54 protein-coding genes (1 of these 54 only partly in view) are annotated in these 56,394 nt (G+C 73.3%); 30 read left to right on the forward strand and 24 right to left on the reverse strand.

The annotated features are described in order from the left end of the window. The first annotated feature begins 130 nt into the window (after window positions 1-130). Complete coding sequence (locus ACWEFJ_RS27370; protein WP_449715455.1) at window positions 131-1,438, forward strand: GAF domain-containing protein; 1,308 nt, start codon at window positions 131-133, stop codon at window positions 1,436-1,438. Between the two features lie 86 nt (window positions 1,439-1,524). Here the strand turns inward: ACWEFJ_RS27370 and ACWEFJ_RS27375 are convergent, their stop codons facing one another. The 4 genes from ACWEFJ_RS27375 to ACWEFJ_RS27390 form a co-directional block, all read right to left on the reverse strand. After that, window positions 1,525-1,824, reverse strand: a complete 300-nt coding sequence (locus ACWEFJ_RS27375) for a DUF202 domain-containing protein (RefSeq protein ID WP_449715456.1) — start codon at window positions 1,822-1,824, stop codon at window positions 1,525-1,527. Next, on the reverse strand, window positions 1,821-2,192 hold the full coding sequence (locus ACWEFJ_RS27380) for a YidH family protein (RefSeq protein ID WP_378090015.1): 372 nt from the start codon (window positions 2,190-2,192) through the stop codon (window positions 1,821-1,823). Before ACWEFJ_RS27380 ends, ACWEFJ_RS27375 begins: the two co-directional genes overlap by 4 nt. Window positions 2,193-2,324: 132 nt before the next feature. Further along, entirely contained in the window at window positions 2,325-2,660 is a 336-nt protein-coding gene (locus tag ACWEFJ_RS27385; protein WP_449715457.1) for a hypothetical protein, read from the reverse strand. A 181-nt stretch (window positions 2,661-2,841) separates the two neighbouring features. Further along, window positions 2,842-3,702, reverse strand: a complete 861-nt coding sequence (locus ACWEFJ_RS27390) for a LysR family transcriptional regulator (RefSeq protein WP_378090011.1) — start codon at window positions 3,700-3,702, stop codon at window positions 2,842-2,844. A gap of 90 nt (window positions 3,703-3,792) precedes the next feature. On the opposite strand from ACWEFJ_RS27390, the gene ACWEFJ_RS27395 reads away from it, so the two are divergent. Beyond that, the gene (locus tag ACWEFJ_RS27395; protein ID WP_449715458.1) at window positions 3,793-4,659 is read left to right on the forward strand and encodes a TIGR03564 family F420-dependent LLM class oxidoreductase; all 867 of its coding nucleotides are present in this window, start codon (window positions 3,793-3,795) and stop codon (window positions 4,657-4,659) included. Between the two features lie 155 nt (window positions 4,660-4,814). Here ACWEFJ_RS27395 and ACWEFJ_RS27400 read toward each other — a convergent pair whose 3' ends face one another. The 5 genes from ACWEFJ_RS27400 to ACWEFJ_RS27420 form a co-directional block, all read right to left on the reverse strand. Further along, window positions 4,815-5,132, reverse strand: coding sequence for a hypothetical protein (locus ACWEFJ_RS27400; RefSeq protein WP_449715459.1), 318 nt, complete (start codon window positions 5,130-5,132; stop codon window positions 4,815-4,817). Between the two features lie 106 nt (window positions 5,133-5,238). After that, window positions 5,239-5,493, reverse strand: coding sequence for a hypothetical protein (locus ACWEFJ_RS27405; RefSeq protein ID WP_378090002.1), 255 nt, complete (start codon window positions 5,491-5,493; stop codon window positions 5,239-5,241). A 112-nt stretch (window positions 5,494-5,605) separates the two neighbouring features. Beyond that, a complete protein-coding gene (locus ACWEFJ_RS27410; RefSeq protein WP_449715460.1) occupies window positions 5,606-7,519 on the reverse strand; it encodes a Calx-beta domain-containing protein in 1,914 nt (637 codons plus the stop codon). Window positions 7,520-7,837: 318 nt separating this feature from the next. Further along, window positions 7,838-8,059, reverse strand: a complete 222-nt coding sequence (locus ACWEFJ_RS27415; protein ID WP_378091741.1) for a helix-turn-helix transcriptional regulator — start codon at window positions 8,057-8,059, stop codon at window positions 7,838-7,840. Continuing rightward, entirely contained in the window at window positions 8,060-8,479 is a 420-nt protein-coding gene (locus ACWEFJ_RS27420) for a hypothetical protein (RefSeq protein WP_378091743.1), read from the reverse strand. Between the two features lie 249 nt (window positions 8,480-8,728). Between ACWEFJ_RS27420 and ACWEFJ_RS27425 the strand changes: the two genes are divergently transcribed. Then, entirely contained in the window at window positions 8,729-8,995 is a 267-nt protein-coding gene (locus tag ACWEFJ_RS27425; RefSeq protein WP_378091745.1) for a GlsB/YeaQ/YmgE family stress response membrane protein, read from the forward strand. A 128-nt stretch (window positions 8,996-9,123) separates the two neighbouring features. Beyond that, window positions 9,124-10,350, forward strand: coding sequence for a glycosyltransferase (locus ACWEFJ_RS27430; protein ID WP_449715461.1), 1,227 nt, complete (start codon window positions 9,124-9,126; stop codon window positions 10,348-10,350). 96 nt (window positions 10,351-10,446) lie between these two features. On the opposite strand, the gene rpmF is transcribed toward ACWEFJ_RS27430, so the two are convergent. Together rpmF and ACWEFJ_RS27440 are read right to left on the reverse strand one after the other, a co-directional pair. After that, the gene (gene rpmF, locus ACWEFJ_RS27435; protein ID WP_378091749.1) at window positions 10,447-10,608 is read right to left on the reverse strand and encodes a 50S ribosomal protein L32; all 162 of its coding nucleotides are present in this window, start codon (window positions 10,606-10,608) and stop codon (window positions 10,447-10,449) included. 1 nt (window position 10,609) lies between these two features. Next, window positions 10,610-10,861 carry a type B 50S ribosomal protein L31 gene (locus tag ACWEFJ_RS27440; RefSeq protein WP_378091751.1) on the reverse strand — a complete coding sequence of 84 codons (252 nt, stop codon included), beginning with the start codon at window positions 10,859-10,861 and terminating at the stop codon, window positions 10,610-10,612. A gap of 175 nt (window positions 10,862-11,036) precedes the next feature. Here ACWEFJ_RS27440 and rpmB point away from each other — a divergent pair, with 175 nt between their 5' ends. From rpmB to rpsR, 3 genes are all read left to right on the forward strand, one after another. Then, window positions 11,037-11,276: a 50S ribosomal protein L28 gene (gene rpmB, locus ACWEFJ_RS27445; protein ID WP_449715462.1), complete on the forward strand. Its 240-nt coding sequence runs from the start codon at window positions 11,037-11,039 to the stop codon at window positions 11,274-11,276. Next, entirely contained in the window at window positions 11,276-11,443 is a 168-nt protein-coding gene (rpmG, locus tag ACWEFJ_RS27450) for a 50S ribosomal protein L33 (RefSeq protein WP_378091755.1), read from the forward strand. The genes rpmB and rpmG overlap by 1 nt, the downstream gene beginning before the upstream one ends. Window positions 11,444-11,528: 85 nt before the next feature. Continuing rightward, window positions 11,529-11,762 (forward strand): 30S ribosomal protein S18, encoded by a 234-nt coding sequence (rpsR, locus tag ACWEFJ_RS27455; protein WP_378091757.1) that lies wholly within the window; start codon window positions 11,529-11,531, stop codon window positions 11,760-11,762. 99 nt (window positions 11,763-11,861) lie between these two features. Here the strand turns inward: rpsR and ACWEFJ_RS27460 are convergent, their stop codons facing one another. Both ACWEFJ_RS27460 and ACWEFJ_RS27465 read right to left on the reverse strand, forming a co-directional pair. Next, window positions 11,862-12,659, reverse strand: a complete 798-nt coding sequence (locus tag ACWEFJ_RS27460; RefSeq protein ID WP_449715463.1) for an endonuclease/exonuclease/phosphatase family protein — start codon at window positions 12,657-12,659, stop codon at window positions 11,862-11,864. Window positions 12,660-12,794: 135 nt separating this feature from the next. After that, window positions 12,795-13,712: a hypothetical protein gene (locus ACWEFJ_RS27465; RefSeq protein ID WP_449715464.1), complete on the reverse strand. Its 918-nt coding sequence runs from the start codon at window positions 13,710-13,712 to the stop codon at window positions 12,795-12,797. Window positions 13,713-14,102: 390 nt separating this feature from the next. Between ACWEFJ_RS27465 and ACWEFJ_RS27470 the strand changes: the two genes are divergently transcribed. From ACWEFJ_RS27470 to ACWEFJ_RS27480, 3 genes are read left to right on the forward strand one after another with little or no spacing between them, the layout of a single operon-like run. After that, window positions 14,103-14,534 (forward strand): STAS domain-containing protein, encoded by a 432-nt coding sequence (locus ACWEFJ_RS27470; protein WP_378091763.1) that lies wholly within the window; start codon window positions 14,103-14,105, stop codon window positions 14,532-14,534. Further along, on the forward strand, window positions 14,531-15,748 hold the full coding sequence (locus ACWEFJ_RS27475) for a hypothetical protein (protein WP_449715465.1): 1,218 nt from the start codon (window positions 14,531-14,533) through the stop codon (window positions 15,746-15,748). Before ACWEFJ_RS27470 ends, ACWEFJ_RS27475 begins: the two co-directional genes overlap by 4 nt. Window positions 15,749-15,758: 10 nt before the next feature. Further along, a complete protein-coding gene (locus tag ACWEFJ_RS27480) occupies window positions 15,759-16,343 on the forward strand; it encodes a hemerythrin domain-containing protein (RefSeq protein WP_378091767.1) in 585 nt (194 codons plus the stop codon). A 16-nt stretch (window positions 16,344-16,359) separates the two neighbouring features. On the opposite strand, the gene ACWEFJ_RS27485 is transcribed toward ACWEFJ_RS27480, so the two are convergent. Both ACWEFJ_RS27485 and ACWEFJ_RS27490 read right to left on the reverse strand, forming a co-directional pair. Further along, complete coding sequence (locus ACWEFJ_RS27485) at window positions 16,360-16,878, reverse strand: DUF2231 domain-containing protein (protein WP_449715466.1); 519 nt, start codon at window positions 16,876-16,878, stop codon at window positions 16,360-16,362. A gap of 234 nt (window positions 16,879-17,112) precedes the next feature. Continuing rightward, complete coding sequence (locus ACWEFJ_RS27490; RefSeq protein WP_449715467.1) at window positions 17,113-17,652, reverse strand: hypothetical protein; 540 nt, start codon at window positions 17,650-17,652, stop codon at window positions 17,113-17,115. A gap of 993 nt (window positions 17,653-18,645) precedes the next feature. Here ACWEFJ_RS27490 and ACWEFJ_RS27495 point away from each other — a divergent pair. The 3 genes from ACWEFJ_RS27495 (at window position 18,646) to ACWEFJ_RS27505 (ending at window position 23,626) form a co-directional block, all read left to right on the forward strand. Continuing rightward, on the forward strand, window positions 18,646-18,789 hold the full coding sequence (locus ACWEFJ_RS27495; RefSeq protein ID WP_449715468.1) for a hypothetical protein: 144 nt from the start codon (window positions 18,646-18,648) through the stop codon (window positions 18,787-18,789). 362 nt (window positions 18,790-19,151) lie between these two features. Continuing rightward, window positions 19,152-23,306, forward strand: coding sequence for a SpoIIE family protein phosphatase (locus tag ACWEFJ_RS27500; protein ID WP_449715469.1), 4,155 nt, complete (start codon window positions 19,152-19,154; stop codon window positions 23,304-23,306). Beyond that, a complete protein-coding gene (locus ACWEFJ_RS27505) occupies window positions 23,303-23,626 on the forward strand; it encodes an STAS domain-containing protein (RefSeq protein ID WP_378091779.1) in 324 nt (107 codons plus the stop codon). The genes ACWEFJ_RS27500 and ACWEFJ_RS27505 overlap by 4 nt, the downstream gene beginning before the upstream one ends. Window positions 23,627-23,648: 22 nt before the next feature. Here ACWEFJ_RS27505 and ACWEFJ_RS27510 read toward each other — a convergent pair whose 3' ends face one another. Further along, complete coding sequence (locus ACWEFJ_RS27510) at window positions 23,649-25,637, reverse strand: acyltransferase family protein (protein ID WP_449715470.1); 1,989 nt, start codon at window positions 25,635-25,637, stop codon at window positions 23,649-23,651. Window positions 25,638-26,035: 398 nt separating this feature from the next. Continuing rightward, window positions 26,036-26,854 carry an SAM-dependent methyltransferase gene (locus ACWEFJ_RS27515; RefSeq protein WP_378091783.1) on the reverse strand — a complete coding sequence of 273 codons (819 nt, stop codon included), beginning with the start codon at window positions 26,852-26,854 and terminating at the stop codon, window positions 26,036-26,038. Between the two features lie 469 nt (window positions 26,855-27,323). Between ACWEFJ_RS27515 and ACWEFJ_RS27520 the strand changes: the two genes are divergently transcribed. Further along, entirely contained in the window at window positions 27,324-27,770 is a 447-nt protein-coding gene (locus ACWEFJ_RS27520) for an ATP-binding protein (RefSeq protein WP_378091785.1), read from the forward strand. Between the two features lie 828 nt (window positions 27,771-28,598). Then, complete coding sequence (locus ACWEFJ_RS27525; protein WP_449715471.1) at window positions 28,599-29,621, forward strand: ABC transporter substrate-binding protein; 1,023 nt, start codon at window positions 28,599-28,601, stop codon at window positions 29,619-29,621. Between the two features lie 54 nt (window positions 29,622-29,675). Here ACWEFJ_RS27525 and ACWEFJ_RS27530 read toward each other — a convergent pair whose 3' ends face one another. Next, window positions 29,676-30,341 carry a GNAT family N-acetyltransferase gene (locus tag ACWEFJ_RS27530; protein ID WP_378091789.1) on the reverse strand — a complete coding sequence of 222 codons (666 nt, stop codon included), beginning with the start codon at window positions 30,339-30,341 and terminating at the stop codon, window positions 29,676-29,678. Between the two features lie 396 nt (window positions 30,342-30,737). Here ACWEFJ_RS27530 and ACWEFJ_RS27535 point away from each other — a divergent pair, with 396 nt between their 5' ends. Beyond that, a complete protein-coding gene (locus ACWEFJ_RS27535; protein WP_449715472.1) occupies window positions 30,738-32,864 on the forward strand; it encodes a tetratricopeptide repeat protein in 2,127 nt (708 codons plus the stop codon). A 109-nt stretch (window positions 32,865-32,973) separates the two neighbouring features. On the opposite strand, the gene ACWEFJ_RS27540 is transcribed toward ACWEFJ_RS27535, so the two are convergent. Beyond that, a complete protein-coding gene (locus ACWEFJ_RS27540; RefSeq protein WP_449715473.1) occupies window positions 32,974-33,894 on the reverse strand; it encodes a serine/threonine-protein kinase in 921 nt (306 codons plus the stop codon). Window positions 33,895-34,306: 412 nt separating this feature from the next. Here ACWEFJ_RS27540 and ACWEFJ_RS27545 point away from each other — a divergent pair, with 412 nt between their 5' ends. The 6 genes from ACWEFJ_RS27545 to ACWEFJ_RS27570 all read left to right on the forward strand — a co-directional run bounded on the left by ACWEFJ_RS27545 (window position 34,307) and on the right by ACWEFJ_RS27570 (window position 42,461). Continuing rightward, on the forward strand, window positions 34,307-34,849 hold the full coding sequence (locus tag ACWEFJ_RS27545; protein ID WP_449715474.1) for a mycothiol transferase: 543 nt from the start codon (window positions 34,307-34,309) through the stop codon (window positions 34,847-34,849). A 35-nt stretch (window positions 34,850-34,884) separates the two neighbouring features. Continuing rightward, the gene (locus ACWEFJ_RS27550) at window positions 34,885-35,907 is read left to right on the forward strand and encodes an LLM class flavin-dependent oxidoreductase (RefSeq protein WP_449715475.1); all 1,023 of its coding nucleotides are present in this window, start codon (window positions 34,885-34,887) and stop codon (window positions 35,905-35,907) included. A 131-nt stretch (window positions 35,908-36,038) separates the two neighbouring features. Beyond that, window positions 36,039-39,971 (forward strand): hypothetical protein, encoded by a 3,933-nt coding sequence (locus ACWEFJ_RS27555; protein WP_449715476.1) that lies wholly within the window; start codon window positions 36,039-36,041, stop codon window positions 39,969-39,971. Window positions 39,972-40,034: 63 nt separating this feature from the next. Then, a complete protein-coding gene (locus tag ACWEFJ_RS27560; protein WP_449715477.1) occupies window positions 40,035-40,781 on the forward strand; it encodes a phosphotransferase enzyme family protein in 747 nt (248 codons plus the stop codon). 132 nt (window positions 40,782-40,913) lie between these two features. Next, window positions 40,914-41,858, forward strand: coding sequence for an acyltransferase domain-containing protein (locus ACWEFJ_RS27565; RefSeq protein ID WP_378091487.1), 945 nt, complete (start codon window positions 40,914-40,916; stop codon window positions 41,856-41,858). 288 nt (window positions 41,859-42,146) lie between these two features. Further along, window positions 42,147-42,461: a hypothetical protein gene (locus ACWEFJ_RS27570; RefSeq protein WP_449715478.1), complete on the forward strand. Its 315-nt coding sequence runs from the start codon at window positions 42,147-42,149 to the stop codon at window positions 42,459-42,461. Window positions 42,462-42,653: 192 nt separating this feature from the next. On the opposite strand, the gene ACWEFJ_RS27575 is transcribed toward ACWEFJ_RS27570, so the two are convergent. After that, on the reverse strand, window positions 42,654-43,835 hold the full coding sequence (locus ACWEFJ_RS27575; RefSeq protein ID WP_449715479.1) for a S8 family peptidase: 1,182 nt from the start codon (window positions 43,833-43,835) through the stop codon (window positions 42,654-42,656). Window positions 43,836-44,313: 478 nt separating this feature from the next. On the opposite strand from ACWEFJ_RS27575, the gene ACWEFJ_RS27580 reads away from it, so the two are divergent. The 4 genes from ACWEFJ_RS27580 (at window position 44,314) to vanX (ending at window position 48,345) form a co-directional block, all read left to right on the forward strand. Next, window positions 44,314-45,504: a serine hydrolase domain-containing protein gene (locus tag ACWEFJ_RS27580; RefSeq protein ID WP_449715480.1), complete on the forward strand. Its 1,191-nt coding sequence runs from the start codon at window positions 44,314-44,316 to the stop codon at window positions 45,502-45,504. Between the two features lie 299 nt (window positions 45,505-45,803). Beyond that, window positions 45,804-46,712: a D-isomer specific 2-hydroxyacid dehydrogenase family protein gene (locus tag ACWEFJ_RS27585; RefSeq protein ID WP_449715520.1), complete on the forward strand. Its 909-nt coding sequence runs from the start codon at window positions 45,804-45,806 to the stop codon at window positions 46,710-46,712. Continuing rightward, window positions 46,709-47,737: a D-alanine--(R)-lactate ligase gene (gene vanA / locus ACWEFJ_RS27590; protein ID WP_449715481.1), complete on the forward strand. Its 1,029-nt coding sequence runs from the start codon at window positions 46,709-46,711 to the stop codon at window positions 47,735-47,737. The genes ACWEFJ_RS27585 and vanA overlap by 4 nt, the downstream gene beginning before the upstream one ends. Further along, window positions 47,734-48,345: a D-Ala-D-Ala dipeptidase VanX gene (gene vanX / locus ACWEFJ_RS27595; RefSeq protein ID WP_449715482.1), complete on the forward strand. Its 612-nt coding sequence runs from the start codon at window positions 47,734-47,736 to the stop codon at window positions 48,343-48,345. Before vanA ends, vanX begins: the two co-directional genes overlap by 4 nt. Window positions 48,346-48,408: 63 nt before the next feature. Here the strand turns inward: vanX and ACWEFJ_RS27600 are convergent, their stop codons facing one another. Beyond that, entirely contained in the window at window positions 48,409-49,527 is a 1,119-nt protein-coding gene (locus ACWEFJ_RS27600) for a sensor histidine kinase (RefSeq protein ID WP_378091499.1), read from the reverse strand. Then, window positions 49,520-50,299, reverse strand: coding sequence for a response regulator transcription factor (locus ACWEFJ_RS27605; protein WP_449715483.1), 780 nt, complete (start codon window positions 50,297-50,299; stop codon window positions 49,520-49,522). The genes ACWEFJ_RS27600 and ACWEFJ_RS27605 overlap by 8 nt, the downstream gene beginning before the upstream one ends. A gap of 182 nt (window positions 50,300-50,481) precedes the next feature. Between ACWEFJ_RS27605 and ACWEFJ_RS27610 the strand changes: the two genes are divergently transcribed. The 3 genes from ACWEFJ_RS27610 (at window position 50,482) to ACWEFJ_RS27620 (ending at window position 53,487) form a co-directional block, all read left to right on the forward strand. Then, window positions 50,482-50,913: a M15 family metallopeptidase gene (locus ACWEFJ_RS27610; RefSeq protein WP_449715484.1), complete on the forward strand. Its 432-nt coding sequence runs from the start codon at window positions 50,482-50,484 to the stop codon at window positions 50,911-50,913. A 102-nt stretch (window positions 50,914-51,015) separates the two neighbouring features. Further along, window positions 51,016-52,251, forward strand: coding sequence for a PQQ-dependent sugar dehydrogenase (locus ACWEFJ_RS27615; protein ID WP_378091505.1), 1,236 nt, complete (start codon window positions 51,016-51,018; stop codon window positions 52,249-52,251). Between the two features lie 300 nt (window positions 52,252-52,551). Continuing rightward, complete coding sequence (locus ACWEFJ_RS27620; RefSeq protein WP_449715485.1) at window positions 52,552-53,487, forward strand: endo-beta-N-acetylglucosaminidase H; 936 nt, start codon at window positions 52,552-52,554, stop codon at window positions 53,485-53,487. Window positions 53,488-53,562: 75 nt separating this feature from the next. On the opposite strand, the gene ACWEFJ_RS27625 is transcribed toward ACWEFJ_RS27620, so the two are convergent. Then, window positions 53,563-54,594: an SAM-dependent methyltransferase gene (locus tag ACWEFJ_RS27625; RefSeq protein ID WP_449715486.1), complete on the reverse strand. Its 1,032-nt coding sequence runs from the start codon at window positions 54,592-54,594 to the stop codon at window positions 53,563-53,565. A 453-nt stretch (window positions 54,595-55,047) separates the two neighbouring features. On the opposite strand from ACWEFJ_RS27625, the gene ACWEFJ_RS27630 reads away from it, so the two are divergent. Further along, window positions 55,048-56,007 carry an asparaginase gene (locus ACWEFJ_RS27630; RefSeq protein ID WP_449715487.1) on the forward strand — a complete coding sequence of 320 codons (960 nt, stop codon included), beginning with the start codon at window positions 55,048-55,050 and terminating at the stop codon, window positions 56,005-56,007. A gap of 13 nt (window positions 56,008-56,020) precedes the next feature. Here ACWEFJ_RS27630 and ACWEFJ_RS27635 read toward each other — a convergent pair whose 3' ends face one another. Beyond that, window positions 56,021-56,394 carry the final stretch of an AMP-binding protein gene (locus tag ACWEFJ_RS27635; RefSeq protein ID WP_449715488.1) on the reverse strand. Its footprint extends 1,318 nt past the window's final position, so 374 of the gene's 1,692 nt are visible here — the last part of the coding sequence; the start codon falls outside the window, past its right edge; the stop codon is at window positions 56,021-56,023.

Raw genomic sequence — 56,394 nt, forward strand, 5'->3', positions numbered from 1 at the left:
TCGTCCCCCGGCGCGGCGGCCTGGGGCTCGGCGGGGCGGGGCGCCCCGGGGGGGCTCCGGGCCGCCCGTCACGCGGTGGCGCGTCCCGGACATTAGGATTGGCGCCACAGGACGAGGAGTGGACCACACGATGACAACGGCATCAGACCGGCAGCCCTTCGACGCGGTCGCCCGACCGGCGGCCGAGGAGGATTTGCGGGTCTTGTTCGGGCAGTCCATCGCCGTGTTCGCTTCCCTGGTGGGGCCGGCGCACGTGGTGGAGACGGCGAACCACGCGTTCTTCGCCACCATCGGCGAGCACCGGGCGCGGACCGGCGTGCCGCTGGTGGAACTGATGCCCGAACTGGCCGATCAGGGTTTCATCGCCCTGCTCGACCAGGTCTACCGCACCGGCGAGTCCTACACCGGCCACGACGTCCGGGTCGTGCTCGACACCGGCCCGCGGGCGCGGGAGGTGTTCTTCGACTTCACCTACGAGCCGCGCCGCGACGGAGAGGGCAACGTCGTCGGCATCTGGGTGATCGGGGTGGAGACCACCCAGGTCAAGCATGCCCAGCACCTGATGGCCGAGCACCGCGCGCTGCTCGAGCAGATCGCCCGCCAGGCGCCGTTGACCGACGTCCTCGACGGGATGGCGCGGTGCATCGAGAACCTCGCCCCGCAGGAGGTGCTCGTCTCCGTCCTGCTCGCCGACCCCGACGGCCGGCACCTGCGCCACGGGGCCGCGCCCAGCCTGCCCGACTTCTACAACGAGGCCATCGACGGGATCGCCACCGGCGAGGGCGTCGGCTCCTGCGGCACGGCCGCCCACCGCCGGGAACCGGTCGTCGTGACCGACATCGCGACCGACCCGTTCTGGGACGACTTCCGAGACCTGGCGGACCGGGCCGGGCTCGCCGCCTGCTGGTCCACGCCGATCCTGGCCCGCGACGGGAGCCTGCTGGGCACCTTCGCGATGTACCACCGGACCCCGCGCGCCCCGCAGGAGTCCGACCTCGCCCTGGCCCGCGTCTTCGCCGGCACCGCGGCCCTGGCCATCGAGCGCCACCACAGCGAGCAGGCGCGCCGTGACGCCGAAGCCCGCGCCGAAGCGGCCCACGCCGAGCTGACCAAGGCGATGCTCGCGGAGCAGGAGCTGCGCGCCGAAGCCGAGGAACGCGCCGCCGCCGCGGCCGACCTGGCCGACCGGATGCGTGCCGCCGCGGCCACGCAGGCCACCGTGCCCCATCCCCGGCAGTGCCAGCTGGGCGGCGCCGACGGGTGCGGCGAACCGGCCGAGCTGAAGGTCGCCGACGCCTGGGGTGACGCGGCCTGGGGTTGCCACGTCCACGCCGAGGAAGCCCTCCTCACCGTGCGGTCGGCGTTCATCGCCAGCGAGGAACTCGGCGGCCTGGCCGCCTACCTCAACCGCCGCCCGTCCCGAGCCCGCCGGACGTGACGTACCGCACCTGACGGGACCCGCGTCGTGCGGACGTCATCCCAGGAGTCCCCGTCCCGGCCCGGGATCCCGGAACGGGACGAGCCTCAGGCGCGAACGCAGAGCCACACCAGGGCCAGCACGACCACCGCGACCACGACCCCGGCCAGGGTGGCGAGCAGGCCGGCGCCGGCCGAGGCGCGGTGACGGGCGCGGCGTTCGGCGGCGACCCACAGGGCCGCCGCCACGACCAGACCTCCCGCGCCCGCCCACGGGCCCCACGGCGCGGCCACCAGTCGCAGCGACAGCAGCGAGCCGACGGCCAGCGCCAGCACCGTGCGGCGCCACGCCAGGACGGTCCGCTCGGGTTGGAGGCCGCGATCCCCCGTCGGCGTCACGGCGGTCACCGGGTCAGGACGGCGACGAGCACCAGCACGATCACCACCGCCACGCCGACCGCGAGCACGACCGCCGGGCCCAATGACGGCAACGGGTCGCCCCGGCGGATGGCGCGTTCGGTCCGGGCCCAGCCCCACCACCCCTGCAGGACGGCGACCAGGCCCAGCACCAGCAACAGGATGGACGCGACCAGCCGCAGCGTCGGCTGGAGCGGCAGGTGGAGGGCTTCCAGCGCCACCCCGCCCGCGACCAGCGCGAGCGACGTGCGCATCCAGGCCAGGAACGTCCGCTCGTTGGCCATGGTGAACCGCGGGTCGGGCTCCTCGCCGACGCCGTAGACCCACCGGGGAAACCGTTCCTTCGTCCCACCTGGCACCTGGGCAGTATGCGCGGACCCCCGCCGGCACGCGCACGGGGGACGACCGGTCGGGGACGCCCGCGCGGAGTTCGCGGCCTCGGAAACGGTTCGCGGCGTGGACGGCTATTGCCTCACCGTGGACGCCGACGCCTACGGCCAGAGCGGTTCGATCCAATAGCTGTCCGCCCAGGTGGGCGTGTCCCTCTTGGTGAAGGGTTCGACCACGAACGCGGCCGGGGCCTTGCACCGGTCGTTCTGGTAGAAGTACAGCCGGACGTTGTTCTGGTTGTCGACTTCGGTGCCCTCGGGGACGTGCATCGGGATGCACACGCCCAGGCGCACCGGGGCGCGGGGCGGTGCTTCGGCGGCGGACCGGGTCCCGTCCACCTGGAGGGGTGACGCGCCGGAAATGCCCGGCGCCGCGCCCAGGAGGGCCACGGCGGCGAGTGCCACCGCCGACATCTTCGCCCGGTAGCGGTTGCTCATGACATCCTTCTTCCCGGTGGCCGACGGCCTGTTCCCGAAATCCGCCGGAACGTCGCGGATTTCGGGAGCGACGGTATCGCCGCCGACGGCGGGGCACCATCCCACGATGGGCGCGCCGTGTGTGCGATGGGGTGGTGTGGACTTCGCCCTTCGTAATCGACCCGGGGCGGCCCGGCGCCGCTCACCGGAACGCGGCGACCGTGGTGTGCGTGCAGTGCTCGGGCGTGTCGTCGTCGGGGGTGATCACGTTGCCCGCCACCAGGAGCGGCGGGTCGAGGGGGATCGCGCGCACCCGCGTGGAGGCCGCGTCCGCGAGCTGGTCCGCGGGCAGCAGCGCCCAACTGGTCGGGTCGGCCCCGACCTCGACCACCGTGTCCTGCACCGTGCCGGTCGGCCGGCCCAACGGCGGGTGCACGCCCAGCTCCCGCAGCGCGGACGTGATCGCGTCGTGCAGCGGCGGGTCGGCGCGGCGGGACGGCGCCCGCAGCGCGAAGCCTGCCAGGTCGCGCGGGGACACCGCGGCGCGGTCGGCGAGCCGGTGCCGCACCGAGACCACCGCGTGCAGCGGCTCGGACCACGCGGGCAGCACCCGCACGCCCGGCGCCGCCACCGGCCCGCGGGCCAGGGCCAGGTCCAGCTCGCCCTGCCGCACGGCGGTCAGCCGCGCGGGCAGGGGCAGGTCGACCAGCACCACGTCGAGCCGCGGGTTGGCGGCGCGCAACGCGTCGATGCCGCGTTCCAGCCTGCCGGTCAGGCCGGGTGCGGTGCCGATCCGCACGGTGCCCGGCAGCCGGTGCGCGACCGCGCGGACCCTCTCCGCCGCGGCCAGCGCGTCCCGGGCGGCGGCGAGCACCCGCAGGCCCGCGTCGGTGAGCCGGACCCGGCGCGGCGTCCGGTCCAGCAGCCGCACACCCAGCTCCCGCTCCAGCCGCGCCACCTGCTGGCTCACCGCCGGCTGCACGATGCCCAGCCGCTCCGCCGCGCGCCCGAAGTGCAGCTCCTCGGCGACCGTGACGAAGTACCGCAACGCGCGCAGCTCCACCCCGCCGATGCTACGGCGATCACGTTCGCTGATCGCTGCGCGGACGGGTTGGCGCTGGTTCGCCGGGGCTCCGCCCGCTGGACTGGCGGCATGCGGATCGGAACCCACATCACCGCCTACGGCCCGGTCGACGACGTGCTGGCCGACGCCGCCGACGCGGCCGCGCGCGGGCTCGACAGCGCCTGGACCAACCAGCTGCCCGGCGGGTGGGACCCGCTGACCGTGCTGGCCGGCATGACCGGCGGACCCGCCGAGCTGGGCACCGCGGTCGTGCCCACCTACCCGCGTCACCCGGTCGCGCTCGCCACCGAGGCGGTCACCGTGCAGGCGCTCACCGGCGGACGCCTCACGCTCGGCATCGGCCCCAGCCACGCGGCCGCGATCACCGGCTGGTTCGGCATCCCCCACACCGCGCCGCTGCGGCACACCCGCGAGTACCTGGACGTGCTGCGCCCCCTCATGGCCGGGGAGCACGTCACCCACCGCGGCGAGTTCTTCACCGTCGACACGAAGCTCGAAGTGAGCGTGACGCCGCCGAAGGTGCTCGTCGGCGCGCTGGGACCGAAGATGCTGGGGGTGGCGCGCGACCACGCCGACGGCACGATCGCCATCTGGGTGCGCCCCGGCACCGTCGCCGACTACCTGGTCCCGCGCCTGGACGGCGCGCGGATCGCGGTGATGCCGATGGTGACGGTGACCGACGACCCCGACGGCGCGCGAGACCGGGTCGCCGCCCGGTACGGCGGGTCCGGCGAGCTGCCGGCGTACCGGGCGATGCTCGACCGCGGCGGCCTGGCCGGGCCCGCCGAGGCGCTCGTGACCGGCGACGAGGAGACCGTGCTGCGCGAACTGCGCCGCTACCGCGACGCCGGCGCGACCGACCTGATCGTCATGCCGGTCGGCACCGCCGAGGAACGCGCCCGGACGCTCGACGTCGCCGCGCAGGTCCGGGACTGACGCCCCGCTCGTCACCCGCGCAGGCGCAGCACTTCGCTCGGGGCCGCACGACGCCGGGCGCTCAGGTGCTGCCGCCGCGTTGGTCACCCGCGCAGGCGCAACAGCCTCGGACACCCGACGTGGCCGAGCGAGTCCGGGACTGACGCCCGCTCGCGTCACCCGCGCAAGCGCAGCAGTTCGCTCCGGGCGCGCACGACGCCGGCACGACGTCCAGGTTCGTCGGCGACGCGCCCGCGCCGCCGACCAGCGTGCCGTCCTCCAACTGCCACCCCACCGGTGGCACCGCCGTCGCCGAGGTCCAGCACGTCACCGGCGCGGATCTCGTGGTGCCACGGGATCGCCGCGTTCAGGCCCGGCACCCCGTAGATCAGCACCAGCGCGATCGCCAGGACGACCAGCGCGGGCGTGAACGTCCGCCGGTCCAGGCCCAGGAACCGCCGGTCCACCGGCACCCATCCCGGTTGCCCCACCACGACGCCCTCCTCGCCCCGGTCCACCGGCCCGGCGCTCGGCCACGAAGTGCGGCGAACCGCTACGCCGTCCGGCGACGGGGCGCTCGGCGAAACCGGTCCCGGAGCGTCAGACCACGTCGGTGACGACGATGGCGGCCGGCCCTTCGGTGTGCGTGACGCCCGCGGCGGTGAAGCACTGCGCCGGCGTGGTGTTGACCAGGGCCGCCGACATCACCACCGACGCGCCGCTGAACCGGCCCGCGGTCACCGTGCCCTGGTAGACCACGACGACCTCGTTGGCGGGCCGCAGCACGACGACCCCGACCGCGGACACGGTCGTGGTCTCGCCGGTGTTCCAGGTGATCGTCACGGTGATGGACACGCCGCGGATGCCACTTCCCGTGGGGCCTCCACAGAAAACGGACCCGCATTTTTCATATTGTCGGGGAGCACGGGCCGCCGCACCCCGTACCGGATGCGGCGGCCCGTGCGGGTCAGGTGGTGCAGGGGTTGCCGCCGGGGTGGGCGGCGGTGCCGTGGAAGTCGGCGCGCGCCTCACCGATCACCACGTCGGCGAGCAGGGTGTCCAGCACCACGGCCCGCTGGGTCACCGCGGTCGACGTGACCTCGGTGCTGTTGAGCCGGAGGGAGCCGATCACCAGCGGGATGGTCAGGGGCGCGGAGCCCACGGTGGTCGGCACGCCGTTGATCTTCAGCGAGGCGATCGAGGAGCTGCCGGTGAACCGCGGCGCCAGGCCCGTGCCGGTCGGCACGCACGTGACCGCCGCGTCGGACCTGATCACGCCCAGCTCGATGACCACGCCGAGCGTGCTGATGGTGGTGGTGTCCACCTTGGCGTTCGCGGTGGCGTTGTCGCCCGCGGCGGGCGGGGTCGTGGTCGGGTCGTCCGGCGTCCGGTCGGTGGTGGCGGTCAGCGCCTTGGCCTTGACGGTCAGCGCCGCCGCGTTCAGGTCCACCTGCGCGAGCGTCTTGGCGTCGTCCACGCACGGCACGTCCGCCGGGTTGGCGACGACCGGCTCGATGCCGACCAGGTTCAGCGCGCTCGCCCGGCAGGAGAAGACGCCGTCGCGGTCGTCGTCGATGATCGTGCCGACCCCGACCGCGTCGGTGATGGCCGCGCCGCCCGCCGCGGACAGCGCCACCGTGAACGTCTCGTCCGGCTCGTCCACCGTGTCACCGTTGACCGGCACGATCACCGGCTTGGACGTCTCGCCCGGCGCGAAGGTCACCGTGCCGGTGGTGGCCGCGTAGTCCGCCGGGGCGACCGCGGTGCCGTCGGCGGTGGCGAAGGCGACCGTCACCGGGCTCGGGCTCGGCCGGTCCAGGCCGACCGTGAAGGCGGCGGGCGTGGTGCCGGCGTTGCCCTCGGCGACCACCACGTCGTCGATGGACAGGCCGGGCACGTGCACGGTGTTCCGCTCGATGAAACCGCGGGAGGCGCCGTCGACCAGGAAGTCCACGGTGCAGCGGTAGGTGCCGGCGGGCGCGCCCGGGTCGACGGAGATGCTCTCGGTGAAGCCGGCGACCTCACCGCTGTTCACGGTGCGGCTCGCGGGCGTGAACCCCAAGGTCAGCTGCGGGTCGCAGGACGTGACGGTGGGCGTGACGGTGACCTGCACGGCCCGGATGCCGTCGAGGATGGCCTGCGCCACCTGGTTGGCCGGGACGTTGTTCAGCAGCACGCCGCCGGTCGCGTTCACGATGGCCGTCGCCTGGCCGCCGGTGTCGAGCCCGCCGCCCGCCGGGCCGACGTTGACCGCGATGACGCGGACGTCGGCGGCCCGGAGCGCGGCGATCGCGTCGGCGAGGGTGTGGCCGAGGCTGGGGTCGTGGGAGGGCGCGTCGCCGAACCAGGCCACGATGCGGGTGCCGTCGGGGCGGAACGCGATCGCGCCGCTGCCGATCTCGAACAGGGCGTTGACGGCGGCCTCGGGGTAGTCGCCGCCGCCACCGGCCACCCAGGCGTTGATCCCGTCCTGCACGGCCGCGGTGTCGCCGGTGAGGTTCTGGTTGACCCGGAACGCGAACGCGTCGCCCTGGTCACGGTACTCCGCGACCGCGAACCGCGCCGTGGGCTGGGCGTCGAGCACCGCGTCGGTGACCGCGCCCGCGTTCGTGCGGACGTCGGTGATGGCGCTGCCCATGCTGCCGGTGGTGTCGGCCAGGAACACCAGGTCGGGGTTGGGCGGGACCGCCGGGGTGGTGACCGACTTGGCCACCGTCGTGCCCGCGCCGGGGCCGAGGGTGACCTCGACGTCGACGGGGTCCACCTGGGCCGCCGCCTGGGGCGCGGCGACGATCGCGACCGTCGTGGCCCACACCACCAGCGCGGAGGTGAGCGCGGCGACGGATCTGCGCGAGGAACGCCGCGCGCTGGAATAGGACATGAATTCTCCGATCGGGATCGTTCGCGTCCACGCCCGCGAACACGGCCCGGTTTTCGGGCCGACCGCCGACCGGCGCGACGCGGAGGACAACCGGATATCCGCGAGCCGCGGCCGATCAACCGGAATGAATTGCCCCCGTCATGGAAACGTAACCCGATCATCGACGCCGCGGCGTTTCCCGCCAAGCCTCCAGCGGTGTGACACGGGAAATCGTGTCACGACACGGCCGGTGTGACCGGTGGTCCCCCCAGGTGACGACGACCGCTCGATTACGGCCACGTCCGGCCCACTCCCGCGCCCGCCGCACCGCGCGGACCCTCAGTCCTCCTCCGGGTACTGGAACACGTCGCCGAGCGGGACGCCGAACACGCGGGCGATGCGGAACGCCATCTCCAGCGAGGGCGAGTAGCGGCCCTGCTCGATGGCGATGACGGTCTGGCGCGTGACGTCGAGGCGCTTGGCCAGTTCGGCCTGCGTCATCTCGTCGTGCGCGAAGCGGAGTGCGCGGATCGAGTTGGTGATCCTGGTCGGCTTGCCCAACTAGAACCCCCGCCGGTAGGCGACCAGCTTGACGGCCGCGCCGAACACCGCCCACGCGGTGAACACGGCGTAGATCGCGTTGGCGATCCAGAAGTGCGGCGCGCCCCACAGCGTCAAGGCGAACGGCAGCACCATGCCCGCGCCCAGCGCGATCCCGGCCACGTGCTCACCGAACCGGTTGATGTCGCGGTCGCGCGCGTCGGGCCGGTGGCGGTCGCCGGGTCGGACCACCGCGAGCACGATCCGCCCGACGACGGACAGCGCGATGGAGACGCCGATGGCCCACAACATCGGGGCGACGTACGCCACCGACGCCATCGACCCGTTCCCCGTCCGGCCTAACACCACCATGACGTACCCGACGTAGGTCACCACGGTGACCGCCAGGTAGAGCCACGTCCCCTTCTCCTCGTACGACATCGCACCCCTCCGCCGTGTAAAGCGAACTTGACATCACGAAGGTAAGCACTGCTTGACACGACGTCAAGCATCTTTGACATGCCCGACGGCCGCCGCCGCAGCCTTCCGCGCACCCGCGAGGCGGATCCCCCGGCACCGGAATGCACGCGTCCACCGGCGAATTCGCCGTGACCTCCGTCGCGGCACGGTTGGAGCGCGAGGTGATCGGGTAGCCGAAGGGCACAAGACCAACGACACCAGGAGGGTCACGTGATCGGGTTCATCGTCGCCGGTTTGATCATCGGCGCGCTCGCCCGCCTGATCAAGCCCGGCAAGCAGAACCTCGGCATCGTGGCGACGCTGCTGCTGGGACTGGTCGGCTCGGTCATCGGCGGCACCATCGCCAACCTGCTCGGCACCGGCGACATCTTCGAGCTGAACGTGCTCGGCTTCATCCTCGCCGTGATCGCCTCGGTGCTGCTCATCGGTGTCGCGGAGGCCATCGCCGGCAACCGCCACCGCACCAGCGTCCGATAACCGCCGGACCACGTCGCACGGCCCCGTCACCGGGTGGTGGCGGGGCCGTTCGGCGTGCGGCGGGCGTGATCGGTGGCGTCGGACGAGGTGGTTACCCTTGCCGCCTGTCGTGGGGAGGGGTGCCGCCGGTGCAGGTGTCCGTGCTGACCGCGGGGTCGCGGGGTGACGTCGAGCCGTTCCTGGCCCTGGGCGCACGGCTGCGCGCGGCCGGTCACGGGGTTCGGTTGGTGACGCACCGGGAGTTCGACGGGGTCGTGCGCGCGGCCGGGCTGGACTTCGCCGAGCTGCCCGGCGATCCCAAGGCCACGCTCGCCGGGCCGGAGGGTCGGGCGCTGCTCGCCGCGCGGAACCCGGTCACGCTGGTCCGACGGCTGCGCGAGGTGGTCGGGCCCGAGCTGCGCGGATCCCTGGCGGCGGCCGTGGACGCGTGCCGGGACGCCGACGTCGTCGTGCACTCGACGCTGGTCGCGTTCGGGCCCACCGTCGCCGAGCACCGGGGCGTGCCGGCGGTCGCGGCGCACCTGTCGCCCAACACGCCCACCCGCGCGTTCCCGATGACCGCCCTGCCGACCCCGGTGCCCGCGGCGCTCAACCACGCGACCTGGCGGTTCTCCGAAGCGCTGCTGTGGCGGGCGTTCCGACCCCTGTTGGACGACCAGCGCGCCGGACTCGGCCTGCCGCCCCTGCCCCGCCGCACACCGCCGCCGCGACGCCGGCCGCCCCGCCTGTACGGCTTCAGCCCCTCCGTGGTGCCGCCCCCGCCCGACTGGACGTCCGACGACCACGTGACCGGGTACTGGTTCACCGAAGCCGACACCACCCTGCCGGCGGACCTGGTCGACTTCCTGGACGCGGGCGAACCTCCCGTGTACCTGGGCTTCGGCAGCATGCCCGACCAGGACCCGGCCGCGGCCGCCGAGCTGCTGCTCACCGCGGCACGCCGGGTCGGCAGGCGAGCCGTGCTGCTGTCCGGCTGGAGCGGCCTGGGCGCCGGAGACGCCGGCGACGACGTGGTGGTCGTCGACGACGTCCCCCACCGCGCGCTGTTCCCCCGCTGCGCCGCCGCCGTCCACCACGGCGGCGCGGGCACGACGGCGGCGGCCGTGCTGGCGGGCGTCCCGTCGGTGGTCGTGCCGTTCTTCGCCGACCAGTTCTTCTGGGGCCGCCGCGTCACGGAGCTGGGCGTCGGCGCGGCCACCCCCGCCCGGGACCGCGTCACGGCCGACGCCCTCACCGAAGCGCTCCGCGCCGCCCTGGGCCGAACCGCGTCGGCACGCGCCCTGGCCACCCGCGTCGCGGCCGAGGACGGTCCGGGCGCGGCGGTCACCGTGCTGGAACGCCTGACCGGTTCCTGAGGGTGCGGGGGAAGCCGTCCCGCCCCGCGACCGGCGAGTCCCGGCCGACGGCGCCCCGACCTGGAGCGGCCGTCCACAGAGGACTCGTCCGGACGGTCAGAGCAGGCCGCGGCGGTAGGCGGCGACCAGTCGGCGCGGCACGGTCAGCCTCCGTCCGTCCAAGGTGGTCACCGGCACCAGGTCCGGTGCGGTGGCCTTCCACCGGGAGCGGCGGTGGCGGGTGTTGCCGCGCGACGTCTTGCGCTTGGGGACGGCCATGTCAGCGGTTCCTCCTGCCGTAGCGGCGGTTGAACTTCTCGACCCGGCCGGCGGTGTCCACCACGCGCTGGTTGCCGGTCCAGAACGGGTGGGAGTCGGAGGTGATGTCGACGGTGATGAGCGGGTAGGTGTTGCCGTCCTCCCAGTCGATCGTGCGGGTCGAGGTGGCGGTGGACCTGGTCAGGAACGCCTTGCCCGTGGCCTGGTCGCGGAAGACCACCGGGTGGTAGTCGGGGTGGATGCCCTGCTTCACAGCTCCTCCATCTCGTCGTGCCGTTCGGCAAACCGGTTCGGCGAACGGCAGTTCGTCGGCCGGCGCCGACTCCTCGTCGGTCACCAGCGCCCGGCGAGCCTGGCCACCGGTACGACCTCGGTCCCTCTGTGCGCTAGCCTAACGGAAACGATTGTCGTTTCCAACTGGAGGTAGCGTGTCCTCACGGCACTGCCAGGTCACCGGCCACAAACCCGGCTACGGCAAACAGGTCTCCCACTCCCACCGGCGCACGTCGCGGCACTGGCTGCCCAACACCCAGCGCCGCCGCTTCCGGCTGCCGTCCGAGAACAGGTACGTGGTGTTGACCCTGTCGACCAAGGGCATCAAGACCGTCGACAGGCGCGGCATCGAGGCCGTCGTCGCCGAGCTGCGCCGCCAGGGGGTGAAGGTCTGATGGCGAAGGCCACCGACGTCCGGCCGATCATCAAGATGAGGTCGACCGCGGGCACCGGCTACACCTACGTCACCCGCAAGAACCGCCGCAACGACCCCGACCGCCTCGTGCTGCGCAAGTTCGACCCCGTCGTGCGCCGCCACGTCGACTTCCGCGAGGAGCGGTGATGGCCGAGGAGTCCGAGATCGCCGAGGAGCGGCAGCGGCGGGAGATCGTCCTGCCCGGCGTCACCGAGCCGGGCCGGTGAGCCGGATGCCACGACCGGAACGTGCGCCGAAGCGCCGCGCCAACCTGCTGCACCGGGAGGGCGTCACCCACGTCGACTGGAAGGACGTCGCCCTGCTGCGCAAGTTCATCTCCGACCGCGGCAAGATCCGCTCCCGCCGTGTCACCGGCCTGACCCCGCAACAACAACGCCGGGTCGCCGCCGCCATCAAGAACGCACGCGAGATGGCGCTGCTCCCCTACCCCGCCAAGGGCCGCTGAGCGGGGCGGGCCGCCCCACCATTACGCCGCCGCCTCGACCGCGGGGTGCGGGCGAGGCGGCGGCGCGGGCTTCCCGGGTGAACGGCGACCGCCGGTCGGTCAGCGGCGCAGGCCGGCGCGGACCACCAGCGCGTCGTGGTCGGTGTAGGTGGTCGGCTCGATCTCCAGCACCGGGGCGGCGAGGTCGCCGTAGGCGTGCTGGATGCCGGGAGCCTGGGCGGCCGACGCGTCGGTCAGGGTCCAGTGGCCGGTCGGCGCGCACGAGGCACGGCGGTTGACGTCGCCCGCGAAGATCGTCGGACGGCCGCGCGAGGCCAGGATCGCGGTCAGTTCGGCGCACTGGGTCGCGTTGGCGGTGCCCGGCGCCTCGCCGCCGGTGGACAGGTGGGTGGTGCACACGTCCACCCGGCGGGCGGTCGTCACGCAGAGCCAGCGCCGCTCCTCCACGCCGCTGAAGACGGAGAACGGCGCGTCCTCGGCGGCGCGGATCGCCTCCTTGGTCAGCACGGCGTTGCCGAACACGCCCCGCCCCTCCGGTGACTTGCAGGCCAACGGTGCGCCGCGGTAGATCACGGTGGCGAAGCGGTGGTGGTAGCCGGTGCGGGCGGCGATCTCGGCCACGTCGCCGCTGCACGCCTCGTTCAGGGTGACCGCGTTGACGTCGTTGGCCTCGATGCGGGCGACCACCTCGTCCACGATCTTCGGGTACTCGGTCCCGGCGTAGCAGCCGGCGTAGCCGCTGGCGCAGACGTTCATGTGCAGCAACGAGTACGGCGGGCGCGCGGGCGACCGGGTCTCCGCGGACCCGGCGGCCGCGGCGGCCGGGGACAGCAGGAAGGCGACGAGCAGGCAGCCGAGCAGTGCCGTGAGCGGGCGCGCGGCGGAACGTTGGATCATGGGGCGATTGTGCTCATCGGGTTCCCGAACCCGAAGGTCCGCCGGCAAGTGTTCACCGTCCCGACGCCCTGGTGAACCGCGGCCGGGCGTCGGGTGCACGGCCGGGTCCCGGGCCTCCCCGGCGGCTTCGTCGCGCTACTCGCGGAACAGCCGGTGACCGGGTCGGGCGAGTTCGTTGCCGCTGCCCTCGGTCACCCACCTGAGGGTGGCCGCGTCCTCCGCGTTCTTGCCGAAGTCGTGGTTGCCGGCGATGATCCCGTCGATCGGCCCGAGCACCTCGTCGCACTCCGGATAACCCTTGGCGTACATGGTCCACACCAGCACGGCCGCGAGTCCGGGGTTCGGCTTGTCGCGTTCCGCGGCGCCGGTCTCGACGTCACCCTTCACCTCTTCGCGGTAGATGCTGCCGCAGTCGCCGACCTCCAGGACCCGCTGGCCGGGCGGCACGTTCGCCTTCCGGAACGCCGCCAGCGCGTGCTCGGTGTCGCCCCAGAACCCGACGCCCTCCAGCGGGACGCCGTTCTCGTCCTTCGCGGAGATGTCCGGGGCCAGGTTGCGGTACCCGGGTCCGCGCAGGGTTTCCTTGTTCTTGTCGTAGTCCTTGCTCGTCAGGTCGTAGAGGACCTGCACGCCGGCGTTGGTGAGGGTCTTCGCCTGGCGGGCCAGGCCGCGGGTGGAGCACGGCGCCTCGGCCTTGCGGCACTTGTCCGGGGTCTTGATGTCCAGCCACACCAGCAGCGGTCTCGTGGCCGGGTCGAGCGCGACGATCTCCTCGAACATCCGGGCGACGGCCCGCTCCCTGGTCGAGCCCTTGCAGTCGTGGTCGAAGTACCACGCCGGCCGGTCGCGGCGCTCCCAGTTGGCGCAGATGTCGATCTCCACGCCGTTCGCGCCGGCCGCGACGGCGCGGTGCAGCGCGGCCGGGCTGTTCACCCCGTGCGCGATGGCGTAGACCGGCCTCTTGGCGGCCGTGTCGTCCGCTTCGCCCGCGGGCGCGGTGAGCAGCCCGGAGACGAGCGTGCCGACGACCACGAGCGCGATCCTGCCGAGCATCCTTGACCTCCTGGAGGGAACACCGCGTCGAGGATGGCAGCACGGTCGGGCCGCCCGGCAAGGGTCGGCGGGCAAGGCCACCCGGCCGGGGAGTACGGGCCCGATTCATCCGATCGGGAGCCGAGCACGGCGCCGCGGCGGCCCGCACGGCGGCCTGCGGCCCGTTCCCGCACCGCAGCGGGCCCGCGAGGACAACCTGCGCGAATACCCGCCCGAACCCGGGTGAAACACCCCGGTCGTCACCGCGCCGCCCCGATCCGGTGACCGGGTCGCCGCCCCGGGAGACCCGTGCCACGGTGAAGGGGCAGCGCCGTCGCACGTCCCCCCGCCCGCCGGCCGCGCGTCTTCCCCGGAGCGGCGAAGGCGAAGCCACTCCCGGAAGGGCAGCAGATGACCACTGTGGATGGACGCGCCGACGCCGCCGAGCCCTCCGACCCTCCCCCGCCGATCAACCGCACGCGGCCCGCTCCGGGCGTCCTGGTGCTGGGTGTCGCCGGTCCCGTGCGGACACCGCTGGTCGAGGCCGCCCGGCGGTGCCTGGGCGAGTCGCCCGGCGTGCTGGTCCTCGACCTGTCCCGCGCGACCGCGTGCGACGGCCGGGGAGCCGCGGTGGTGACCGCCGTCCGCGCCGAGGCGCGGGCGCGCGGGGTGCCGGTCGAGCTGGTGATCTCGACCTACGACGTCGCCCGGGCGGTGCACTTCGCCGACCCGGACGCGTTGCTGGGCGCGTGGCCGTCGCTGGAGCCCGTGCTGACCGCCCTCTGCCCGCCCGACCGCGCGGGCCCGGACCGACCAGACCACACGCACGGAGGAATTCGATGACCACCGGCTTCAACCCGCTGGAGCACCGCGGCATCCCCCTGGACCGGCAGGTCCGGAGCTGGCGCGAGCTGAACGTGGACCCGATCGACCCCGACCACAGCGACCCCTACACCCGGTGCCGGATCATCACCATGAACGGCATCGAGGTCGAGGCGCTGCTGTTCAGCCACCAGTTCGCCCGCAACTGCCTCGACATGGACGTCAAACGCCGCCTGGCGGAGGTGCGCTACCTCGAACAACAGCAGCAGAAGGCGGTGAACTGGCTGCTGCCCGGCGTGTCCTCGGCGCTGGAGACCACGATCGCGTACGAGCAGGTCGCCGTCGACCTCACCGCGTGGGTGGCGCGCATGGAGCCCGACCCGTACCTCACGCAGGCGTACCAGTTCGGCGTGCTGGAGGACTTCGACCACCTCTACCGCTACGCCAACCTCTACGAGATGATCCAGCGGCGCAAGGCCGAGCGCATCGTGGACGACCTCACCGAGGTCATCCCCGGCCGGCCCACCAAGTACCACCACCGCCACCCGGCGGACAACGTGCGCGAGCCCTACGACCGCTCCACCGCGGCCCCGATCTCCAAGCTGCACGCGTTGACCATCATGTCCGCCGAGCAGCAGACGATGAACTTCTACCTCAACGTCGGGCCGGAGTACATGGAGCCCATCGCGCGGCAGCTCTACCAGGAGATCGCGCTGATCGAGGAAGAGCACGTGACGCACTACGAGTCGCTCGTGGACCCGGGCGAGACGTGGTGGGAGCGGCTGGTCAACCACGAGTACAACGAGTGCTACCTCTACTACTCGTTCATGCAGACCGAGTCCGACCGCCGGATCAAGGCGATCTGGGAGCTGCACCTGAACATGGAGCTGGAGCACCTGCACGCGGCGTGCGACCTGATGCGCGCCTACGACGACCGCGAGCCGGAAGAGGTCCTCGCGCCCGAGCTGCCCGATCCGGTGACGTTCGAGCCGAACAAGGAGTACCTGCGCGAGCTGCTGGACACGCAGATCGACCTGACCACGTTGGGCACCGGTTACGTCCAGGAGGCGCACGAGCGGTTCGAGGCCATGCAGGAGGCGCTGATGGGCGGCGAGGCGCCGCCCAGCGAACGCGTCATCGACCTGCACCGCGAGGACTTCGGCACCGACTACCGGCACTCGACCAACGGCGAGCACCCGGTGGCCTCGCTGCGGCAGCAGCCCACCACGAGCTGACGGAGGCACGATGACCACCACGTCCCGCCCGGAGACCGGACACGACGCCGACGTCGTGGAACTGCTGATCGGGCAGCACATGGAGATACGGGACCTGTTCGGCGAGGTCCAGACGTCCACCGGCGGGCAGCGGGCGGACGCCTTCGCCCGGCTCGTGCGGCTGCTCGCCGTGCACGAGACCGCCGAGGAGATCGTCGTCCACCCGGCGGCGCGGCGCAGCGTCGACGGCGGAGCCGCCATCGTGGAGGACCGGCTCGCCGAGGAGCAGCACGCCAAGGAGCAGTTGGCCCACCTGGAGTCGATCGGCACGGAGGACGCGCGGTTCCTCGACGGGTTGGCCCGGCTGCGCGACGCGGTGCTGCGGCACGCGCACCACGAGGAGGCCTACGAGTTCCGCTACCTGCGCCAGCACCACGACCTCGACCAGCTGCGCCGCATGGCCGAGCGGGTCCGGGCCGCCGAGAGCATGGCGCCGACGCACCCGCACCCGAGCACCCAGTCCGCCACCGCGAACGTGGTGGCGGGGCCGGCCGTCGCCCTGTTCGACCGGGTGAAGGACGCGGTGCGCGGGGCGCTGTCCGACGACGGGAAGTGAATCGGCGCGCCCCGGCTCAGCGCCCGTCGTCGCGCCACCGGTGGACGCCCGCGCCCTGCGCGTAGGACAGGTGACCACCGAGCGCGCCGCCGGCGCTGAGCACCACCAGGCCGGCCAGCCGCCACACGCGGGCGGCCCGGTCGCCGCACCGGGTCGAGGCGAGGAAGCAGCCGACGGCGAGCAGGTTGCCGACGGCGTGCAGCGCGCCGACCCGCCGCTGGGCGAGGTCGAGGCGGGAGAAGTCCGCCAGGCCCGCGACCGCGGTGGGCGGGGTCGCCGCCAGCCCGATCGCCACCAGCCGCCGTGCGTCGGCGGGCCGGCCGAAGCCGACGTCGAGCACGGCGGCGCACACCCACGCGCCGATCGGCACGGTCACCAGCAGCGGGTGCACGGGGTGGCCGAGCCAGGCGCCGCGCAGGAACCGGTCCGCCCGGCCCCGCCCCAGCGCCTTGCGCACCACCCGCGCGACCGCGCCGGCGGGCGCGTCAAGGGCGTCGACCGACTCGGCCGCGTGCAATGTCCGACGTATGACCATGCGCGTCGAGTACCCGGCGGGGCCACCGCGAACCTCCCGCCGGGGGTGACGCGCCGGATCAGGTCCACGGGCCCCAACGGGTGTCGTGAGGGCCTGCCGGATCACGCCGGGAACTCCCTGGCGGACGTCGCGGTGGCGCGCCGGATCACGCCGGCACGCCCCTGGCGGACGTCACGGTGGCGCGCCGAATCACGCCGGCACGCCACTGGCGGAACGTCGCGGTGGCGCGCCGGATCAGGCTGACGAGCCCTCGGCGGGTGTCGCGGTGAACGCGGCGGCCCCGGCGCGGACCCGGAACGGCTCCAGGTCGGCGCGCTGGCGCGCGGCCCGGTCGATCAGGTGGTCGAAGTCGATGTCGGGCAGGCGCGAACCCAGGCCCGCCAGGTCGCGCAGGGTCGTCCAGAGCTGCTTCTTGCCGTCGATGCCCATGGTGAGGATCTCCAGCTCCTCGAACCGGCTCAACGGCGAGTACGACAGCAGCCGCCCGTTGCGCTTGAGCCGGCCGAGGCGTTCGGCGACGAACGCCGACCCCGTCTTGACCGGGTCCGGTCGCACCCCGACCCGCTTCATGATCACCCGGAACGTCTCGACGTCCTCGGCGATGGCCGTCGCGACCCCGGCCAGCACCTCGCCGAGCTGGGTGCCGCGGTTGTTGCGGTGCGCCCGGCGCGCCAGCTCGCGCCACACCACGCCCATCGCGAGCTGGTCCTTGAGGTAGATGCCCAGGAAGTCGTCCACCACCACGAGGTACCCCCGCGCCGGGTCCTCTACCATCGGGGTTCACCCGTGGTGGTGTCCCGGTCGGCGGGCGCGCCGCGGTGACCACGTGGACCGCGCCCAGGCCGGAGATCCACAGGTCCACGCCGCCCCGGCTTCCGACCACCACCGCACGCGGGGATCGCGGTGTGGTCGGCGAACGGCACCCGCACGTACTCGGCGTGGCTGCCCTTGAACCCGCCCATCGCGTGCGAGTAGCCGAAGATCCCGCCGGGGTCCGCGCCCCACAGCGCCTGCGTGATGCCCGGGTTGGTGTTGGTGTTGGTGTTGTCGCACAGCGACCACAGGTCGTTCTTGCAGTACCAGCACGAGCGTGCGGGAGGCGAAGTCGCTGATCGAGACCGGGTCGGTGCTGCGCCCGGACACGCCCGGGGCCGGCGGGGCGCGTGGTGCGGATGCTGACCAGGCGGGCGGCCGGGGAGGGCAGGCTGTGAAGGCGCTGTGCCGGGAGGGCGTGAACGACTTGGAGGTCCGGCAGAATGCCACCCGCAGGTCCTCGCGCGACACGTCGCCGGCGGGGCGCGCCGGCAGTTCCGTGCCCTTGTCACCCGCCGCCGGCCGCACGGTGACCTCCACGTCGCCGCGCAGCCGCGCCAGCGGCTCCGGCAGGTCCCGCACCCGCTCCGGCGGGCAGCAGACCGTCACCGCGAGCGAGTGCGCGTCCCGCCCGGCCGCCTTGCGCCCGGCCACGACCCGCCGGCCGATCACCGCCGCCGCGCCCACCGCGGTCAGCACGGCCGCCTTGCCCGATGTCCTCATGCCCATCCCTCCTTCGAACCCGGCGGCTACCCCGTACCGGGCCGCGCAACCGCCGGCGGGGACGTCGTCACCGGGGGAGCGGCGCGGGCGAGGTCGACGCCGCTGGGCCGAACGGGTGGCCGACACCCCGGGACGTGTGGGTCGCTCGACCGTGGGCAGCCGGTCGCGGCCCCGGTCACCAAGGGCCTGACCCTGCGCGCGGCGCAACAGCACGGGCAGCGCTACATCCCGATGCTGCTGGACCGCATCGCCGCCGGCGAGATCACCACGGCCCACCTGGCGACCCACGTGATGCCGCTCGACGACGCGCCGCGCGGGTACGAGCTGCTCAAGACCAAGGAGGACGGGTGCACGCGCGCGGTGTTCCGCCCCTGAACCCGGTCGGCCCGGGGTCGGCACACCTCCACACCGCGTCGTCGTGACGTGCGCGCCGCAGTCCCCGGGACCGCGTCCGATCCTTTGTGGACGGACGGCGTCACGGTCCGCGCCTCACTGTTCGCCAACGGGTCGTCACGCACCGCCACGGGCGAGGCGGCCGGCGGCCGGGCCGCCCTCCCCCGCCTCTCTCGAACGTGCGGGGCGACCACCCTGCCGTTACGATCATGTGGCCCGTCCCGCGGTCCCGGTCGGAGCCCGTGACCCACTCCTCCGCCGGGCCGTCGATCCGCACGCGGTTTCGCGCAGACCATCGCCTTCGGCGGGGCGGCACCGGGTGGTTGCCGAGTGATGGGACGTTCGTGGCGCGTTTCGACGAGGGCGGGGAGAACGTGTTCTCCGCCGACGAGGAAGTCGGCCCCCAACTGGCCTCGGTGGACTGGGCGGCCACCCCGCTCGGACCGCCGGACGGCTGGCCCCAGAGCCTGCGGACCGCGGTCAGCATCCTGCTGTCGTCCCGGTTCTCCATGTGGATGGCCTGGGGTCCCGAGCTGACCTTCTTCTGCAACGACGCCTACCGGCGCGACACGCTGGGCCGCAAGTACCCGTGGGCGCTGGGCCGGCCCGCGAGCGAGGTGTGGGCGGAGATCTGGGGCGACATCGGCCCGCGCATCGACACCGTGCTGACCACCGGGAAGGCGACCTGGGACGAGGCGCTGCTGCTGTTCCTGGAGCGCTCCGGCTACAGCGAGGAGACCTACCACACCTTCTCCTACAGCCCGCTGCGCGACGACTCCGACGCGGTCGTGGGCATGCTGTGCGTGGTCAGCGAGGTCACCGAGCGCGTCATCGGCGAGCGCCGGATGGCGACGCTGCGGGACCTGGGCTCGGACCCCAGCGTGGTGCGCACCGAGGAGGAGACGCTCGCGTTCTCCCACCGCCAACTGGAGCGCAACGCCCGTGACCTGCCGTTCACGCTGACCTACCTGTTCGGCGACGACGGCGTCGCGCGGCTGGTGGGCACGACCGGCATCACCGCCGACCACCCTGCGGCCCCGGCCGACCTGTCCGCCGACGACCCGGACCCGGTGTGGCCGGTGGCCGCGCCGGCCGGCGGCGCGGCCGCGCTGGTGGAGCTGGAGGGCGAGCCGTTCGTCGACCTGCCGACCGGCGCCTGGCCGGCCCCGCCCACCCGGGCGCTGGTGGCGCCGATGCAGCAGCAGGGCGGCACGCCCTACGGGTTCGTGGTGGTCGGGCTCAACCGCTACCGGCAGGTGGACGAGGGCTACCGCGGTTTCCTCGACCTGGTCGCGGGCCACGTGGCGGCCGGGATCGCCAGTGCCCGCAGCTACCAGGCGCAGCAGCGGCGCGCCGAGGAGCTGGCCGAGCTGGACCGCGCCAAGACGGCGTTCTTCTCCAACATCAGCCACGAGTTCCGCACACCCCTCACCCTGATCACGGGTCCGCTGGAGGAGCTGCTGGACCGGTTCGCCGACGACGAGCCGGCCAAGGTCGAGCTGGAGGCCGTGCACCGCAACAGCCTGCGGCTGGGCAAGCTGGTCAACACGCTGCTGGACTTCTCCCGCCTCGAGGCCGGGCGGATGCGCGCCCGCTACGAACCCCTCGACCTCGCGGTGTTCACCGCCGAGCTGGCCAGCGTCTTCCGCTCCGCGATCGAACGCGCGGGCCTGCGCTTCGAGGTGGACTGCCCCGTGCCGGGCGAGGTCGTGCACGTGGACCGGTCGATGTGGGAGAAGGTGGTCCTCAACCTGCTCAGCAACGCGCTGAAGTTCACCTTCGACGGCTCGATCCGGGTCGCGGTGCGCGGCGACGGCGACCACGCGGTGGTCACCGTCGCGGACACCGGCGTCGGAGTGGCCCCCGACGAGCTGCCCCGGCTGTTCGAGCGGTTCCACCGCATCGACAACGTGCGCGCCCGCTCCAACGAGGGCAGCGGCATCGGCCTGGCGCTGGTGCGGGAGCTGGTCGGCCTGCACGGCGGCGCGATCACCGCCGAGAGCACCCCCGGCCGGGGCACCGCGTTCACCATCCGCCTGCCCCTGGGCGCCGACCACCTGCCGGCCGACGCGCTGGTGGCCCCCGGTGACGCGGGGGTCGGGGGCTCCGCCGCCGACCCGTTCGTGCAGGAGGCGCTGCGGTGGCTGCCCGCCGAGCAGACCGCCGCGGACGACGTCGGCTTCGACGGCTCCCTGGTCGGCACGCCGGCGGCCACCCCGGCCGCGGACGGCGGGCGGCCTCCCGGCCGGGTCCTGGTCGCCGACGACAACGCCGACATGCGCGACTACCTGCGCCGACTGCTGCAACCGCACTACCTCGTGACCGCCGTGGGCGACGGGCGGACCGCGCTCGACGCGGTGCGCGCCGCACCGCCGGACCTCGTGGTCAGCGACGTGATGATGCCCGGCTTGGACGGGCTCGAACTGGTCGCCGCGCTGCGCGCCGACCCGCGCACCGCGTCGGTGCCCGTGCTGCTCCTGTCCGCCCGCGCCGGGCAGGAGGCGGCCATCGAGGGCCTGCAGGCCGGCGCCGACGACTACCTGTTCAAGCCGTTCTCCGCGGCGGAGCTGCTGGCCCGGGTCCGGGCCAACGTCGAGTTGGCGCGGATGCGCAACCACCACCTCGCGTGGCGCACCGCGTTGATCGACTCGCTGCAGGAGGGGTTCTTCGTCTGCGACGAGCAGGGCGCCGTCGTGGAGGTCAACGCGGCGTTCGCCGACCTGCTCGGGTACGGGCCCGAGGGCCTGCCCTACGCCGCGCGCCACCCCTGGTGGCCCGACGAGCGGACCGACCCCGAGGCGCACCGGCAGGCCGGCGAGGTCTTCGCCCGCCTCGTGGAGCGCGGCACCGGCACGGGGATCGTGCCCGTGACGCACCGCGACGGCCGCCGGCTCTGGGTCGCCGCCTCCTTCAACCGCGTCGCCGACCCCGACGGCGGACGGCACGTGACCGTCGGCACGATCCGCGACGTCACCGCCGAGCACCACGCCGTGCAGCGCAGCACCGCGCTGGCGGCGGTGAACCTGCGGCTCTCCCGCGCCGAGGACACGCCCGACGCGCTGCGCGGCGTGCTGGAGGAGCTGCGGTCGCTGTGGCACGCGCGCCGCGTCCTGGCGGCGACGTTCGAGCGGGGCGACGAACCCGACCTGGTGTCCGTGGGCGAGCCCGCCACGTGGGCGGAGCTGCCCGAAGACCTGCGGGACTCGCTCCTCGCCCGCCGCGCGGGCGCGTTGCTGACCCCGGTCGCGGACGGCCCGACCGCCATGTCGATCACCCTGGAGCACCCCTCGGGGGTGCTGGTGCTGCGCGTCGACCTCGAAGGGCGTCGCGTGCTGTCGGCCGAGGACCAGACGCTGCTTGCCCTGCTGGCCGGGCACCTCGGCCAGGGGCTGCACCGCATGCGCCAGATCGACCAGCAGCGCGAGACCGCGTTGACCCTGCAACGCGCGATGCTGGGCCCGGCCCGGCTGCCGGAGGGCTTCGCCGTGCGCTACGAACCCGCGACCCGGCCGCTGAAGGTCGGCGGCGACTGGTACGACACGTTCGAGCTGCCGGACGGGCGCACCGCGATCGTCGTCGGGGACTGCGTCGGGCACGGCCTGCAGGCCGCCGCGGTGATGGGGCAGTTGCGCAGCGCGTGCCGGGCCCTGCTGCTGCACGACCCCAGCCCCGCGCGGACCCTGAACGCGTTGGACCGGTTCGGGGCGACGTTGTCCGGGGCCATGTGCACCACGGTGCTCTGCGCCGTGCTCGACACCGTCACCGGCGACCTGGTCTACTCCAGCGCCGGCCACCCGCCGGGCATCATGGTCAACCCCGACGGCACCACCGGCCTGCTGGACCAGGGCCGGGGGTTGCCGCTGGCCGTGCGCCCCGACCGCCCGCGCCCCGAGGCGACCGTGGTCGTGAACGCCCGCGCCACGCTGCTGCTCTACACCGACGGCCTGGTCGAACGCCGCCGTCGCCCCCTGGACGAGGGGATCGCGGCGGTGTCCGTCGCGGTGCGGGCCGCCCCCGACGTCCCGGTGGACGACCTGGCGACCCGGATCATGACCGACCTGGCGCCCGAGTCGGGGTACGACGACGACGTCGCGCTGCTCGTCTACCGCCACCCCGCCCCGCTGGAGATCGCGTTCCCGGCCCAGGCGTCGGAACTCGCCCCGGTGCGCGACAGCCTGCGGGCGTGGCTGCGCAGTTGCGACGTCACCGCCCAGCAGACGTTGAACATCCTGGTCGCCGCGGGCGAGGCCTGCACCAACGCCATCGAGCACGGGCACCGCGACCGGCTCGGCGGCGCGATCCGCCTCCGCGCGTCCGCGTTCCCCGACCAGGTGCGGCTGATCGTGACCGACAGCGGGACCTGGCGGACGCCCGACCCGGTGGTCGAGGCCCACCGGGGCCGGGGCCTGCAGGTCATGCGCGGCCTGGTCGACGACGTCACCGTCCTGTCCGGTGCCGGGGGCACCACCGTCGAGATGCACGCGAGGATCAGCCAGTGACCACCGAACTCTCCCTCACCACCACGACCCGGGCCGACGGCACGCGCGTCCTGGTCGCCGCCGGCGAGATCGACCTCAGCAACAACGACGCGTTCGGCGCCGCCGTCGCCGAAGGCATCGCCGAGGCGGGCTCCTTGGTCGTGGACCTGACCGCCGTGCAGTACCTGGACAGCAGCGCGCTGCACTCGCTGTTCACCCACGCCGACGGGATCACGGTGGTCGCCGGCCCGATGCTGATGCCGGTGCTCACCGTCTCCGGCCTGACGCAGTTGACCACCGTGGAAGAGGTGTCGTCCCAGCCGGGTCAGACCCCGGTGTAGGGGTTCGACGCCGGTCCCCCGGTCACTCCTCGCCCTCCTCCGCCAACCCCAGCAGCGGCAGCAGGACGGCTTGGACGAACGGCGCCATCGTGCTCACGTACGTCGAGCTGAGGTGGTTGTCGTCCAGGTAGACGAACACGTTGCCGATGATCGACGGGCAGGTCTCGTCCTCGCAGATGTAGTGGCTGAAGTCCGCGAACGACACGTTGGGCGGCAGGTCGGGCACGGCCGCCCAGGGCGGGTCCGGGGTCAGCAGGTCCGACCGGGGCGTCGCGCACGCCGCCGGGTCCAGGCCGTTCGCGGCGGCGCACTCGGCCGGCGAGAAGGAGAACCGGGGGTTGTCCCGGATGGCCAGCACGGGCAGCCCGAGGTCGGCGAGCTTGCGCCACTGGGCCACGAACCCGTCCGGGGTGTGCTCGGTCAGCCCCACCCGGACGTTGCGCGTGCCGTTGGCGACGACCAGGTCCGGTCGCAGGTCGGCCAGCTCGTCCACGAGGTCGGCGTTCCACCGGATGCACCGGGCGTCGCCGGGCATCGCGTCGGCGTCGGTGGAGAACGGGCACGCGCCCTTGAGCATCGAGACGATCTGCCAGTCCCGTTCCTTCGCGATGGGCCACAGCGCGGCGAGGTACTGCTGCATGTGCGAGTCGCCGACGACCGCGATCCGCCGGGCCGGCTCGGCGGAACTCGGCGACGTGCACACGTGGAGGTCCTGCGGGTTGCGCGGCGAGGTGCGGCACATGCTGCCCTCGATCGCGGCGAAGTCGTCGCGCAGCGACACCAGCGGCGGGATCACGGTCGCGTCCTCGGAGCCCCAGTACTCGAAGTCGGGCATGCGGGCCAGGGCGCCGGGGTGGTCGTTGTCGTCGACCAGCAGCTCGTAGGAGGCGGCCTTGCGGTCGCTGACGACCTGCCAGGCGAACGCGGCCACCAGGACCGGCACCATCGCCGCCGCGCCCAGCGCGTGGGCGCGCCACGCGCGGACCTCGCCGACCGCGGAACGGCGCACGGGCGACTCGACCAGGTGGTGGGTCGCCACGGCCAGCGTGACGGACAGCCCGATCACGAACGCGCCCCCGAGCAGCCCCACCTCCTCCCGCCCGCGGGCCACGAGGTAGAGCACGAGCACCGGCCAGTGCCACAGGTACAGCGCGTAGCTCAGGTCCCCGACGTAGCGGACCGGGCGGGCCGACAGCAGCCGGTCCGCGCCCAGGCGGCTGCCGGAGGCGCCGGCCGCGATCACGGCCGCGCCGCACAGCGTCGGCCACAACGCCACCCAGCCGGGGAACACGCTGCCGACCTTCAGCACCAGCCCGCAGGCGACCAGGCCCACGACGCCGAGCCACCCGAGCACGACCCGCGCCCACGTGCGCAGCACCACCGCGTCGACCACCAGCGCCAGCAGGCCGCCGAGCGCGAACTCCCACACCCTGGTCAGCGAGTGGAAGTAGGCCAGCGGCTGGTTCGCCGCGGTCAGGGCCACGGAGAAGGCGAGCGACCCGCCGAAGGCGGCGACCAGCAGCACGGCCACCAGGCTGCGCGCCCCGACCGCGGCCCGGCGGGCCACCCACAGCGCGGCGACCACCAGCAGCGGCCACACCAGGTAGAACTGCCCCTGGATGGACAGCGACCAGAAGTGCTGGACGACGCTGGCCTCGTTGTGCTGGCTGAAGTAGTCGGCCGCGTCCGCGACCAGCTGCCAGTTCTCCAGGTACAGCGCGGCGGCGACGACCTCGCGGACGGTCTGGAACCACCGGTTCTCCGGCAGCGCCACCACGCCCACGGCGATCAGCACGAGCAACACGGTCAGCGCCGCCGGGAACAGGCGCTTGACCATCCGCCCCCACATCGGGACCAGCTCGATGCGGCCGCGTTCGGCGGCGCGCAGCAGTTGCCCGGTCACCAGGAAGCCGGAGATCAGGAAGAACACGTCCACGCCGCCGGAGACCCGGCCCAGCCACACGTGGTAGACGACGACCAGCACGACCGCGAGCGCGCGCAACCCCTGCAACTCGGGACGGTAACCGCGGGCACGACCCGTGGGCGACGGCGGCGCAGAGGAGGGCTTCAAGATCAACTCCAAGTCGGTCCGGTCCGCGGACGCCGACCAGACTTCCCGGCACACCTCCGACACCGCCGGGGGCGGCGCCGGACCGCACCCTACCCCACCGCGCGCCAAGCCCCGGAATCCCCGATCACCGGCCGGTGGGCCGGAGTCGACCCATCCCCTGGTCCGGACCCGACGCCCCGGCACGTCGGGCGCACACCCCAACGACGCGGCGTGACGACGCGTTCGCGTTGCGTGGCAGGCGTTCCGCCGGCGGCTCGCCGCATCGCCCTCGCGGCCGGCGGCTCCACCGACCGGGGCGAGAACCCCGCGGCCACCGGCGTGCGGTGGCCGCGGGGTCGTCACGGCAGGCGGCCGACGCCCGCGTAGAGGGCGTCCAGCTCGACGTCGCGCACCTCGTGCAACCCGCTCTCGGGCCGCCACTGCGAGGTGGTGACCAGCCCCGGCTCGACCAGCTCGAAGCCGTCGAACAACGCCAGCACCTCGTGGCGGGGACGGGGGAAGACGTTGTCCCGCGTGGACTTCATCGTCTTGACGATCTGCTCGCCGTGCACGGTGGCGAAGTCGTCGGTGAGGTGGGTCATGGCCAGGTAGCTGCCGGGGGCCAGGGCGTCGCGGTAGCGGGCGAACAACCCCACCGGGTCCGCCTCGGGCGGGATGTAGTGGCCGATGGTGACCGCCAGGAGGCCGATCGGCTGGTCGAAGTCGAGCAACCGCCGGGTCGCGGGCGCGTCGAGCACGTCGTCGGGACGGGTGATGTCGGCGTCCACGATCACCGCGTCGGGCTGGTCGGCCAGCAGCAGGCGGCTGTGCGCCACGGCGACCGGCTCGTAGTCGACGTAGACCACCCGCGTGCCCGGCGCGGTGTTCTGCGCGATCTCGTGCACGTTGCCCACGGTCGGGATGCCCGAGCCCAGGTCGAGGAACTGCCGCACCCCGGCCTCGATCATGAACACCACCACGCGGCGCAGGAACGCCCGGTTCAGCCGCGCGATCTCGCGGACGTTGGGCTGCGCCGTCAGCAGCCGGCCCGCCAGTTCCCGGTCGCTGGCGAAGTTGTGGCCGCCGCCGAGCAGGTAGTCGTAGATCCTCGCCACGCTGGGCCGGCTGATGTCGACCCCCTCGGGAACCCACTCCCGCGCGTTCCGGTCGCGGGTCACCTCGGGCCTCCCGGTAACGCGAGGCGGTCGACAAGGGGGAACGGATCTCCGGGATCGAGCGCGTGAGCCACGCGGAACACCTAGTCAGCGCAGCACCCGCCGGTCAACCGGATCGCATCCGCTTCACCCGATCGGCCCAGGGCTCCCGGTCGTCGTCCCCGTGGTCGCGATCGAGGCCCTGGTGCCACCGGTTTCCCGGGCGCACCAAGCGCCGATGGTCCGGCCATCGCGCGCACACGGCGATCAAGGGCCGCACGACCTCGGGTTCGAGGCGTTCCCGGGGTCCGTCGGCGGCTCACCGGGTGACGCAGGGGAGGCGTCGGCGCATCGATCACGTCGAGCCCATTCGAGGGAGCGGACGGGCGGCGGTCGGCCGGGCAACCGCATCGAGTGATCACTTGGGCGGTGTTGTTGATCGTTCGTCCGGGTAGACACGCCTTGACGCGACCCCGGCAGGGAGGACACACCCATGATCACCGACGACGGTCCCGCGAACAGACCCCGACCCGCCGAGCCGGCCGACCCCCGGGTGTTCGAACTGGTGGGGGAGGAACCGGATCTGGCGGGGGTGCGGCGCTGGACCGAGGAAGTCCTGGCCGACCTCACCGACGACGAGATCACCGACGCGAAACTGGTGGTGTCCGAACTGGTCACCAACGCCTACCAGCACGGCGAGCACCCCTTGCACCTGCGCCTGCGGCGCACCCGCGGCCTGATCCGGGTGGAGGTGACCGACCTGTCGCCGCACGTGCCGGTGGTGGGCCGGTCCTCGGTCCGGGTGACCCGGGGTCGCGGGATGGTGCTCGTGGACCGGTTGTCCCGGCGGTGGGGTGTCGTGCGGCACGCGGTGGGCAAGACCGTGTGGGCCGTGCTCACCCGCCACTCCCGGCGCACCGATACCACACCGACCACTTGACCCGCCGCGAAGGCACATCACCCGTCGCACGACGGGTTGACAATCGTTCGAGGACAGCCGATCGCGGGTCGGGTGGCGACGGCCGCCACCCGACCCGCGAGGACACGATTCATTCGCAACCACCGCGACCCGGCGGTGTCGAATGCGATTCCCACTTTACCGCAATCCGGCGGTGAAGGCCACCGGGACCACATCGTCCCCGGTGAACGTGAGCGCTATTCAATAACGACCGGGTCAACCCCGATCCGCACCTCCCGCCGCAGTGACGCGACGGGAGACATTGCGCACACCCGAAGACTTCCGCCCACGGGTGAATAGCGACGCCCGGCCATCGAACACCCGTGCGCAATCACGCGTTACCGCTGGTCAACGACGGCCGCGCCGATTATCCGAATCGGTGTTTCCGACAGGGCCTCGCATCACCGGAGGGACGATCGCGCCTCCGGGCGCGTTCGGACCGGCGGGCACTTGGCTAAAGTTCGCCTCCCGGCCACCGCGCTGCCGCGACGATGCGACACGAGTGGCCGCGGTCGAGGCGTGCCCTCATCGGCGCGCCGCCAATCCCCGACAAGCGGAAGGCTGCACGGTGCCCGGAGCAAGACGAGGAAGGTTCGTTCCGCACCGGGCCACATCCGCCGCGACACGGGGACACGGCGGCCGTTCCTGATCCCCGGGATTTCCGCCGCGGCGGAAGTCCCGATCACGGTGACGCCCTCCCGTCGGGGGTCGAGGTAAGCGCTCACCAGTGCCTTTTCCACCGCCGCGCACCCTTCTTCGCCGTGCGCGCGGCGGTTCCGCATTCCCAGTCATCACCCAGGAGACGTACCCATGGCTCGAAGTGTCGGCTCATCGGCACGGAAGATCGTCGGCACGGTGTCGGTGGCCGCGATCCTGCTCGCCGTCTCAGGTTGCGGCCTGCTCGGCGGCGACGCCGAGGAGGCGTCCGGTTCGACCACGCCGGGCCAGGTCGAGAAGGCCGGCATCAAGCTCGGCCTGCTGCCGATCATCGACGTCGCGCCGGTCCACATCGCGATCGAGAGGGGCTACTTCGAGGACGAGGGCCTCAAGGTCGAGCCGATCACGATCCAGGGCGGGGCCGCCGCGATCCCCGGTCTGGTCAGCGGCGACCTCGACATGACGTTCGGCAACTTCGTGTCGTTCTTCAACGCCCAGGCCAAGGACACCGCGAAGGACGTCGGCGGGCTGCGGCTGATCATGGACGGCTACCAGGCCAAGCCGGAGATGTTCCTGGTGCTGGCCAAGGCCGGGTCGAGGATCAAGTCGCCGAGGGACCTCGCGGGCAAGACGCTCGGGATCAACACCACCAGGAACATCGCCGAGCTGACGTTCCGCGCGTCCCTGGAGGCCAACAACGTCGACCCGAACCGGGTGACGTTCAAGGAGGTGCCCCTGCCCGACATGGAGGCGGCGGTCGAGAACAACGTCGTCGACGCCGCGTTCTCCAGCGAGCCGTTCATCACCCGGGCGCAGCGCAACTCCGGTCAGATCGCGGTGCTCGACGCGGCGTCGGGCCCGACCGACGGCATCCCGATCGCCGGTTACGGCACGACGGGCAAGTTCCTCCAGGACAACCCCAAGACCGTCGCCGCGTTCCAGCGGGCGCTGGTCAAGGGGCAGCGGGACGCGGGCGACCACGCCCTGGTGCGCCAGCTGCTCACCGAGTACGCGAAGGTGGACAAGGAAACCGCGGCCCTGGTCCACTTCGGCGAGTTCCCGACCACCCTCGACGCCACCCGCCTGCAGCGGGTGGCGGCGCTCATGAGGACCTACGGCCTGCTGGAGACCGACTTCGACGTCAAGCCCATGCTGGTCCCCGTGCCGGAGAACTGACGGAACCCACGGCGCGCGGCTCGGATCCGCCGATCCGGGCCGCGCGCGGAGTGGTCACGGGGAGACGAGCACCATGCGGTCCAGCACGTCCCGGAGGTGCCCGTCCGACGCGGCGTGCGCGTAGTAGCCGCGGTACAGGTCGGTGAGCACGCGCACCACACCGTCCCGGTCGAGCACGGCGTTGTCGCGGATCCCCCGCCACAGCACGACCATCGGCACGAGGCCGCCGGGGTTGGCGAGGTCGGGCATGCAGTAGTCCCGCAACGACGTCACCGCGCGTGCGCCCCACCGCTCGTAGAACGCCACCCGCCGGGCCAGGAGCGGATCACGCCCGGGAGTCCGGACGGGATCCTCCACCTCCAGCACGATGCCGTGCACCGACGGGTCGGACCGCAGGTCGTCCACGATCGCGGCGAGCACGGCGGCCCCCGCCCCCGCCCCGCGTTCGGCGGGCGACACGGCCAGGTACTCCAGGTAGGCCGCCCCGGCGTCGGGCAGGCGCAGCGCCGTGGCGAACCCGATCAGCCGGCCGTCCGCCGAGTGGGCGGTCCACAGCCACGTGCTGTTGCGGCGCGAAACCGTGTCGTGCGCGCTGCGTTCCGCGGGCGGGAACGCCTCCTCCCAGATCACCTCGATGCGCCGGCGATCGGCGGGCGCCACCGTCCGCCACTCGCGTCGGCGCACCCGGGGCAGGTCGGACCCGGTACCAAGCTCGCTCATCTTCTGCCTGAACTCCTCGTCCGCGATCCGCGACGCCCTCTCCGGCGCGTGACCCGATCGTCGCCCGCCCCTCACGGAATCCGCACCGCAGAATTACGGTCGTCGTCATCGGAAATGAATATGATCACTCGGCGTACTGACCCGACCACAGTGCGACGCAGAATTATGCGAGGATTCCTTGGAAATAACGGACATTTCCACCCCGGGAGGCGCGCGCCGCCATATTGCGGATTTCCGGGACTCGCCGTGTCCTAGCATCTGCCCGGCGGGGGCCGGGTTTCCGGATGAATGGACAGCGCGGTCTTGGAAGAACGCATCGGTCGATGCGTGCGCGGTCGTCACACGTGACGCATCGATGCCCTGCCGAGCCGGTCATGACGTGACGAGGGGTGGTCGGTGAGCGTCACCAACAGCACGAACGATCTCGGGGGCACCGTCTGGGGCCAGGTGGTCCAGGCCGGCACGGTGAACATCCACCACGTCACCGAGACCGCCGACCGGTCCTGGGTGACACCGCAGCAATTGCCCGGCGCGTTCCCGTACTTCGTGGGCCGGGCGTCGGAACTCGCCCAGTTGACCGGGACGCTCCAGGACGCCGCCGAGGACGGCGCCACGCTGATCATCTCCGCGATCAGCGGAACCGCGGGGGTGGGCAAGACGACCCTCGCGGTGCACTGGGCGCACCAGGCCGCCCGGCGTTTCCCGGACGGGCAGTTGTACGTGAACCTGAGGGGATTCGACCCGACCGGCGTCCCCATGTCGCCGGCCGAGGCGATCCGGGGTTTCCTCGACGCGTTCCAGGTGCCCCCCGAACGCATCCCCACCGATTTCAACGCGCTCCTCGGCCTGTACCGGAGCACCCTGGCGGGCCGGCGGGTGCTGCTGATCCTCGACAACGCGCGGAGTTCCGAGCAGGTGCGCCCGCTGCTGCCCAACCACGCGACGTGCCTGACGCTCATCACCAGCCGGGACCGGCTCACCGGTCTGATCGCCCTGGACGGGGCCCGGCCGATAACCCTGAAGGTGCTCGCGGACGACGAGGCCGTCGAACTGCTGCGGCGCCGGATCGGCGCGCCACGGGTGGCCGCCGAACCCCGCGCCGTCGAGGCGCTCGTCACGCTGTGCGCGCGGCTGCCGCTCGCGCTGGCCCTCGTGGCGGCACGGGCGATGACGCAGGAGGACCTGGCGCTGGCGACCCTGGCCGAGGAGCTGCGGGACGAGCGGCGGCGGTTCGACGCGCTCGACGCCGGCGACACCGACGGCGGGGCCCGTGCGGTCTTCTCCTGGTCCTACCGCGCCCTGACGCCCGTCGCCGCCACCCTGTTCCGCCTCCTCGGGCTGCACCCCGGGACCACGGTCAGCGCGGCCGCGGCCGCCGCGCTCCTCGGTGTCCGCCCGTCCGAGGTCCGGGCGCCGCTGGCCGAACTGGTCCGCGCGCACCTGGTGGAGCAGCTCAACTCGGGGCGGTACCAGTTCCACGACCTGCTGCGCAGCTACGCCGCCGAACTGGCCGCCGCCGAGGAGCCCGAAGCCCGCCGCCGGGCCGCGGTGCTCCGGATGGTCGACTTCTACCTCCGGACCTGTTCGGCCGCGGACCGGCGGATCGCGCCGCAGCGCGAGCGCATCACCTTGTCGGAGCCGGCCGAGGGCGTGGAACCGCTCGACATCGCCGGCGAGCGGGAAGCGCTGGACTGGTTCGTCGCGGAACGCGCCGCGGTGCCGGTCGTCATCGACCAGGCGGTCCACCACGGGCTCGACGTCCACGCCTGGCAGCTCGCGTGGGCGCTCGCGACCTACCTCGAACGCCAGGGCCACTGGCAGGACTGGGTGGCCACGCAACAGGCCGCCCTGTCCGCCGCGACCCGGTTGGACGACCGGGCCGCGCAGGCCCGGACCCACCGCCTGCTCAGCCGGGCGGCCATCCGGCTGGGCCGTTACGACGACGCGGCGACGCACCTCCAGCGCGCCCTGGACCTGTACGAGGACCTGGGCCGAGGACTGGGCCGGGCCCGCACGCACATCGTCTTCAGCTGGGTGCGGGAACTGCAGCAGCGCTACGCCGAAGCCGTCGACCACGCCGCCCGCGCGCTGGACCTGTTCCGCGCGGCGGGCAACCGCGCCGGCGAAGCCCGCGCCCTCGACCAGCTCGGCTGGGAACAGGCGCTGCTGGGCGACCACGTGCGGGCCCTCGGCAACTGCGGTGCGGCGCTGGCGCTGTTCCGGGAGCTGGACCACCGGCCCGGCCTCGCCGACACCCTCGACAGCCTCGGCTACATCCACCACCACCTGGGCGACCACGCCGCGGCCCTCGACCACTACGAGCAGTCCATCGCGCTGTCCGGCCAACTCGGCGACTACTACACCGAAGCGACCACCTGGTCCCGCATGGGCGACACGCACGTCGCCCTGGACGCGCCCTCCGCCGCCGCGCAGGTGTGGCGGCGGGCGCTCGCCCTGCTGGACCAACTGGGCCACCCGGACGCCGACGACGTTCGAGCGAAGCTGGCCCGGCTCGCCGACTGAACCAAGGACGCGCAGGCGGCCCCGGAGGCCACGCACACCTACGGGCGAAGCCGACCCGGCTCGCCGGCCGAACCCCCGAGCGGCTACGCCGGGCCGTTCACTCGTGCCGTCATTCCCGGTGAACGGCGCGCCGGTCCGGGTGGGCGGGGATCCAGCCCGTCCGCGCACCGGGACGCCGGGTCGCGGCGAAGCGCTCGTCGTCGTTCGCCGCCGCGCCACCGAACGCGATCCCGCTCGCGGCGGCGAGCCCGGCCACGCAGTCGGCCGCGGTGGGGCGTCGGCGGGCGCTCAGCCCGGTCATCGCGGTCAGCAGCTCGCGCCACGGCGTCGGCAGGTCGTCGGGGATCACCGGGCCGCGGTGCAGGCGCGCGAGCGCCGACCCGGTGTCGCCGCCGGGGTACTCCGACCGCCCGGTCAGGCACTCCAGCAGCACCAGGCCGAGGGCGAAGACGTCGGCGGCGGGCGTGACCTCGTCGCCGCGAACCTGTTCGGGCGCGAGGTAGCCGGGAGTGCCGACCACGACTCCCGACCGGGTGACGCGGGTCGCGTGCGCCTGCAGCGCCAGGCCGAAGTCGGTCAGGTAGGCACGTCGGCCGTCGCGGTCGAGCAGGATGTTGGACGGCTTGACGTCGCGGTGCACCACGTCGTGCCGGTGCACGTGCGCCAGCACCTCGGCGACCTGCGCCCCGATCCACGCCACCCGCTCCGGCGCGCGCGGCTCGCGCGTCCACCGGCGCAGGGTGCCGCCCTCGACGGCCTGCATGACGAGGAACGGGCTGCCCCGGAAGGAACCGGTGTCGTGGACGGCGACCATGCCGGAACGCCACAGCTTCGTCAGCACGTGCGCTTCCCGGCCGAGCCTGATCTCGTCCTCGCGGGTGGCCGTCCCCCGGAACAGCTTGATCGCGACCTTGCGGTCCGAGCCGACGTCGAACGCCTGGTACACCTCGGCCGTCCCGCCGGCGCCGTAGAGCGCGCCGAGGGCGTACCTGCCCTTGAGGACCTCGCCGGTCAGCCGCCCGTCCGACATCCGGCCGACCTCCGCTGTGACGACACGGCGCACATCGCGCCGAAGATACCGTGGCCAGGGGTGGCCGGACGCCGTGCCGGGGCGCACCGCAACGCGAGTGCCGATCGGTTGCGCATCGCTGTCAGTGGTGTCGCGTCGCTGAGGCGTCCGCCGGTGGCTTCGGTATCGCGCAACCGGCGCTCGACGTGCTGCCGGCGGAGCGACGTCCTCCCGGCGAAGCGGGGCCCTCCCGGCGAGAGCCGGGGTCCTCCCGGCGAAGCGACGTGCTCCCGGCGGGAGGGGTGCACCCGGCGGGAGGGGTGCACCCGGCGGGAGGGGTGCACCCGGCGGGAGGGGTGCACCCGGCGGGAGCCGGGGTACTCCGCGACCACGCCCCTCGACCGCACGGGGGCCGACCGGAGGGAGAGCGCCCATGACCGAGGTCACCGCGGTGGACGTGTTGCTGGACGGGTTCGGGCGGGTGCACGAGTCCGTGGCACGCGTCCTGGACGGCCTGACCGCGGCGCAGCTGACCCACCGGGTCGGCGGCACGGCCAACCCGATCGCCTGGCTGGTGTGGCACCTCACCCGCGTGCAGGACGACCACGTGGCCGAGGTCGCGGGCACGGAGCAGGTGTGGACGGCGGACGGCTGGGCGAAGCGGTTCGACCTGCCGCTGCCCGTGGACGACACGGGTTACGGGCACGACGGCGACCAGGTCGCCGCCGTCACCGCGCCCGCCGACCTGCTGCTCGACTACCACCGCGCGGTGCACGAGCGCACCGAGGACTACGTGCGCGGCCTGCGCGCCGCCGACCTGAGCCGCATCGTGGACGAGTCGTGGGACCCGCCCGTCACCCTGGCCGTGCGGCTGCTCAGCGTCATCGAGGACGACCTCCAGCACGTCGGCCAGGCCGCGTTCGTGCGCGGCGTCCTGCCCCGGAGCCGACCCGACCGCGAGGACCCGGATAGTTGAGGAATCAACCAGCTCGCCCGGACGTTCCACCGGACGTGAAGAAAATCGGTTTCCTGTCCTTCGGGCACTGGTCCGACACGCCGCACTCGCGGACGAGGACGGCCTCGGACGCGTTGTTGCAGGCCGTCGACCTGGCCGTGGCCGCGGAGGAGCTGGGCGCGGACGGCGCCTTCTTCCGGGTGCACCACTTCGCCAGGCAGTTGACCGCGCCGTTCCCGCTGCTGGCCGCGATCGGGGCCAAGACCGAGCGCATCGAGATCGGCACCGGCGTGATCGACATGCGGTACGAGAACCCGATGTACATGGCCGAGGACGCGGGCGCGGCCGACCTCATCGCCGGCGGCAGGCTCCAGCTCGGCATCTCGCGGGGGTCGCCGGAGCAGGTGATCGACGGCTGGCGCTACTTCGGCTACCGGCCGAGCGAGGGCGACACGGACGCCGACATGGCCCGCCGGCACGCCGAGGTGTTCCTCAAGGTGCTGGAGGGCGAGGGCTTCGCCCAGCCCAACCCGCGCCCGATGTTCCCCAACCCACCAGGGCTGCTGCGGCTCGAACCGCACTCGGCCGGGCTGCGCGAGCGCATCTGGTGGGGCGCGGGGTCGAACGCCACCGCGGTGTGGGCGGCCGAGCAGGGCATGCACCTGATGAGCTCGACGCTGAAGAACGACGAGGGCGGCGCGCCGTTCCACGTGCAGCAGGCCGAGCAGATCCGCGCGTTCCGCAAGGCGTGGACGGAAGCCGGCTGGCAGCGCGAGCCGCGCGTCTCGGTGTCGCGCAGCATCTTCGCGCTGACGACGGACCTCGACCACGCCTACTTCGGCGACGACGGCGACAGCACCGACAAGATCGGCTACATCGACGCGGACACCAAGGCCATCTTCGGCCGCACCTACGCCGCCGAGCCCGACGTGCTGGTCGAGCAGCTGGCCGCCGACGAGGCCATCGCCGAGGCCGACACGCTGCTGCTGACCGTGCCGAACCAGCTCGGCGTCGACTACAACGCCCACGTCCTGGAGAGCATCCTGACCCACGTCGCCCCCGCGCTGGGCTGGCGCTGACCGGCGTGCCGGGGACGGGTCGGCGGTGACCGGCCGACCCGTCCGCGGTCGGGTTGTCGTCGGGAGTCCGTTCGGGGCACAGGACGCGGATCGCGGGCGCGCCGTGCCCCGTCGCGGCCATACTCGGGATCATGGGCGACGGAACGGATCCCCGCTTGCCGAGCGTGACCAACTCCGTGACGGATTCGCGGGTCGGGACCGCGATCCAGGTCGGCGTCAACAACGGCTCCATCACCGTGAACGCGCCCGGAGCGCGGTTGCGGGCGGTGTTGCGGCAGCAGGAGTTCGTCGACGGGTTGGGCGACTTCAAGAAGAACCTGATCGGTGACCGGGTTCCGTTCGTCTCGCCGGGCGACGACCACCCCGCCCACCCGGCCCGGATCTTCGCGAAGCTGCGCGCGTCGGACGAGCGCGGGGTGCTGCTGGTGGGCCCCGCGGGCACCGGCAAGACCCGCACGGGCGTCGAGGTCGGCCACGAGGCGCTGCGCGCGGGGTGGCGGGTGCTGCACGTCATGCCCGGCGAGGGCCGCGGCGTGCTCGACGAGCTGATCGGCGAGGTGTTCGCCGAGGCGAGCCCGGTCCTCGTCGTGGTGGACTACCTCAACGAGTCGCAGCTCGACCTGGTGGGCCTGCGCCACCGGCTGCTCCCCGAAGTGCGGCGGAACCACGCCAAGTTGGCCGTGCTCGCGTCGGTCCGCCCGGGCTGGCTGCTCCGGGCCGACCGCGCCCAGCTGCACGAGCTGTTCGACGAGGTCGAGCTGCGCCAGGACGAGTCGTTCCAACGCCTGGTCACCGAGAACGCGCTGCGCAACCTCGCGCCCACGGCGGTGGCGCGGCTCGGCATGGCGCGCATGGTGGAGGTGAGCAGACGCCGGCCGGTCATCGCGCTGCTGGTCGCCCGCGAGATCGAACGCCGGGTGACGGCCGGGATCTCGCTGCCGGAGACGGCCGCGCTGCGGTCGGGCGGGGACCTGTCCCCGTGGTTGCACAGCAGGCTCCGGGAGGACAACCTGACCGTCCCGGGCCGGGAGAACCACTTCAGGCCCGCTCGTGCGTCGGCCGAGTTGGCGGCCGCGGCCGCCGCGGCGGCGGCCTGCCCGCAGGCGCTCCCCGAGGTGACGGCCGCCGCGCACGCCTGCCTGGTCGCGGCGGGCGACACCGCGTCGGAGGCCGAGCACGTCGTGGCCGCCCTCCTGTCGTTCGGCTGGCTGGAGGAGGACGGCGGTCTGGTGGCCGTCGCCCACGACGTGGTCGCCGACCAGCTCGCGGAATCCGTCCTGCTGCCCGAGGGCGGCGCGAGCCCGGACGTCGACCGGACCCGGGCCCTGCTGGCCGGGTGCCTCACCGAACCCCGCACCGTCGGCCGCTTCGCGGTCAACCTCGGTCGGCTGGTCGGCGACCTGGAACTCGCCGGCCGCGCCGCGGCCGTGACCGCGGCCCTGGACGAGTGGTTCACCGACCACGCGCAGGACCTGGGCCAGGTGCTGCGCCGCAGCCCGGACGTGGGCGGCTACGCCCTGGGCGCGCTCTGCTCGGGTGCGCCCTGGTCCGGTTCCGCCGTGCGGTGCTGGGAGCAGGTCGTCACCCCGTGGCTGCGGGACCACGGCGACCGCACGGACGCGCGTCACCTGCTGTACCGGGGTTTGCGCCACCTCTCGCCGGCCGGGGCGCTGCTGCTCGTGCCCACCGCGCTGTCCTGGCTGCGCGCGCACGGCCGCAAGCGGGAAGCGAGCTACGTGCTCGCCTCGCTGGCCTCCCGGTCCGAACTGCCGCCGGAGACGGTGCGGGCCCTCGTCGCCCGGACGCTGCGCTGGCTGAGCCGCCACTCCCCCACCCCGGACGCCCGGTTCGTGCTCGGGTCGCTGCTGGCCCGGTCGGACCTCGCCCCGGCCGACAACGCCCGGGTGATCGCCGCCGCCCTGGCCTGGACCGGGCACCACCCCACCACCCCCGACACCCGGTTCGTGCTCGGGTCGCTGCTCGACCGGGCCGACCTGGACCCGCAGGACGCGCGACGCGCCGTGTCCGCCGCGCTGGTCTGGCTGGAGCACCACCCGACCAGCCCGGACGCACGGCACGTGCTGCGGCGCCTGCTGTCGCGGGCCGACCTCGACCCGCAGGACGGCGAACGGGCGATCGCCGCCGCGCTGGCGTGGCTGGACGTGCACCGCACCAGCCTGGACGCCCGGTCCGTGCTCCGGCCGCTGCTGACCCGCCCGGCGCGCGGGTCGCACGCCGGCCCCCATGCCGTGGGCTCGGCGTTGGCGTGGCTGCGCGAGGCCACCGCCCCGGACGGGGCCGGCGCGCCCGCCTCGGCGGACCCGTCGCGGCCCGCTCCCGCCATGCTGCGCTACGACGTCGCGATCCGGACGCCGCACTCGCCGCCCGCGCCACCCGGCCTGGCCGTGCACGAGGTGGAGGTCCCGTGGACCTTCGAGGAGCCGTGCGAGCCGAAGTCCGCGACGGTCGACGCGCTGCGCGCGAGCGGCCTGACCCTGGCCGACGCCGCCTCGAAGATCGTCTTCATCGCACCGCCCGGTGTGCGGGCGCTGCCGGTGTTCGCCGCGCTCGCCGGGTTCGCCCACCGCTGGGTGGACGTCCTCGCGGACGGCGACGTGCTGGGCCTGGCCGACCACCGCCCCGAGGGCGTCGGCGACCCGGTGCGGCCCGACGCGCACCTGCCGTGGGCCCAGGTGGGCGGCGCGCCGGTCGAGGGCATGCCGACCGTGGCGTTCCCGTCGGACCCCGACTCGTGGCCGGACGACACCACGGCGGGGACGCTGCGCTACGCCGCACGGCTGCGCATGGTGCCGCCGGAGTCCCCGTCCGCCGCGCTGCGCCTGCTGGTGAAGCTCACCGCCCTGCGGACCAGGGGCGCCAACTGGCGGCTCCCGGTGCTGTCCACCGGCGGCGAGCCGCTGCCGACCGACAAGTCGACCCGGGACCAGGGCCTCGACCTGGAGGCGATCCGCCAGGCCGCGAAGGCGTACCGCAAGGAGCTGGTGCGGGGCACGGAGACGGTCGAGGTCGTTCCCCCGCCCGCGGTCTCGCCGTTCGACCGGCGCATCGCGGAGGCGAACGCGACGGACGCCGTCGCGCTGCTGCGCCGGCTGGGCGCGGTCTCGGACGACGGGTCCCGGTGGACCTGCCCCCGCGACCCCGGCGGCCAGGGACAGCACGTGCTCAAGGTGCGCGGCGTGAGCCTGGTCGCCTGCAAGAGCTGCTACCCGCAGAAGGTCGGGCTCGTGCGGCTGACGATGGACGCGCTGCGCCTGACGCCGGACGAGGCCGCCGCGTTCATCCTGGACGACGGCGAGCGGTTCCCGGCGCCGGGGATGGCGGTGACCGCCCGCGTGGCCGCCGTGCTGCCGGACGCGTACCGGTGCACGGTCCACGACCCGGTCACCGGGCAGGCGCACGACGCCGTCCTGCCGGCGGGCGAGTTCGACGACCTGCGCCGGGCCCGTCCGGACCTGGGCCCGGCGGTCGGCGACACGTTCGTCGCGCTGGTGCTGAACGCGGACGAAGCCGCGCTGCTGGCGGGACCGCCGGCCGTGACCGGTGGCGCCCACGTGCTGTCCCTGACCGCCACGGCGCTGGTCGAGCGCGTGCTGGCCGGGTTCGTGCCCGAGCTGGCGGCGGGCGAGGTGGCGGTCATGGGCACGGCGCGCGTGCCCGGCGCGCGGACCAGGGTCGCGGTCGCCGCCACCCGGCCCGCGAACAGCGTCCGGGGCGCGTTCATCGGGGTGGGCGCGGAGCGGATGGACGGTTTCCAGCGGCTGCTCACGGGCGGGGTGACCGACGAGGAGGTCGAGATCGTGCCCTACTCCGGCGACCGGCGGACGATGCTCGCCAACGCCCTGGTCTACGCCCAGCCGACCGACATCCTGATCGACGGCCTGCGCGCGGTCGTGGCCGTGCCCCGACCGCAGTACCGCGCGGCCGTCGGACGCGGCGGCCTGAACGCCCAACTCGCCGGGCAGCTCACCGGTCTGTACGTGAAGGTCGTCCCGTCCGGGATCGACCTCGCGCAGGCCATGGAACACGGGTTCGACGACGAGTAGGTGGCAGCTCGGCGTCTCCGGTGCGTCCCAGGATGCCGTCGGCGGCGACGTACGATCCCGTGAATGGGCTGGGAGGCGCTCGCGCACTGGGGTGGGGACGTCACCCGCGTCGAACGGCTGACCGGCGGGGTCGCCAACGACGTGTGGAGCGTGCGCCTCGGCGGACGGCTCGCCGTCGCCCGGCTCGGCACGAGGAGCGACGCCGACCTCGCGTGGGAAACCGGGCTGATGCGGCACCTCGACCGCGCGGGCCTGACCGTGCCGGTGCCGATCCCGACCGCGGACGGCCGCTTGTTCGCGGGCGGCGTGGTGGTGATGACTTACGTGGAGGGCGGTCCGCCCACGACGCGGGACGACTGGCGCCGGGTCGCCGACGCGCTGCGCGACCTGCACCGGTCGACCCGGGACTGGCCGCAGCGGCCGGGGTGGCGGTCGTCGACCGACCTCCTGCACGCCGGGACCGGCACGAGGGTGGACCTCCGGGCGATGCCCGCCGAGGGCGTCGCCCGGTGCCGGGCGGCGTGGGCGCGGCTCGCCGGACGTCCGACCTGCGTCGTGCACGGCAACCCCGCCAACCCCGGCAACGTCCGCGTGACCGCGGACCGGGTCGCGCTGATCGACTGGGACGAGGCGCACGTCGACGTGCCCGACCTGGACCTCGTGCTGCCCGACAACGCCGCCGGCCTCGGGGGCGACGCGCTCGACGTCGCCGCGCAGGCGTCGGCGGCGTGGGAGGCGGCCGTCTGCTGGGACGACGAGTACGCGCGCCGTCGGCTCGCCGAGGTCCGGCCGGTGGAAGGGACCGCCTGAGACCGCCACACGGGTGTTCCGTCGCCCGCGCAGCGGGCGACGACCGTGCACACGGCATGCGGACCTGGGTGTCGTCCGATCGTCCGTCCGGAGGCGGGGGTGTGGATCGGCCTGGCTGGTAGGGTCGCGCGCGTGGACCTGGACGCCATGGCCGCCCGGCTCGGGGTGCCCGTCGAGGACGTCGAGCGCGTGCACCGGCTCGCGGGCGACCTGCCCTCGGCTCCGCTGCCCGCCAAGTCCGACGCGTCCGCGCTCCTCGCCCGCCTGGCGGTGCGGCCCGACGACGCCGCCGAGATCATCGCCGGCTGGCCCGATCCCGGATCTCCCTGGTGGACCCCGGAGTTGCGGTGGCTGCTGGACCGCTCCACCGCCCTGGTCCGCGCCGATCTCGGAGGGTACGGCTGGCTGGTGCCCGGTCCGGAGTTGCCGCGTGACCGGGGTCCCGCTTGGCGGCACCTGTACGTGTACGCCTACCTGGCGTTGGTCGAAGTCGTCGTGGGGTATCACCGCGACCACGGCATCCCCGAGTCCGTGTCGTACGCGACCCTGGCGGACCTGGGGCGCAACCTCGCGGTCGACCGGAGGATGCGCGGCGAGGGCTGGCCGGTCATGCAGAGCTGGCTGACCCTGCACGCGCGCGGCGGCGTCTACGAGCTGGGCCGGTTGCAGTTCCAGCGCGGCGACACCACCCTCGACCTGCACGTCCCCGAGTCCGGACCGCTGACCCCGCAGGCGGTCGAGGCATCGCTGGACCAGGCCCGCGCGTTCTTCCCGCGCCACTTCCCCGACGAGCGTCACACGGCGTTCTCCTGCGGCTCGTGGCTGCTCGACCCGCAACTGCTGGACTACCTGCCCGAGGACTCCAACATCGTCCGGTTCCAGCGGAGGTTCGAGCTGGAACCCTACGAGCAGCCCGAGGGGATCGACGCCGACGTCGAGGTGCTGCGGTTCGTGTTCCGCACCCTGACCACACCGCTGGACCAACTGCCGCGCCGCACCGCGCTCCAACGCGCGGCCGTGGACCACCTCGAGGCCGGCCGCCACTGGCAGTGGCGCCGCGGCCGGTTCCCGATCTGACCGGAGCCACTTCGCCCGGCCCGCAGTCCTGCCCGCGGGTCGGGCCGGTCGAGCCGTGAGCATCCCGAAAACCCGTTGACCGCGGTCGGCCGGCTGCACATCATGGCCGACATGCGGCAGTGACCAGTGACGACCAAGAGGCCGACGGCGGGTTCGAGCACCTCCCCGCCGACCTCCGCCGTGCCATGCGAAACCCGCACCGCGTGATCGGTGCCGGCCGCGCACCACCGGTCCCGAGGCAGTGCACCGCACCACGCCTCCCGCACGAGCACTGGAGTCCACGAACCCATGAGCGAACTCCGCCGTACCGCCCTGCCCGCCGAACGCCCCGAGCGCGTGTTCCTCTGGCTCGCGGACGACCTCGTCCCGCGCACCGCACCGGGCGTGCCCACCCGCGAACGCATCCACGTCCCGCTGCTCCAACGCGATCGGCGGCGGCTGTTCGAGGGTGACGAGCACGTCCACGGCCCGTCCTCGCCCCGCCGCCGCCACGCCGCCCGACAAGGCCACGTCCGGGCCCGGCGGGAGCGGCACCTGGGAACCGGGGCCCGGCACGCCGCGCTGCGCGCCCGATCGCGGGGTCGAGGCCGCGGTCAGCTGTGAACCGCGGGTCCGACGGTCGGCCGGTCCCTCTTGCGGGGCCGGGGCTGTCGTTTCCTTCCTGCGCTTCGCGAAGGGGTGACCACCGTCCCGGCGGCTGCGGCGGGGCACCGGGATGCCCAACGTCTCCAGGCACAACCGGGAGTGGGGCCCCGGCGCGCGAGGCGGGACGTCGTCCCCGCGCGCCGGGGGAACTCACAGGCCGTTGGTGAACAGCAGGCGGTTGACCGTGCCGCCCGTGTCGCCGCCGGCGATCACGTTCGGCGTGGCGCCGGCGTTCAGCCAGTTGTGCACGGTGGCCGACGACTGGTCGCCGAACCGCTGCTTGTACAGCGCGGCCACGCCCGTCACGTGCGGCGTCGCCATGGAGGTGCCGCTCATCGTGCCCGAGCCGCCGGTGCGCACGGTCGAGACGATCAGGTTGCCCGGCGCGTAGAGGTCCACGCACGCGCCCGTGCTGGAGCTCGCCGACCGGACATCGGCGCTCGTGGACGACGCCACCACGCTGGCCGTCTCCACCTTGCGCGGCAGGCGGTCGCACGAGTTGCCGCCGGTGTTGCCCGCCGAGGTGGCCAGGAAGACGCCCGCGGCGATCATGTTGCGGATCGCGGTCTCCAGGCTCGCCGAGGCGGTGAAGTTCCACGACGTGTTCGCCACGGCCGGCTTGGTGTGGTTGGCGGTGACCCAGTTGATCGCGTTGAGCGCCGACGTGGTCGTGGCGCTGCCCGAGCAGTTCATCATCTTCACGCCGTGCAGCCGCACGCCCTTGGCGACGCCGTAGGTGGCCGAGCCGACCGTGCCGGCGACGTGCGTGCCGTGCCCGTGGCAGTCGGTGTTGTCGGCGTCGATGCCGTTGTAGTCGAACGTGGCCCGGCCGCCGAAGTCCGCGTGGCCCGGCGTGATACCGGTGTCGATGACGTAGGCGTGCACGCCCGCGCCGGTGTAGTTGTAGGTGTAGCTCTTGGACAGCGGCAGGGCCGTCTGGTCGATGCGGTCGATGCCCCACGACGGCGGGTTGGCCTGGGTCGCGTCGAGCGCGTCGGTGACCAGCACGTCCTGCTCGATCGTCACGACCGCCGGGTCGCGGCTGAGCTTGCGCAGCTGCGCCGGGGTGAGCTTGGCGGCGAACCCGTGCAGCGCCGCGTCCCAGACCCGGGTCGGCGTGACGCCCGCCGTGGCGGCCACGCTCGCGCCGCTGCGGGCCGTGGCGCCGAGCAGGACGATGTAGGAGTCCTTGATGGGGTGGACGGTCGCGGACGCCGTCGCGGTGACGATCTCCGCCTGGTGCGGCGGTTCGGCCGAGGCGGCGGTGGTGGCGAGGCCGGCGACGGTGGTCGCGGCGGCCAGGACGACGAACGTTCGAGGGAAGGGACGCACGGTCGGCTCCTCCTGGAGAACCGGGACGAGTGCGCCCCGACGCAGGGTTGACGGGGTCGACCTCTCACTCGCCCGAGTCCAGACATGCAGCCTGACCAGCGCTTATGTGCCCGGTCAACGGGGTTCGGTCGAACGGCCGCCCGCCCCTTCACGCTCGGTGGAGATAACCGACAACTGGTAATGGCCGGTTCGCTCCGGCGGGCGCTTGTCCACCGCTGTCCGGGCCGGCGGCGGCCGGGGACGCCGATCCCCGGTCCGGACGACGAGCGGTGCCGGGCTGGGATGCGTGCCGTGCTCGGCCACCGCGACGAGCACGCACCGGTGAGGACGGAACCGGTCACAACCGGCCGTCGGCCGTGAGCGGGTGGCGGGTCAGGCCGGGGAGCCGTAGTGCCGGGACGCGCGCTCCTCCCCCGGCGTCGGCCTGCGGGCTACGGTCGTCGCGCGCTGGGCGACGTGCGGACGGAGGGGGAGGCGGATGGCCGCCGGTGGCTTCTCGTCGGGACGGTTGGCGCGGGTGCGGGAGGTGTTGGAGCGCCAGGTCGAGTCCGGTTTCGTGCCCGGTGCGGTGGCCGTGCTCGCCCGTCACGGCGAGGTGCGCGTCGTGGCGACCGGCACGCTCGCCTTCGAGGGCGCGGGGTCGGGGACGCCGATGGCGGCCGACACGATCTGCCGCCTGGCGTCGATGACCAAGCCGCTCGTCGCCGCGTGCGCGATGACGCTGGTCGACGACGGCACCCTGCGCCTGGACGACCCGGTCGACGACCTCCTCCCGGAACTGGCGGACATGACCGTGCTCGCCGATCCCGCCGGGCCGCTGGACCGGACCGTGCCGGCGGAACGGCCGATCACGCTGCGGCACCTGCTGACGTACACCTTCGGCACCGGCGTGATCCCCACCGGGCCGGGGAAGATCCCGATCGCGGACGCGTTGGGCGCGCTCGACTACTCGTCGCCGGACGAGTGGATGCGCCGGTTGGGCGCGCTGCCGCTGGCCCACCAGCCGGGTGAGCGCTGGATGTACGACACCGCCTCCAACGTGACCGGCGTGCTCATCGCCCGGGCCACCGGCATGTCCTTCGGGGAAGCGTTGCGCGAGCGCATCTGCGACCCGCTCGGGATGAAGGACACCGCCTTCAGCGTGGCCGGCGGGGGCTCCGACCGGTTCGCGACGGCGTACCGCCGCGACCACGCCGACACCGGCGAGCCGGTGGTCGAAGACGGCCGCGACGGGCGGTGGAGCCGGCCGCCGCCGTTCGAATCGGGTGGCGGCGGGCTCGTCTCGACCGCCCAAGACTTCTCCGCCTTCGCCTCGGCCCTGCTGGCCGGCGGTTCCCACGGCGGCGAACGGGTGCTGTCCGGGCCGTCGGTGGCGCTGATGACCGGCGACCGGCTGACCGCGGCGCAGAAGGCCGTTTCCGGGTTCTGGCCGGGGTTCTTCAACGAGATGGGCTGGGGTTTCGGGGTGTCGGTGCTGACCCGGCCCAGTCGGCTCGGCCCCTCGGCCGGCAGCTACGGGTGGTCCGGCTACTACGGCACCGCCTGGTACAACGACCCGGCCCGCGACCTGACCGCGCTCTTCTTCATGCAGCGCGGGCACGCGGGCGACCAGAGGCTGCCGATGTGGCACGACCTCTGGACCGCCGCCTTCCAGGCGGCGGACGACTGACCGCGCGCCGCCGGCCCGGCTTCCCGTCGGGCGCGCCGACGCGGGGACACGCCCGTGAAACCCGCCATTCCCCCGAGCACAAGGGGAAGCGCCTTACCGGCCGGCGCATATCGTCGGCATATCCAAAACCGCATACGTGCCGGCAACACCACGCCGTCTTGACTGGTGGCATGTTCGACAGCGAAACGGCACGGGAATCGGCCCGCCGCGCCCGGTCGCCGGTGCCCCCGTCGGCCGGTCCCACCACGGGGATCACGGTGTACGGCTGCGAACCGGACGAAGCCGTCCTGTTCCGGGCGATGGCGCCGCGCCACGGCGTCGTGCCGACCATCACCGGGGACCCGGTGTCGGAGGACAACGCCGGATTGGCGTCGGGGCACCGCTGCGTCAGCGTGGGCCACAAAACCCCGATCACGAACGGCACGCTCCGCGCGCTGAGTCGGGTGGGCGTGTCGTACATCTCCACCAGGAGCGTCGGGTACAACCACGTCGACGTGGAGTACGCGAGGAGCGTCGGCATCTCCGTGGAGAACGTCGCCTATTCGCCCGACAGCGTGGCCGACTACACGGTGATGCTGATGTTGATGGCCATCCGGAACGCGAAGGCCACCATCAGGCGCACGGACGCCCACGACTACCGGTTGCACGAAGTGCGCGGGAAAGAGCTGCGCGACCTGACCGTCGGGGTGGTCGGCACCGGCCGGATCGGTTCCGCGGTCATCGACCGGCTGTGGGGGTTCGGCTGCCAGAAGCTCGCCCATGACATCCGCCCCAGGTCCTCCGCCGATTACGTCCCCCTCGACGAGTTGTTGCAGCAGAGCGACATCGTCACGCTCCACACACCGCTCGACGCGACCACGCGCCACCTGCTGGACCGTCGCCGCATCGGGCAGATGAAGCCCGGCGCGTTCGTCGTCAACACCGGCCGGGGCGGGCTCATCGACACCGACGCCCTCATCCGGGCGTTGGCGGACGGCCGGTTGGGCGGTGCGGCGCTCGACGTCCTCGAAGGCGAGGAAGGGATCTTCTACGCCGACCGCCGGGACCGGCCCTTGCCCAGCGCGCAGCTGGCGCGGTTGCAGGAGATGCCGAACGTGCTCATCAGCCCGCACACCGCCTACTACACCGACCACGCCCTGAGCGACGTGGTCGAGAACTCCCTCGTCAACTGTCGCGACTTCGACCGCAGGAAGCAGCACTGGATATGAAGATCGGCATTGTGTTCGGCGGACGCTCCGAGGAGCACCCCGTCTCCGTCAAGTCCGCGCGGGAGGTGGCGAAGCACCTCGACACCGGGAAGTACGAGCCGTACTACGTCGGGATCACGCGCAACGGCGCCTGGCGGCTCTGCGACGGGCCGGACGGGGAGTGGGAGCACGGGGGCCGCCCGGTCGTGCTGTCGCCGGACCGCGACGCGCGCGGGCTGCTCGTGCTGGACGACGGGCGGTACCGGACGATCGACCTGGACGTCGTGCTGCCCGTCCTGCACGGCAAGCAGGGCGAGGACGGCGCGGTGCAGGGCCTGCTGGAGCTGTCCGGCATCCCCTACGCCGGCTGCGACGTCCAGAGTTCCGCCCTGTGCATGGACAAGTCGCTCACCTACCTGGTCGCGCGCAGTGCCGGGGTCGCCACGCCGGAGTTCCGCACCCTCACGGCGGGCGAGCACGTCGACCCCGACCGGCTGACCTACCCCGTCTTCGTGAAGCCCGCCCGCTCCGGATCGTCGTTCGGGGTCGGCAAGGTGACCCGCGCCGAGGACCTGGCGACCGCGGTGGAGGCCGCGCGGCGGTACGACTCGAAGGTGCTGATCGAGGAGGCGGTCGTCGGCAGCGAGATCGGCTGCGCCATCCTCGGGAACGACGGCGAGCTGGTCGCCGGCGAGGTGGACCGGATCGCGCTGTCCCACGGCTTCTTCCGGATCCACCAGGAGAGCGAGCCGGAGAACGGGTCCGAGAACTCGGTCGCGATCGTCCCCGCCGACATCCCGGCCGAGTCGCGCGCGCTCGTCCGCGAGACCGCGAAGACCGTGTACCGCGCTCTGGGCTGCCGGGGGCTGGCGCGCGTGGACATGTTCCTGACGGAGGACGGCACGGTGGTCCTCAACGAGGTCAACACCCTGCCCGGCCTCACCTCGTACAGCCGCTACCCGAGGATGATGGCCGCCGCCGGGTTGTCGCTCGGCGACGTGATCGACCGGGTCGTGTCCCTGGCCGTGCCCGGGGCGGTGCGATGAACGGCGATTTCGCCTTCCTGGACGAGGTGGTGCCCGGCATCCGCTGGGACGCCAAGTACGCCACCTGGGACAACTTCACCGGCAAGCCGGTGGACGGCTACGAGGTGAACCGGATCGTCGGCACGAGGGCGTTGTGCGAGGCGTTGGGCAACGCGCAGGAGAAGGCCGCGACGCTCGGCTTCGGGCTGCTCGTCTGGGACGGCTACCGCCCGCAGCGCGCCGTGGACTGCTTCCTGCGCTGGTCGCGGCAGCCGGAGGACGGCCGGACCAAGCCGCGGCACTACCCGAACATCGACCGCGCCGAGATGGTCGGGAAGGGGTACGTGGCCGCCAGATCCGGTCACAGCCGGGGCGGCACGGTGGACTTGACGCTCTACCACCTGGGCACCGGTGAACTCGCGCCCATGGGCGGCGACCACGACCTGATGGACCCGGTCTCGCACCACGGCGCGCCGGGGATCGGCCCCGTCGAGGCGGGGAACCGCCGGCGCCTGCGGTCGATCATGGAGTCGTGCGGCTTCCGGGCGTACGAGTACGAGTGGTGGCACTACACCTTGACCGACGAACCGCACCCGGACCGCTATTTCGACTTCCCCATCGGTCCGTGACGTGGTCCGGCGTTCGGCCTTCGGGCGAGGGCCGAACGCCGGACCGGTCGTCGTGGGAGGAGGTCACTGGCCGGTGCGCGGTGGCGCGACGGGCAGCCGCACCGCGATGCGCAGCCCTCCCTCGGCCCGGGGCGTGAGGGTGAGGGTCCCGTCGTGGGCCTGGACGATGCTCTTGACGATGGCCAGGCCGAGGCCGACGCCGGCGTGGTCGCTGCGCACGCGTCGGGTGCCGCGCTGGAACGGCTCGGTGAAGGTCGGGATCAGCTCCGGCGTCAGGCGTGCCCCGGTGTTCTCGACCTTGAGCACCGCGTTCCGGGAGTCGGCGCCGGTCCGGACCCACACGGTGCCCCGGTCGGGCAGGTTGTGGACGATCGCGTTGTGCACGAGGTTCGTCGTCATCTGCAGCAGCAACGCGTGCGAGCCGGTGGTGGGTGCCGCGTCGCCGGACGTCTCGATGGTGAGGCCGCGTTGCTCCGCGAGCGGGAGGAGCGTTTCGGCGGCTTCCTCCGCCACGAGCGACAGGTCGACCGGCTCCCGGCTGAAGGTCCGCCGGTTGGCGCGGCTGAGCAGGAGCAGCGCCTCGGTGAGGTCGATCGCCCGGGTGTTGACGAAGTGCAGGCGTTCCACGAGTTCGCCCGCGTCGCGGTCCGGGTCGTTGCGGGCCACGTCGAGGAGGGTCTGGGTGATCGCCAGCGGGGTGCGCAGTTCGTGGGACGCGTTCGCGGCGAAGCGCTGCTGCTCGGCGTCGTGCGCCTCCAGCCGCGCGAGCATGGTGTCGAAGGCGTCGGCGAGTTCGCGGAACTCGTCCGCGCGGCCCTCCAGCCGGATCCGGTGCGACAGCGACCCCTCGGCGGCCAGGCGGGTCGCCTGGGTGATGCGGGTCAGGGGCGCGAGCATGCTGCCCGCCAGGAGCCAGCCGCCCACGAGGCCGAACACCAGCAGGAACAGCATCGCCAGGCCCGCCTTCGGGACGAACGCCTCCTCCAGCGCGGTGCGGTCGGGCACCGCCGGGCCGGGGCGCAGCGTCCCCGGCAGGTCGCGCTCGGGGTGGATGACCTCGGGCACGTACCGCAGCAGGAACACCCACACGACCGCGAGCAGCAAGACGCCCGCGAGCATGAGGAACCCGGCATAGCTGAGGGTCAGCTTGAGGCGGACGCTCAACCCCGGTTCCCTATCCACGGTCCCGTCCCGCGGGTCCGGCGTCGGGCGCGGCGTCAGCTCCGGTGCCGGGCGCGGCGGCGGGCGAAGTGTCGGGCGCGGTGTCGGACGAAGTGCCGGGCGTGATGTCGGGTGCGGTGGCGATGCGGTAGCCGACGCCGGGCACGGTGGCGATGACCCAGGGCTCGCCGAGGCGTTTGCGCAGTGCCGAGACCGTGATGCGCACGGCGTTGGTGAACGGGTCGGCGTTCTCGTCCCACGCCCGCTCCAGCAGCTCCTCGGCGCTGACGACGCCACCCTCGGCGGCGACGAGGACTTCCAGCACGGCGAACTGCTTCCGGGTCAGCGCGACGTACCGGCCGTCCCGGTAGACCTCCCGGCGGAACGGGTCCAGCCGCAGGCCCGCCAGCTCGCGCACGGGCGGCCTGTTGTGCGCACGCCGGCGGTCGAGCGCCCTGAGCCGGAGCACCAGCTCCGGCAACTCGAACGGCTTGGTGAGGTAGTCGTCGGCGCCGAGTTCGAAGCCGGACGTCTTGTCGTCCAGCCGGTCGGCGGCCGTGAGCATCAGGATCGGCATGCCGCTGCCGGAGGCCACGATGGTCTCGGCGACCTCGTCGCCGGACGGCCCGGGAATGTCGCGGTCGAGCACGGCGATGTCGTAGGAATTCACGCCCAACAACTCCAGTGCGGTGTCCCCGTCACCGGCGATGTCGGCGGCGATCGCCGCCAGGCGGAGCCCGTCCCGGATCGCCTCCGCCAGATAGGGCTCGTCCTCGACGATCAACACACGCATGCCCCGATGCTACGGGCGGTCGCATATCGCCGGCATATCGAAAAACCGGAACGCCCCGGCAACACCGCGTTGCGTTCATTGGCGGCATGCGCTACAGCGAACCAGCAGGTACGGCGGTCCGCCGCACCCGATTCCCGGTGTCCTCGACCGCCCGGCGCGCACACGGCGCCGTGCCCCGCCCGGTGACGGTCTTCGACGACGGGAGCCCGGCCGTGGTGAACCTCGACCCCGACCTCCTCACCGCCCTGCGCCGGGCCGCGACCGACGCCGCGCGGGACGGCGTCGAGTTCTTCGTGAATGGCGGTTGGCGTTCCCCGGAATACCAGGGAGAGCTATTCCGCGAGGCGATTTCAACGCACGGGTCGGCAGCGGAAGCCGCCCGGTGGGTGGCCACCCCCGACACCTCCGCGCACGTGTCGGGGCGGGCCGTCGACATCGGGCCGCCCGCCGCGCGGAGGTGGCTGTCCGAGCACGGCGCGCGCTACGGCCTGTGCCAGGTCTACCGCAACGAACCCTGGCACTTCGAGCTGCGGCCGGAGGCGGTCGCCGGCGGCTGCCCGCCGATGTACCCCGACCCGACGCACGACCCGAGGATGCGGCGGTGGCGGGCCTGATCACCGCTCGCGCCGGGCGGTGACTGGAAGTTGTCGGGGAGTCACGGTACGTTGGGAGCGCTCCCAGAAAGCGCCTTCCACCCTGCCTCGAGGAGCCGAACCATGTCGCGACGACGTTGTCGCCCGGTCACCCTGCTGGCCGGCCTGCTCGTTCTGGCCCTGTCCGCCCTGCTGTTGCCCTCGGTGTCGACGGCCGGCAACGCCGCCGTCGGCGCACCCCGCGCCCGCGCGGTGCCGGTCGCCGAGTTGACCGTCGTGTCCGAACAGGTGGCGTTCGGCCTGCGCCGCCCGGTCGCGATCACCGGCCTGCCGGATGGCCGGATGCTGATCGTGGAGAAGGAGGGCACCGTCCGCTCCTACCGGCCCGACACCGGGCTCGCGGCGGAGCCCGTGCTCGACCTCACCGCCCGCGTCGACTCCTCCGACAACGAACGCGGCCTGCTCGGCATCACGCCCGCGCCGAACTTCTCCCGGACCGGGATCCTGTACGTGGCCTACACGAGCCTGCCGGCCGGCGAGCTGACCCTGGCACGGGTGCCCATCGGCGCGCCCGAACGGCTCCAGGTGCTGCTCACCCAGCCCCACGCCGAGTACGGCAACCACAACGGCGGCCAGGTCGCGTTCGGCCGCGACGGCTACCTCTACTGGTCCCTCGGCGACGGCGGCCACACCAACGACCCGTTCAAGGCCGGCCAGAACCTCGGCACGCTGCTCGGCAAGATCGTCCGGATCGACGTCAACCGCGCCTGCGGGACGAAGCCCTACTGCGTGCCCGCCGGCAACCCGTTCGTCCGCGTGCCGGGCGCGCGGCCGGAGATCTGGCTCTACGGGCTGCGCAACCCGTGGCGGTTCTCCGTCGACCCGGTCGACGGCTCGCTGTGGATCGGCGACGTCGGCCAGGGCCTGGTCGAGGAGATCAACCACATCCGCCCGTCGCAGGGCGGCGCGAACCTCGGCTGGTCCTGCAAGGAGGGCACCCCGGTGTTCGACCCGCAGCAGTGCCGGCCCGGCGGGCGGTACACCGACCCGGTCTTCGAGTACGACCACTACAACGACAACTGCTCGGTGACCGGCGGCGTGGTGTACCGGGGTTCGCGGACGCCCGAGGCGTGGGGCACCTACATCGCGAGCGACTACTGCTCGACCCGCGTGTTCGCCGTGCGGCCCCGGCTGGACGGCACCTACGAGAACGCGGTGATCGGCTACTTCCCCACCCAGCCGACCGCGATCGGCGCCGACGCCCAGGGCGAGCTGTACGTGCTGAGCGACCTGCCCGGCTACCTGAGCCGCGTGCGGTTCGAGCGCGTGCAGCCGACCTCCGGCGCGACGAACCGCTGATCCCGCGAGACCCCCGGGGACGGCCGCCCACCGGCGGCCGTCCCCGGACCGATGTGCCGGTCCCGGCGGGGGAACGCCCGAGGCGTCCACAGCGAGCCCGCGACGGCGCGATGCCGACCACGATCGGCATCCGTCGAGCGCCCGAGGTGCCGCAGTGATCGTCAGCGACCCGGCCGTTCGGGACCGAGGGCTGGAAGCACCCGTTCCGGGGGTGCCTTTCAGCGGATCGTGTGTCCGTGGATCCCGGATTCCGTTGCCACACTCGGTGCACGACCGTCGGCACGGAGGGGTTGATCAACGATGCGGGCATTCGGTCGCGGCGCCGGCCTCGCGCTGGTGGCCGCGGTGGTGTTGCTGGTCGGTTCGACGACACCCGTGGTCGCGGTGGCGTCCGCGAAGGACGGGCCGATCACCGCCGTCTACGTCGAGGTGAACAACAACCGCCAACTGCGCGAGGTCGGCAAGTACCGGCTCGCCAAGGACGGCGCGAACGTGTTCGACATCGCCATCATCTTCGCCGCCAACATCGACTACGACCCGGTCCGGAAGGCCGCGAAGCTGACCTTCAACGAGAACGTGCGGTGGGTGCTCGACAACGCCGACACGCAGATCCGCCCGCTCCAGCGCAAGGGCATCAAGGTGCTGCTGTCGGTGATCGGCAACCACCAGGGTGTCGGCGTGTCGAACTTCCAGACCCGCGAGGCGGCCGCCGCGTTCGCCGCGCAGCTCGCCGACGCGGTGCGCGAGCACCGGCTCGACGGCATCGACTTCGACGACGAGTGGGCCGAGTACCACAAGGGCAAGCCGGTCAACGACTTCTCGTTCCCCTACCTGGTGTCGGCGTTGCGCGGCCACCTCGAGGACGAGCTGATCACCTTGTTCTTCTACGGCCCGGCGAGCAAGAGGCTGAAGTACGGCGACATCGACCTGGCCAAGGTGTTCGACTACTCGTGGAACTCCGACTACGGCAGCTGGGACGTGCCGAAGATCGACCTGCCCAGGGCACGCCTCTCCCCGGCCGCGGTGGACTTCACCGCAACGCCCGCCGACACCGCCACCCGGCTCGCCCGGCGGACCGTGGAGGAGGGGTACGGCGCGTACCTGACCTACAACCTCCCCGGAACCGACTCGCACGAGTACGCGTCCGGCTTCACGCGCGAGCTGTACGGCAGTGACGCGGTCTACGTCGGCGACCACATCCCCTGCCGGCCCTGCGCCGCGTCGGCCGGGCGCTGACCTCCTCGGCGACCACCGGCGGCGCGGTCCGGGCCGGCGGTGGTCCGGCGTCCGGGTGGTCCGGGCAGCTCGGGATCAGGAGCGCCGGGTGGCGACCACGGTCAGCTCGTGGCGGTTGTGGTGCAACTGGCGGGCGAAGGTGACGTCGTAGCGCTTGCGCAGCAGCCTGCGGCAGCGTTCCACCACCTCCACCGGGCGGTGCGTGCCCGTCTTCAGGGTGAGGATCGCGACCGCGCCGGGGCGCAGGCGCGCGGCGGCCTCCAGCATCACCTCGCAGCTCAGCTCCGGGTCCATCCGCATGTCGTTGACGACCACGTCGAACGCCCGGTCCGTGCGGCGGAAGAACTCGCCCGCCGTCGTGCGCTCGTGGTGCACCCGGCGGTCGGCCGCCACCTGCGGCGCGAGGTCGCCCGGGTCGACCGCCCACACCTCGAACCCCTTGGTCCGCAGGATCCGCGTCCAGCCGCCGGGGGACGCGCCGAGGTCCACCGCGCGGCCGCCGGTCGGCAGGTCCGAGGGGAACACCTGGAACAGCTCCTCGAGCTTGAACTCCGCGCGGGAGACCTGCGCCGGATCCCGCGCCAACCGGACCCGGCCGCCCGGCCAGTCGGTGAGGCTGTCCGCGGCGGTGTTGACGCCGAGCCGGACGCCCTCGGCCGTGATGCAGCAGGACAGCACGACGGGTTCGCCCGCCCGGCCGACCCGGACGCCGTCCTCGGCCATCGCCTCCGCCACGGCGGCGAACAGCTCACCCGACGTGTACCCCATCCGCGGCGACCCGCTGGCCCACACCTGCACCGCGAGCCCCGCGCCGCCGAGCCCGTGCCGCGACACGACCTCGCGCGCCACCCGGGCGATCGCCGCCGGGTCCGCCCGCTCGGGGCCCGTGACGTGGGCTACCTGGTCGGTCAGGTGCTTGACGAACACGATCTCGGCCCGGCGGCACACCTCGGCGACCTCGGCGGCGGTGAGGCCGACGGCCAGTCCCTCGTCGGGGCCGACCCGCTTGACGTCGAGCTGCCGGCCGAAAGCGTTCTTCAATTCCAGGGAGGCGTCGCGGTAACTGTCCTCCGCGGTGGCGAAGAGAACGCCGTCGGGTGAAGTCATGTGAGGGCCATTCGTGGGAGGGAACCGTTCGGCGGGCACGAATCTCGACGGCGGGGAATTTTACCACTCCGCGCGGGCCGGCCGGATTACCGCCCGTGCGTCGGCGATGTGCTCTGCGGATCGGAAGTGCGCGGCAATCCGCATCCGACGTGCGAGTCGATTGGCGCGAACGCATTTCGACCGAGCCGGGGAAAGGGGCGATCCGCTGCCGGTGGACAGTGGCAACTGTCGGGGCCGCGGCGGGTGCGGTGGTGGTGATGTGGACGCGCCGTGGGATTCGCGCCACGGCTCCGCTCAAGACTGACTACGGTGGCCACGCGTGCCAGCACGCCGGACGGGACGGCCGTCGCCCGGAGCCGGCGTCGCACCCCACGTCCACGCGCGCCACGGCAGGAGGCACCGGTGCAGGGAACGTCGTCCGGAGGGTCGGGCACGGGAAACCGGCGGGTCGTCGTGATCGGTCTGGGTGGCACGATCGCGATGACCGCGGCGGACGGCGGCGGTGTGGTGCCCGCGCTGTCGGCGGACGAGTTGGTCGCCGCGGTGCCGGGGCTCGCCGCGACCGGTGTCGAGGTCGAGGTGGTGGACTTCCGGCGGGCGCCCGGCGCGTCGTTGACCTTCGCCGACCTCGCGGCGCTGGTGGCGGAGGTCCGGCAGCGGTGCGCGGCGGGGTTCGACGGGGTGGTGGTCACCCAGGGCACCGACACCATCGAGGAGACCTCCTACCACCTCGACCTGCGGCACACCGCGCCGCAGCCGGTCGTGGTCACCGGTGCGATGCGCAACCCCACCCTCGCGGGCGCGGACGGTCCCGCCAACCTGCTCGCCGCGGTCCAGACAGCCGCCCACCCGGACGCGCGCGACCTCGGCTGCCTGGTCGTGTTCGCCGACGAGATCCACGCCGCGCACCGCGTCCGCAAGACGCACACCACCAGCGGCGCGACGTTCGTGTCACCCAACGGAGGGCCGCTCGGCCAGGTGGTCGAGGGCACGCCCCGGATCCTCAACCGCCCCACCGGCCGCACCGTCCTGCCCCACTCGGACGACGAGCGCCGGGACGTGCGGGTCGGGCTCGTCACCGCGACGCTCGGCGACGACGGGGCGCACCTGGCGGACCTGGCCGTGGACGGCCTGGTCGTGGCGGCGTTCGGCGTCGGCCACGTCCCCGACACGTGGGTCGCGCCGCTGGCCCGCCTCGCCGCCCGCATCCCCGTGGTGCTGGCCTCCCGCACCGGCGCCGGCCCGGTGCTCGCCGGCACCTACGCGTTCCCCGGCTCCGAGCGCGACCTGCTGTCCCGGGGGCTGATCGGCGCCGGCTTCCTCGACCCGCTCAAAGCCCGCATCCTGCTGCACGGCCTGCTCGCCGCCGGGGCCGACGCGGACACCGTCGCGTCCGCGTTCGGTCGGCGCTGAGCACCGGCCGGGATCAGCCGGAGAACATGTCGTCGCGCCATTCGGCGCGGTCCTCCCCGCCGGCCGCGGCGTCGGTCTCGCGGGCGCGCAGCTCGACCCGGCGGATCTTGCCGGAGATGGTCTTCGGCAGCTCGAAGAACTCCAACCGGCGCACGCGCTGGTAGGGCGCGAGGTGCTCGCGGGCGTAGCGGAGGATCGACCCGGCGGTCTCCGCGGTCGGCTCGTGGCCCGGCGCGAGGGCGACGTACGCCTTGGGCACGGCGAGCCGGACGGGGTCCGGGGCCGGCACGACGGCCGCCTCCAGCACCGCCGGGTGCTCGACCAGCACGGACTCCAGCTCGAACGGGCTGATCTTGTAGTCGCTGGCCTTGAAGACGTCGTCGGTGC

Source organism: Actinosynnema sp. NPDC004786 (assembly GCF_053601135.1).

Coding starts and splice junctions, on each gene's coding strand:
- ACWEFJ_RS27370 (WP_449715455.1), top strand. CDS start 131: ATGACAACGGCATCAGACCGGCAGCCCTTCGACGCGGTCGCCCGACCG.
- ACWEFJ_RS27385 (WP_449715457.1), bottom strand. CDS start 2,660: ATGAGCAACCGCTACCGGGCGAAGATGTCGGCGGTGGCACTCGCCGCC.
- ACWEFJ_RS27395 (WP_449715458.1), top strand. CDS start 3,793: ATGCGGATCGGAACCCACATCACCGCCTACGGCCCGGTCGACGACGTG.
- ACWEFJ_RS27410 (WP_449715460.1), bottom strand. CDS start 7,519: ATGTCCTATTCCAGCGCGCGGCGTTCCTCGCGCAGATCCGTCGCCGCG.
- ACWEFJ_RS27420 (WP_378091743.1), bottom strand. CDS start 8,479: ATGTCGTACGAGGAGAAGGGGACGTGGCTCTACCTGGCGGTCACCGTG.
- rpmF (WP_378091749.1), bottom strand. CDS start 10,608: ATGGCCGTCCCCAAGCGCAAGACGTCGCGCGGCAACACCCGCCACCGC.
- rpmG (WP_378091755.1), top strand. CDS start 11,276: ATGGCGAAGGCCACCGACGTCCGGCCGATCATCAAGATGAGGTCGACC.
- rpsR (WP_378091757.1), top strand. CDS start 11,529: ATGCCACGACCGGAACGTGCGCCGAAGCGCCGCGCCAACCTGCTGCAC.
- ACWEFJ_RS27460 (WP_449715463.1), bottom strand. CDS start 12,659: ATGATCCAACGTTCCGCCGCGCGCCCGCTCACGGCACTGCTCGGCTGC.
- ACWEFJ_RS27465 (WP_449715464.1), bottom strand. CDS start 13,712: ATGCTCGGCAGGATCGCGCTCGTGGTCGTCGGCACGCTCGTCTCCGGG.
- ACWEFJ_RS27470 (WP_378091763.1), top strand. CDS start 14,103: ATGACCACTGTGGATGGACGCGCCGACGCCGCCGAGCCCTCCGACCCT.
- ACWEFJ_RS27475 (WP_449715465.1), top strand. CDS start 14,531: ATGACCACCGGCTTCAACCCGCTGGAGCACCGCGGCATCCCCCTGGAC.
- ACWEFJ_RS27480 (WP_378091767.1), top strand. CDS start 15,759: ATGACCACCACGTCCCGCCCGGAGACCGGACACGACGCCGACGTCGTG.
- ACWEFJ_RS27485 (WP_449715466.1), bottom strand. CDS start 16,878: ATGGTCATACGTCGGACATTGCACGCGGCCGAGTCGGTCGACGCCCTT.
- ACWEFJ_RS27490 (WP_449715467.1), bottom strand. CDS start 17,652: ATGGTAGAGGACCCGGCGCGGGGGTACCTCGTGGTGGTGGACGACTTC.
- ACWEFJ_RS27495 (WP_449715468.1), top strand. CDS start 18,646: ATGCTGCTGGACCGCATCGCCGCCGGCGAGATCACCACGGCCCACCTG.
- ACWEFJ_RS27520 (WP_378091785.1), top strand. CDS start 27,324: ATGATCACCGACGACGGTCCCGCGAACAGACCCCGACCCGCCGAGCCG.
- ACWEFJ_RS27525 (WP_449715471.1), top strand. CDS start 28,599: ATGGCTCGAAGTGTCGGCTCATCGGCACGGAAGATCGTCGGCACGGTG.
- ACWEFJ_RS27530 (WP_378091789.1), bottom strand. CDS start 30,341: ATGAGCGAGCTTGGTACCGGGTCCGACCTGCCCCGGGTGCGCCGACGC.
- ACWEFJ_RS27540 (WP_449715473.1), bottom strand. CDS start 33,894: ATGTCGGACGGGCGGCTGACCGGCGAGGTCCTCAAGGGCAGGTACGCC.
- ACWEFJ_RS27545 (WP_449715474.1), top strand. CDS start 34,307: ATGACCGAGGTCACCGCGGTGGACGTGTTGCTGGACGGGTTCGGGCGG.
- ACWEFJ_RS27555 (WP_449715476.1), top strand. CDS start 36,039: ATGGGCGACGGAACGGATCCCCGCTTGCCGAGCGTGACCAACTCCGTG.
- ACWEFJ_RS27560 (WP_449715477.1), top strand. CDS start 40,035: ATGGGCTGGGAGGCGCTCGCGCACTGGGGTGGGGACGTCACCCGCGTC.
- ACWEFJ_RS27570 (WP_449715478.1), top strand. CDS start 42,147: ATGAGCGAACTCCGCCGTACCGCCCTGCCCGCCGAACGCCCCGAGCGC.
- ACWEFJ_RS27580 (WP_449715480.1), top strand. CDS start 44,314: ATGGCCGCCGGTGGCTTCTCGTCGGGACGGTTGGCGCGGGTGCGGGAG.
- ACWEFJ_RS27585 (WP_449715520.1), top strand. CDS start 45,804: ATGGCGCCGCGCCACGGCGTCGTGCCGACCATCACCGGGGACCCGGTG.
- vanA (WP_449715481.1), top strand. CDS start 46,709: ATGAAGATCGGCATTGTGTTCGGCGGACGCTCCGAGGAGCACCCCGTC.
- vanX (WP_449715482.1), top strand. CDS start 47,734: ATGAACGGCGATTTCGCCTTCCTGGACGAGGTGGTGCCCGGCATCCGC.
- ACWEFJ_RS27605 (WP_449715483.1), bottom strand. CDS start 50,299: ATGCGTGTGTTGATCGTCGAGGACGAGCCCTATCTGGCGGAGGCGATC.
- ACWEFJ_RS27615 (WP_378091505.1), top strand. CDS start 51,016: ATGTCGCGACGACGTTGTCGCCCGGTCACCCTGCTGGCCGGCCTGCTC.
- ACWEFJ_RS27620 (WP_449715485.1), top strand. CDS start 52,552: ATGCGGGCATTCGGTCGCGGCGCCGGCCTCGCGCTGGTGGCCGCGGTG.
- ACWEFJ_RS27625 (WP_449715486.1), bottom strand. CDS start 54,594: ATGACTTCACCCGACGGCGTTCTCTTCGCCACCGCGGAGGACAGTTAC.